The following is a 56345-nucleotide window of genomic DNA, read 5'->3' on the forward strand; positions in this document are numbered from 1 at the left end:
TCGTCGGATTCGCCTTCTCGAACCGGTCGAGCAGGTCGCGCGCGACGTCGCATTCATTGGCGTCGGCGTAGCAGAGATAGCGCAGGTTGACATTCTGCGCCGAGACACCCGACGAGAGCGCCGCGGTGCCGGCCGCGATGCCGAGCGCGATGAGCCGGGCCTTCACAGGCAAAGCAAGCATGGTCTTCTCCTCCCTGGCCCGCCCACCGGGCCCGCTTCTTGGATCGGCGATATCCCGGATCCCCGCAAGAGGCTTCGGTCCACCGTTTCGGACATAGTTTGGCAAACGTTTGCCAACGATGTCAAGTTGAGTGAAGATGGTTGTGGGGGATTGCGCGATCATGGCGTCGCGCCGCATCCTGCCGTATTCCGGGCGGCCAAGGCGAGGCTCCTTTCGATGAAGCAGACGCAGCGCGAGCAGCCGCAGCGCGACAGGGAGAAGCCGGGACCGCGCCGCCCGCGCGTCTCGCTTTCGACGATCGCGCGCGCGGCGGGCGTGTCGATCTCCACCGTCTCGCGCATCGCCAACGGCCAGCTCAACCGCGCCAATCCGCAGACCGTGGCGCGGGTTCAGGCGCTGCTGGAGACGACCGGCTATCGGCCCGACAATATCGGCCGCTCACTCCGCCACGGCCGCAGCCGCATCGTCGCCATGCTGGCCCCGAACCTCACCAACCCGGCGATGGCGGCAATCGCGAGCGCCACCGAGACCGCGCTGCGCGAGGCCGGCTATGTGATGATCCTGTGCGACACGCATGACGAGCCGGCGCTCCAGGACGAATATCTCGCGGCGATGCGTTCGCAATCGGTCGAGGGCTATGTCGTCGTCTCGGGCCTTGCGACGGCGATGCTGGAGGCTTTCGTCGAGGGCGGCGAGCCGGTCGTGTTCGTCGGTCGCAGGCCGGCCCTGCGCGGGCGTCCGGCGCCCTTCGTCGGCATCGACAATCGCGGCGCCGGCGCCATGGCGGCGGATCACCTGCTGGAGCGCGGGCTGCGGCGCTTCGGCTTGATCCATTCCGCGACCAGTTCCTCGGCGATCGAGGAGCGTGTCGCGGGGTTCCGCGCCCGGCTTGCCGAACGCGGCGTGCCGGCTTCGGCGATCGGCACCGGGATGTCGCTCGAGCTCCAGCATCTCTTTGCGGGCTACGCCGCCACCCGGCAGCTCGTCGAGGCCGGGGGCTGGCCGGAGGGGCTGTTCGCGGTCTCGGATCTGATGGCCTACGGCGCCTATCGCCTCGCCCGCGAGGCGGGGATCCATGTCCCGCGCGATTGCGTGATCGTCGGCATCGACGACAACATCCTCAATGCCTGGATCGCGCCCTGGCTGAGTTCGGTCCATGTGCCGTATGAATCCTTCGGCACCGCCATCCTCGCGCAGCTCCGCGCGCGCTGGGAAGGACGGGGCGGGGGGGATGCACTGCTGCCCTACCGCCTCGTCGCGCGCGCGGATGACGCGTGCGAATGACGATGCCGGCTGACTTTGCCTCTGTCTCTGGTAGAGCGCCGGGCCGCCTCCGCGCCCGGCTCCGCCGCCTGCTCGGCGGGATGCCGGCGAGCCGGTTCCTGCTCACCGGCCACCACGCGCTCGACACCGCGGACGGCGTCCTCGCCTGGCGGCTCGACCTGCGCCGCGACGAGGGCACGCCGGTTCGCGGCTTTCTCTGCGCGCCGGCGCGACCGGCCGGGCCATGCCCGGCGCTGCTCTATTGTCATGCTCATGGCAACCGCCACGAGACCGGCGCGGACGAACTCATCGAGGGCCGGCCCGCGCTCGTCGCGCCTTACGGCCCGGCCCTGGCGCGGGACGGGTTCGTCAGCCTGGCGATCGACATGCCCTGTTTCGGCGCGCGGCGCGGGGAGGCGGAGAGCGCGGCGGCGAAACGCCATCTCTGGCACGGCACGACGCTGTTCGGCGAGATGATCGCCGATCTGCGCGGCGCACTGGCGCTCCTTGCGGGGCTGGAGGCGGTCGATCGCCGCCGCCTCGGTGTCCTCGGCCTGTCGATGGGCGCCACCCATGCCTTCTGGCTCGGCGCGCTGGAGCCGCGCCTCCGCGCCATTGCCCAGCTCTGCGTCTTCGCCGATCTCGCGGCGCTGATCGAGGCCGGCGCCCATGATCTCCACGGCCCCTATCTCACCGTGCCGGGGCTGGCCCGCGCGGTCTCGACCGGCGCGATCGCCGGGCTCGCCGCGCCCTGTCCGCAATTCGTCGCGATCGGCGCCGAGGATCCGCTGACACCGCCGGCCGCCTTCGCCCGCGCCCGCGCCGATCTCGAGCGGGCCTATCGCGCGGCCGGCGCCGCGGCGGCGCTCGAATGCCATGTCGCGGCCGAGACGGGGCATCGCGAGACGCCGGCGATGCGCGCGGGCGTCCTCGATTTCCTGCGCCGCCGGCTCGCGCCCGCCCATGCCGGCGGCGTCAATGCGCGGCGCTGAGCGCTGCAAAAGCCCCAACAGATTGTTTTGCGTTGCACAAGATTAAGGCAGAACGCCCGAAGGCGCGGCCGCGGCATGATGCCGGCCCCGATGCGCGGCACATCCGGCCGACGGGAGACTTTCCGCTTGTCCGTTGAGAAACAAGGGTAAAGCAACCTTCCTGCGGCTCTGCCGGTGCTTGGCACGGCTCATGCTGTGCAGAAGGGAGGCACGGAGAGGGCGCAGCGATGCCGCCCTGAACCCGGCCTTTCGCGCTCACGGGCTTTCGGCGGCGGTGTCGGAATCGCGGGGCGCTGGCTTCACGGCGGGCTGCGCCCGCGGACAGGGGAGAACCGATCGATGGCCAGGGTGATCACGCGGGCCCAATCCCTTCCGGCGGCGGCGAGCCGGCGCGACCTGCTGCGCCTCGGCGCGGCGGCGGCGACCCTCGCAGCGGCGCGGGCGCTGCTGCCCGGCGGCGCGCATGCGCAGGGCGCGGGCCCCGAGGTGAAAGGCACCAAGCTCGGCTATATCGCGCTGACCGATGCCGCGCCGCTGATCATCGCCAAGGAGAAGGGCTTCTTCACCAAACACGGCCTGCCGGACATGGACATCGCCAAGCAGGCGAGCTGGGGTGCGACACGCGACAACATGGCGCTCGGCACCAAGGCCAACGGCATCGATGGCGGCCATATCCTGCGGCCGAAGGTGCATCTCTATTCAACCGGCAAGGTGATGCAGAACGGCCAGCCCCTGCCGATGTATACCCTGCTCAACCTCAACGAGGATTGCCAGGGAATCTCGGTTTCCAACGAATACAGGGATCTGCCGGTCGGCACGGATTCCTCGGCGCTCAAGGAGGCCTTCGCCCGGAAGAAGGCCGCCGGCAAGGATGTGAAGGTCGCTATGACCTTCCCCGGCGGCACGCATGACCTTTGGATCCGCTACTGGCTCGCCGCCGGCGGTATCGACCCGGACAAGGATGTCCAGACGATCGTGGTGCCGCCGCCGCAGATGGTGGCGAACATGAAGGTCGGCACCATGGACGCATTCTGCGTCGGCGAGCCGTGGAACGAGCAGCTCGTCAACCAGGGCATCGGCTTCACCGCCGCCACCACCGGCGAGATCTGGTTCCGCCACCCGGAAAAGGTGCTCGGCATGCGCGCCGATTGGGTGGATGCGAACCCGAAAGCCACGCTCGCCATTCTCGCCGCCGTGATGGAGGCGCAGATTTGGTGCGACAGAAGCGAGAACAAGCAGGAAATGGCCGAGATCATCGGCCGCCGGCAATGGTTCAACGTGCCGGTGGCGGATATCATCGGCCGGCTGCGCGGCGACATCAATTACGGCCGCGGCAAGCAGGCGAAGGGCACCAACCTCCAGATGAAGTTCTGGGGCAAGGCGGGCGAGAGCTCCTATCCCTGGAAGAGCCTCGATGCCTGGTTCGTGACCGAGAATATCCGCTGGGGCAAGTTCGAGCCCAATACCGACATCAAGGCGCTTGTCGGCAGGAGCAACCGCGCCGATCTCTGGCTCGAGGCGGCCAGGGGGCTCGGCCTGCAGGATCTCCCCTCCGGCGAGAGCCGCGGCGTCGAGAAATTCTTCGACGGCAAGGTCTTCGATCCCGCCGATCCCGAATCCTACCTGAAATCGCTCGCCGTGAAGCGTCTCTCCTGACGCGCCGGCCCGGACAGACGGAGCATCCCGCATGGCCCAGCCCGCCTTCAAGACCGTTCCACCACCCGCCGGCCCGGCGCCGCGCCCCAGCGGATCCGCCCGCATCCTCCGCCTGCCCGGCCGGGCGCCTGGCGCCCGCCCAACCGGCTGGCGCGCGCGGGCCGGGGCGCTGGCGGCGACGATCCTGCCGCCGCTGGTGGTGATCGCCGCGCTGCTCGTCCTCTGGCAGATCGCCTTCGGCAAGCCGGGCGCCGCGCTGCCGCCGCCGAGCGTGATCTGGAGCGAGGCAAAGGACCTGATCCTTGATCCGTTCTTCGTCAACGGCTCGCAGGATATCGGTCTCGGGCTGCGCGTGCTGACCTCGCTCGAACGCGTGATCTACGGTTTCGGGCTCGCGGCGATCGTCGGCGTCCTGCTCGGGGCGCTTGTCGGGCAATCGGTCTGGGCGACGCGCGGGCTCGATCCGCTGTTCCAGGTGCTGCGCACGGTGCCGCCGCTCGCCTGGCTGCCGATCAGCCTCGCGGCGTTCCGCGACGCCAATCCGAGCGCGATCTTCGTGATCTTCATCACCGCGATCTGGCCGGTGATCATCAACACCGCCGTCGGCATCCGCCAGATCCCGCAGGATTACCGCAACGTCGCCGAGGTCCTGCGGCTCAACACGGTCGAATTCTTCTTCAAGATCATGGTCCCTTCCGCCGCGCCCTACATCTTCACGGGGCTGAGGATCGGGATCGGGCTTTCCTGGCTGGCGATCGTCGCCGCCGAGATGCTGACCGGCGGGGTCGGGATCGGCTTCTTCATCTGGGACGCGTGGAATTCCTCGCGGCTGCCCGACATCATCGTCGCGCTCGTCTATATCGGCCTTGTCGGCTTTGCACTCGACCGTCTCGTCGCGCTGGTCGGCCGGGTCGTGACCCGCGGCGTCTCCGTGACCTGAGGGAGGGATGCATGCCCGGCTACCTGAAGCTCGACCATCTAGCCAAGACCTTCGCCCGCAACGGACAGGCGAGCGAGGTGCTGCGCGACATCAATCTCGTCATCGATCAGGGCGAGTTCGTCTCGATCATCGGCCATTCCGGCTGCGGGAAATCGACGCTGCTCAACATCATCGCCGGCCTGACCCCTGTCACCCTCGGCGCGGTTCTGCTCGAGAACCGCGAGGTCAACGCGCCGGGGCCGGACCGGGCGGTGGTGTTCCAGAACCATTCGTTGCTGCCCTGGCTCACGGTCTACGAGAATGTGAAGCTCGCGGTGGACAAGGTCTTCGCCGGGCGGAAATCCCGCGCCGAGCGCCATGACTGGATCATGGCCAATCTCGATCTTGTTCAGATGGGCCATGCCCGCGACAAGCGCCCCGCCGAGATTTCCGGCGGCATGAAGCAGCGCGTCGGCATCGCGCGGGCGCTGGCCATGGAGCCGAAGATCCTGCTGCTCGACGAGCCCTTCGGCGCGCTCGATGCGCTGACCCGCGCCCATCTGCAGGACAGCGTCATGGATATCCATGCCCGGCTCGGCAACACGATGATCATGATTACCCATGACGTCGACGAGGCTGTGCTGCTCTCCGACCGCATCGTGATGATGACCAACGGCCCCGCCGCGACGATCGGCGAGGTGCTGCCCGTCACGCTGCAACGGCCGCGCCGGCGGCTCGAACTGGTCTCGGATCCGCGCTATGTCGCCGCGCGCGAGACGGTGCTGCGCTTCCTCTACGAGCGCCATCGTTTCGTCGAGGCCGCATGAAGGAGGCACCGATGTCGCCTCTTGGCCCGGCCATCGGCGCCCGCAGGAGCCGGCTGGGGATGGGATCGGATCTTCCCGGTCTCAGGCCGGGTTCCGAATGGCGGGGTGGGGCTTGTCTTCATGCCGGGGATGTCTGACATGGCGGAACCCGCTCCGATCCGCACGACCTGCCCCTATTGCGGTGTCGGCTGCGGCGTGCTCGCGCGGCCCGCGCCCGACGGCACGGTCGAAATCGCCGGCGATCCGGCGCATCCGGCCAATCGCGGCCGGCTGTGCTCGAAAGGCGCCGCGCTCGGCGAGACGCTCGGGCATGACGGCCGGCTCCTCCATCCCGAGATTAGCGGCGCCCGTGCGGATTGGGAGAGCGCGCTCGACCTCGTGGCGCGGCGCTTCTCCGAGACCATCGCCGCCCATGGCCCGGATTCGGTGGCGCTCTACGTCTCGGGCCAGTTCCTGACCGAGGATTACTACGTCGCCAACAAGCTGATGAAGGGGTTCATCGGCTCGGCCAATATCGACAGCAATTCCCGCCTCTGCATGGCTTCCTCCGTGGCGGGGCATCGCCGCGCCTTCGGCACCGATACGGTTCCGGGCAATTACGAGGATATCGAGCAGGCCGATCTTGTCGTGCTCGTCGGCTCCAATCTCGCCTGGTGCCATCCGGTGCTGTTCCAGCGCCTTGCCGCGGCGCGCGCGGCGCGCGGCACGCGCCTCGTCGTGATCGACCCGCGCCGCACCGTGACGGCCGAGGCCGCCGATCTCCATCTCGAGATCGAGCCGGACGGCGATCTGCCGCTCTTCCTCGGGCTCCTCCATCATCTCGACGCCGAAGGCCGCCGCGACCCGGCCTATCTCGCCGCCCATGTCGGCGATCCCGGCCCGGCGCTCGCCGCCGCCGCGTCCTATGACGTTGCCCGCGTGGCGCGGGAAACCGGGCTCGCGCCGGCAGCGGTCGCGGCGTTCTTCCGTCTCTTCGCCGAGACGGAGAGGGTGGTAAGCGTCTATTCGCAGGGCATCAACCAATCGGTCTCGGGGTCGGACAAGGTCAACGCGATCCTCAATTGCCACCTGCTGACCGGGCGGATCGGCCGCCCCGGCATGGGGCCGTTCTCGATCACCGGCCAGCCCAATGCCATGGGCGGGCGTGAGGTGGGCGGGCTCGCCAACATGCTGGCGGCGCATCTGGCGATCGAGGATCCCCGCCATCGTGATCTCGTCCGCCGGTTCTGGGCGGCACCGCGCCTCGCGGAGGCGCCCGGCCTCAAGGCGGTGGACATGTTCCGCGCGGTCCGCGACGGGCGGATCAGGGCGTTGTGGATCATGGCCACCAACCCGGCGGATTCGCTGCCCGATGCCGATGACGTGCAGGAGGCGTTGCGCGACTGCCCCTTCGTCGTGGTCTCCGACGCCATGCGCGAAACCGACACGACCCGCTTCGCGCATGTGCTGCTCCCCTCTGCCGCCTGGGGCGAGAAGGACGGCACCGTCACCAATTCCGAGCGGCGGATCTCGCGCCAGCGCGCTTTCCGTGCGCCGCCCGGCGCGGCGCGGCCGGATTGGTGGCAGCTCACGGCAGTCGCGCGGCGCATGGGATTCGCCGGCTTTGAATACGCCGGGCCGGCCGATATCTTCCGCGAGCACGCGGCCCTGTCCGGGTTCGAGCCGGAGATGCGCCGCGATTTCGACATTTCCGCCCATGCCATGATCGATGCCGAAGCTTATGCGGCACTCGCGCCGTTCCAATGGCCGCTCCGGCCGGGTTCGGCGGCGGGGCAGGCGCGGTTCTTCGCCGAGGGCGGTTTCTTCACCCCCGACGGTCGCGCGCGCATGGTCGCGACGCCGGTTCCGGCGCCGGTGAAGCAGCGCGCGGCGGAATTCCCGCTCTGGCTCAATACCGGCCGCATCCGCGACCAATGGCATACCATGACCCGCACCGGGCAGGTCCCGCGGCTTTCGAGCCATTCCGCCGAACCGTTCTGCGAAATCCATCCGCAGGATGCGGCCGAGGCCGGGATCGCCCCCGCCGGGCTGGTCGAGGTCCGGACGGCGCGGGGATCGGGGTTGTTCCGCGCCCATGTCACCGAACGCCAGCGGCGCGGCGCGATCTTCGTGCCGATGCACTGGACCGACCGTTTCGCAGCGCGCGGGCGGATCAATGCCGCGACCGATCCGGCCGCCGACCCGGTCTCCGGCCAGCCGGGGCTGAAGGCGAGCCCGGCGGCGCTGCGGCCCTTCCGCGCCGCCTGGCACGGCTTCGCGGTCAGCGTCGCCCGACCGCGCCCCGAGGGGCTGGCCTATTGGGCTTTGGCCCATGCCGAGGGCGGATTTCAGCTCGAACTTGCCGGCGCTGCCATGCCGGAGGATTGGCAGAACTTCGCCGCCGGATTATTCCAGACAAGCGAGGATGCGGAATGGGTCGCCTATTACGATGCCGAGGCCGGGCTGACGCGGCTCGCCGCCTTCGCGGGCAGGCGGCTGCTCTGCGCGCTGTTCACGGCGCCGGAACCGCTCTTGATCGCCCGCGGCTTTGTCGCCGGCGCGCTGGGCGGGACGCATGCCGGCATGGCGCGGCTGCGGCTGCTGGCCGGGCAGGGCGGCGCGGAGCGTCCGGATCCCGGCCCGATCCTCTGCGCCTGCTTCGCGGTGGGCGTGAACGAGATTACGGCAGCGATCCGCGCGGGGCGCGCGACGAATGTCGAGGAAGTCGGCGCCCTGCTCAAGGCCGGCACCAATTGCGGCTCCTGCCGCGGCGAGATCCGGAGATTGATCGATGAGCACCCGCTCGAGAAAGCCGTCTGAGGCCGCGCCGACGCGGCTCGGCGCGCTCGCCCGGCTGCCGGTCTTCTTCGACCTTCAGGGCCGGCGCGCGGTGCTGGCCGGCGGCTCGCCCGGCGCGGCCTGGAAGGCGGAACTGCTGGCGGCGGCCGGGGCCGATGTCGCGATCTATGCTCCGGAGCCTTCCGACGAGATGCAGGCGCTGCTGGCGCGCGGCGCGGCGGCTGGGACCCTGGCGCTGCATGCCCGGCCCTGGGCGATCGATGTCTTCGCCGGGGCGGCGATCGCGGTGGGGGATTTCGAGGACGAGGCCGAAGCCAAGGCGTTCCGCTGCGGCGCGCGGGCGGCGGGCGTGCCGGTCAATACGGTGGACAAGCCCGGCACCTGCGATTTCATCTTCGGCTCGGTCGTCAACCGCTCGCCGGTGGTGATCGGCATCTCGACCGACGGCGCGGCGCCGATCCTCGGCCAGGCCGTTCGCCGCAAGATCGAGACGCTGCTGCCCGCGAGCCTCACCGAATGGGCAGGCCTCGCGCGCCGGATCCGCGACGCGGTGCTCGACCGGCTGGCGCCGGGGCCGCAGCGGCGGGCCTTCTGGGAAGCCTTCGCCGACCGCGCCTTCGGCCCTGCGCCGGCAGGTGGGGACGAGGCGGATCTCCGCCGGCTGATCGAGGCGGTGCGGACCGGTCAATCCGCCGCCGGTGGCCGCGTCACGCTGGTCGGTGCCGGGCCGGGCGACCCGGAATTGCTGACCCTGAAGGCCGTGCGCGCCCTGCAATCGGCGGATGTGATCCTGTTCGACGATCTCGTCTCGGACGGGGTGCTCGAACTCGCCCGCCGCGAGGCCAAGCGGATGATGGTCGGCAAGCGCGGCGCGCGGGAAAGCTGCGCGCAGGACGACATCAACGCATTGATGCTGAAGCTCGCCGGGCAGGGCAAGCACGTGGTGCGACTCAAATCCGGCGATCCGATGATCTTCGGCCGGGCCGGCGAGGAGATCGCGGCGCTGGACGCGGCGGGTATTCCGGTTTCGGTCGTGCCGGGCGTCACCTCGGCGCAGGCCATGGCGGCGCGCATCGGCGTCTCGCTCACCCATCGCGAACATGCCCAGGGGCTGACCTTCGTCACCGGCCATTCGCGGGCCGGAACCCTGCCGGAAACGCTCGATTGGGCGCATCTCGCGCGGCCGCACGCCACCACGATCTTCTACATGGGCGCCCGGCGCGCGGCCGAGATCGTCGCGCGGCTCGAGGCCGAGGGCATGGCACCGGAGACGCCGGCCATCGCCATGGCCGGCATCTCGCGCGCCGGTGAGGCGGTCTGGCGCGGCGGGCTACGCGATCTCCCGGCCGGGATCGCCGGCCTGCCGACCGGCGCGCCGGTGCTGATCGGCATCGGCGCGGTCTTCGCGCTCGCGCGGATGGGACGGGACGCGACGCCGGTTCCGGCGCCGCGTGCGGCGTGCTGAACGGGCGTGGGAAATATCCCACACGAAGCGTCGTTGCGTTTGGGGTTGTCGTCCCACGGTTGTCGCGCCTAGCCTTTGCCCGGGCATCGGATGATGCCGCGCGATCGGGGGCCGGAACCATGCGCGTCGAGGCGAGCGAGCAGCGGCGGGAGGAGGGCGCGGCCGACGATTCCGGCGAGGCGCCGGCCCTTCTGGACGCTATCGGCGCCTTCTGCCGGGCGCGCGGCATCGCAGAATCGACCTTCGGCCGGCTCGCAGTCAATGACGGCAAGTTCATCCCCCGCCTGCGCGACGGCGCCCGCATCCGGCCCGAGACGCTGGCGCGCGTTGCTGCCTTCATGGCGCGCCACGGCGCCGCGGCGCCGGCCCATCCGCGGGAATTGCAGCCGCTGCTGCGCTTCGCGCCGCGCCCTGCGCCCGCTGCGGCGCCGGACCCTGCCGAGGCGCGCGACCGGCAGAAGAATTTCCGTTTCTTCGACAATCGCCAGAAATACCTGCTCTTTGTCTCGACCTGCTCCGAGAAGGCGGTGATCGCGCGCCGCGTCGGGCAGGAATTGCAGAATCTGCGGCCCGATCCGCCGGCCCTGCGCGTCTTCGATGCCGGCATGGGCGACGGCACCGTGCTGACGCGTGTGATGCGGCAGATGCATCGCCGCTTCCCCACCACGCCGTTCTATGTCGTGGGCAAGGAGATCAGCCTCGAGGATGTCCGGCTCTCGCTCGACAAGATGGCGGACCGCCTGTTCGAGCATCCCGCGACGGTGCTGGTCGTCACCAATCTCTATTATTCCGAGGCGCCCTGGCTGACCCCGCGCGACCCCGCAATCGCCAACGGGCTGACCTGGAAGGAGGTCCGCCTGACCGGCGCCACCTCCGACGATTTCGCGGTGCAGATCGGCGCCCTCGAACCCTTCCTCTCCGCGCATTGGCAGGCGCGGCATTCGCCGAAGACCGGCAACCCGATCTACGAGCGCCCCACGGTGATGATCCTCTACCGCGACGACATGCGCTTCCTGCTGCATGACGTCATCCCCCGGCAGGGGCGCGCCAATGCCGGCTACGATCTCGTCATCGCCTCGCAGCCCTATCGGCTGCGCGTGACGCCGGATTTCAAGGCCGGAAAGGTGGTGGCGCCGCTGAGCCGCGCGCTGCGGCCGGGCGGGCGGCTGATCGGCATCCATTCCTGCGGCGGCGATCCCGGGCTCGAGATCGTGCGCGGCGTCTGGCCGGGGGAGAATCCCTATCTCCACGGCCGCCGCGAGATCCTCGCCGCCACCCGCCGCGCGCTGGGGCGCGAGGCGCGGCATTTCAGCTTCATCGCCCAATCCGACGCGCGCTCGATCTTCCGCTACGAGATGCACACGCTGCCCTCGGAAGTATCCGGCGCCGGGATCGGTACCTCGACCCTGTTCGCGGCCTGGAACGCGGCGGTCTATGTCAACCAGATCGATGACGAGCGCCTGACCGACGCGCTCGGCGGGCCGGGTTATCTCGCGGCGACGCGCGCGGTGTTGAACCGCTATGGCCGGCTCTGGTTCCAGGACGAATCCTACATCATCGCGCGCCGGCGGGCGTGATCCGGGGAGGGGGGGCATGCTGGGTCAGGTTCTGCCGGTCGATCGTGACGGCCTCGCGCGCGAACCGGTGCCGGAGGCCGTCGAGCGTCAGGCGGCGGGGCTCGCGGCGTCCGGCTCGCTGGAGATCGGCGCGCTGCGGCCCAAGGATGCGCATGCCATCGCCGAGATCCTCCCGAGCGGCACGCCGGTCTTCGTCAACCATCTGCCCCGCCACCCGCTCGCGCAGGCAATTCCCGCGCTGCTGGCTTTGCGCGAGGCGGGGCTCGAACCGGTACCGCATCTCGCGGCGCGGCGGATCGAATCCGCTGCTGAGCTTCGTCACTTCCTCGCCCGCGCCACCGCCGAGGCCGGGGTGCGGCGCGCGCTGGTGATCGGCGGCGATCTCGCCCGGCCGCTCGGCCCCTATGCCGACGGCCGTGCGCTGCTGGCCGAGCCGGCCCTGGCGGCGCACGGGCTGCGTGAGATCGTGCTGCCGAGCTATCCCGAGGGGCATCCGCGCATTCCGCTCGCGACGCTCGAGGCCGATCTCGCCGCCAAGCTCGAAGGCGCGGCGGCACGCGGCTTCGGCACGACGCTGCTGACCCAGTTCTGCTTCCAGCCGGCGCGGATCATCGAGCATGTCGCGCTGCTGCGGCGGCGCTATCCCGAGCTCGGGGTACAGATCGGGCTCGCCGGGCCGAGCAGCCCGGCGGCATTGCTGCGCTTCGCGCGGGCCTGCGGGGTCGGTGCCACCTTGCTGGCACTGAGCCGGGACGGACGCCGCGCCGTCGATCTCGTGACGCATACCGATCCGTCCGAGCAGCTGCTCGCGCTGGCGCGTCATCTCGCGCCGCTGCCGCAGAGCAATGTCGTCGGCATCCATCTGTTTTCGTTCGGTGCGGTCGAGGCCGCTGCCGCCTGGCTCAACGCCGTGATGCGCGGCGGCCGCCACGCTCGGGCCTGAGCCTCAGGAGCTGGCGGCGAGTCGCCGGTCGAGGCGCTCCAGCGCGGCGCGGATCACTCCCTCGGTCAGGAAAGCGGGCCGGAAGGGCAGGGCGCGAATCCCCGCCCGCCGCGCGAGGAACGGAATCGCGCGCTGGTCGAGCGCGGCGTGCAGCGCCTCCTCGATCAGCGGCCAGGCGCGCATGCCGGGGCCGCAGAGCACGATCGTATCCGGCTGGAACAGGCGGATCAGCATGGTCAGGCTCTCGGCCAGCACCCGGCCGGCCTCGGCGAACAGACCGGCCAGCGCCGGATCCCCGGCCGCGGCGCGGGCGACGAGCCGCGTCATCTCCGTCTCGCTCGGCTGGCGCCCCTCCGCGGGCGGTCCGATATCCGAGACCGCCATCGCATCGCGGTAGAGGGCGTAATCGGCAAGAAAGCTCTCGATGCAGCCGCGTGCTCCGCAGCGGCATTGCGGGCCCCGCGCGCTGAACCGGACATGGCCGAACTCGATGCCGCCGCCATGCACCCCGCGCAGCGGCTTGCCGTCGACAAACACCCCGAGGCCGACGCCGTCGCCCAGCATCACGCAGGCCGTTACCCCCTCGCGCAGCGCCGGCTCGCTCTGGGTGATCGCGAAGGCCATGGCGGAGGCGTCGTTGTCGAGATCGACCGGCAGGCCGAGCGCTGCCTCGAGCCCGGCAACCAGCGGCACATGCGTGCAGCGCGTGACCGGGCTCCACACCACCTCGCCCTTGCGCTGGTCGACGAAGCCCTGGAAGGCGACCCCGACGCCGAGGATCGGCATGCCGCTGCCCGCCTCACGGCTGAAGTGGACAACACGGTCGGCGAGGATCGCCACCAGCGCCTCGGCATCGAGCGCCGCGAGCGGCAGCCGCTCGTCGCGCGCCTCGATCGTTTCGCCGGAGAAATCCGCCAGATGCAGGATCAGCCTGTCCAGTCCGACCCAGAGGCCGATGATCGCGCCGCGCGCCGGGTGGAAGCCGAGCCGCTGGCCGGGTCGACCCGGCCCGGCGCTCGCCTCCGGCGGATCGGCGCCGATATCGCACAGCAGCCCCTCGGTGATGAATTGCCCCGTGATCGCCGAGACCGAGGCCGGCGAAAGCCCGGTCAACCGCCCGATCGCCGCCCGGCTCAGCGGGCCGTCGCGCCGGAGCGCTTCCAGGACGCGCTGGCGCGAGAGATCGCGGCGCGAGGCATCTCCGACAAGCAGGGGCGCTATTTCGTTCATAAAATAAAATATTACGGTCGGGAGCAGAGGCGCGCAAGTGCAAAAATTGTCGTTACAGCGCCATAAATTACGTCTTTTGGCCAAAGATCATGGGGTTCACGTCTCATTTTGTTCGATCATCAAATTATTGTTGACAGGTTGCGGCTTTCGCGTTCCCATGACGGAAGGGAGAAAGCGCGGTTGCGCGGAACCGACGACCGGCGGCTCCCCCAAGAATGAAAACCGGGAGGAAGACGATGAAACCTGTCGTTCGCATTGTTGCGGCGATGCTGCTGGCTGGCGCCGCCGGCTCCGCGCTGGCGCAGGCCAAGGGCCCCGTGATCGGGGTCAGCTGGTCGAATTTCCAGGAAGAACGCTGGAAGACCGACGAGGCGGCGATCAAGGCCGCGATCGAGAAGGCCGGCGGCACCTATCTCTCGGCGGATGCGCAATCGAACCCGACAAAGCAGCTTTCGGATGTCGAGAGCCTGATCGCCCGCGGCGCCAAGGCGCTGATCGTGCTGGCGCAGGATGCCTCGGCCATCCGCCCGGCGGTGGACAAGGCGCTCAACGAGGGCATCCCCGTCGTCGGCTATGACCGGCTGATCGAGAATCCCAAGGCCTTCTATCTCACCTTCGACAATGTCGAGGTCGGCCGCATGATGGCGCGCGAGGTGCAGAAGGCGAAGCCGCAGGGCAATTACGTCTTCATCAAGGGTTCCGGCGCTGATCCGAACGCGAATTTCCTGTTTCAGGGCTCGATGGAGGTCCTGAAGCCGGCGATCGATGCCGGGAAGATCAGGAATGTCGGCGAGGCCTTCACCGATGGCTGGCTGCCGGCCAACGCGCAGCGGAACATGGAACAGTTCCTGACGCGCAACAACAACAAGGTCGACGCGGTGGTCGCCGCCAATGACGGCACCGCCGGCGGCGCGATCGCGGCGCTCGCGGCGCAGGGCATGGCCGGGCAGGTCCCGGTTTCGGGCCAGGACGCGGACCGCGCGGCGCTGAACCGCATCGCGCTCGGCACCCAGACGATGACCGTATGGAAGGATGCCCGGACCCTCGGGCGCAGCGCCGCCGAGATCGCCATCCAGCTCGCCGGCGGCAAGAAGCTCGAAGAGGTGCCGGGCGCGGTCAAGTGGAACCAGGGCCCCTCCAAGGCGAACATGACGGCGATCTTCCTCAAGCCCGTCGCGGTGACGCGGGAGAATCTCGGCGTGGTGATCGAAGCCGGCTGGGCGCCGAAGGCGGCGGTGTGCCAGGGCGTTCCCGCCGGCAAGGTCCCCGCCTGCAATTGACGCTCGTCCCCGCGGTTCCGGGCGGCGCCCTCGCGGCGCCGCCCGGAGCGCCCGGCCCCGAATGTCACCCTCAGCCTTCGCGGATGCCGAGCGCCCTGGGGCGCGCCGCCCCGCCATGCCGGTCCCTTGCCATGGATGCCTTTCGCAAGCTTGAAATCGACCCGCGCCTGATCGGCATGATGGCCGCGCTGGTGCTTATCTGGATCGGGTTCCATGTCCTGTCGCAGGGGGCGTTCCTCACGCCGCGCAACCTGTGGAACCTCTCGGTCCAGACCTCGGCGATCGCTGTGATGGCCACCGGCATGGTACTGGTGATCGTGACGCGCAACATCGACCTGTCGATCGGTTCGGTGCTCGGAGTCGTCGGGATGATCGTCGGCGTCGTGCAGGCGCGGCTGCTGCCGGAATTCTGGGGGCTCGAACACCCGCTGACCTGGCCGGCCGCGGTGCTGGTGGCGATCCTCGCCGGCGGCCTGATCGGGCTCCTCCATGGTGCGCTGATCGCCTATCTCGCCATTCCCTCCTTCATCGTCACGCTCGGCGGGCTGCTGGTCTGGCGCGGCGCGGCCTGGTGGGTGACGACGGGGCAGACGGTCGCGCCGATGGACACGCACTTCCGGTCGATCGGCGGCGGCATCGAGGGCGCGGTCGGGGCCGGCCCGAGCTGGCTGATCGCCGGGCTCGCGATCCTCGCCATCGGCGCGATCCTGCTCGTCGAACGGCGACGCAAGCTCGGCTTCGGGTTCAGTGTACGGCCGGTCTGGGCCGAGATGCTGGTTTTCGCGGTTGCTGCCGCGGGGGTGGCCGGCGCGGCCCTCGTCGTCAATGCCTATCCGTTGCCGATGGGCGTGGCGCGCCGACTCGCGGACGCACAAGGCATCCCCTGGCCCGATGGCGGGATCGAGATCCCGCACGGATTCGCGGTTCCGGTGCTGATCGCGGTCGGAATCGGCGCCGCGATGGCCTTCCTCGCCAAGCGCACGCGCTTCGGCCGCTATGTCTTCTCGATCGGCGGCAATCCGGAGGCCGCGCAACTCTCGGGCATCAACACGCGCCGCGTGCTGATGCAGGTCTACGGGCTGATGGGCGCACTGACCGGCATCGCCGCCTGCATCACCACGGCGCGCCTCAACGCCGCGACCAACGCAGCCGGCACGCTCGACGAACTCTACGTGATCGCGGCGGCGGTGATCGGCGGGACGAGCCTGTCCGGCGGGGTCGGCACCATCGTCGGCGCGATGCTCGGCGCGCTTGTGATGCAGAGCCTGCAATCGGGCATGGTGCTGCTCGGCGTCGATACGCCGCTCCAGAACATCGTCGTCGGGATCGTGCTCGTGACGGCCGTCTGGCTCGACACGCTCTACCGGCGCCGCATCCGGTGAGGAGGACGGGATGAGCGAAACCCGGACCATGAGCGAAGCCCCGGCACCGCTGGTCGAGATGCGCGAGATCTCGATCGCCTTCGGCGGCATCAAGGCGGTCGAGGCCGCCTCGGTGGATCTCCATGCCGGCGAAGTTGTTGGCCTGCTCGGCCATAACGGCGCCGGCAAATCGACGCTGATCAAGATCCTGTCCGGCGCCTATCGCGCGGATTCCGGCGAGATCCGCGTCAACGGCGCGCCGGTCTCGATCCAGAGCCCGCGCGACGCCAAGGCGCACGGGATCGAGACGATCTACCAGACCCTCGCACTCGCCGACAATGTCGATGCCGCCGCGAACATCTTCCTCGGCCGCGAGCGGCTGACGCGCTGGGGCACGCTCGACGACGCGGCGATGGAGGCCGAGACGCGCCGGGTGATGGCGCGGCTCAACCCGCATTTCCGTCGTTTCAAGGAGCCGGTCAGCGCGTTGTCCGGCGGGCAGCGGCAATCGGTGGCCATCGCCCGCGCCATCCATTTCAATGCCCGGATCCTGATCATGGACGAGCCCACCGCCGCGCTTGGCCCCGCCGAGACGGCGCAGGTCGGCGCGCTGATCCGGCAATTGAAGGCGGAGGGGATCGGCATCTTCCTGATCAGCCACGATCTCCACGACGTGTTCGATCTCGCCGACCGGATCACGGTGATGAAGAACGGCCGCGTCGTCGGGACGGCGCGGGTCGCCGATGTCACCAAGGATGAGGTGCTGGGCATGATCATCGGCGGAAAATGTCCGGCGGGGGCCGTTCCCGGCCCCGGCGCGAGCCTGTGAGGACGATATGAGACGGTTTCCGGAATTCGAAGGGCGAGCCGTGCTCGTCACCGGCGGTGCATCCGGTATCGGCGAGGCCATCGCGCGGGCCTTCATGCGCGAGGGCGCGCGGGTCGGCATTCTCGATCTCGACGCCGAGGCCGGCCGGCGGCTTGCGGACGAACTCGGCCCCGGCGCGGCCTTCGAACCCGCCGATCTGCGCGATCTCGACGCGCTGCCGGGCGCGATCGCGCGGCTGCGCGCCCGGACCGGTCCGTTCCGGATGCTGATCAACAACGCCGCGCGCGATGATCGCCACGCGATCGACGCCGTCACCCCCGCCTATTGGCGCGAGCGGATGGCGACGAATATCGACCATCAGTTCTTCGCCGCGCAGGCGCTCTGGCGCGAGATGGCCGAGGCGGGCGGCGGCGCCATCGTCTGCATGGGCTCGACGAGCTACATGCAGAGCCAGGACAGTTTCGCCGCCTACAAGACCGCGAAATCGGCGGCGGTGGGGCTGATGCGGGCCCTCGCGCGCGAACTCGGCCCGCACGGCATCCGCGTCAATTGCCTCATTCCCGGCTGGATCATGACCCAGCGTCAGATCGATCTCTGGCTGACGCCGGAGAGCGAGGCCGAACTGATGCGCCAGCAATGCCTCAAGCGTCGTCTCGTACCGGAGGATATCGCCGGGCCGGCGCTGTTCCTCTGCTCCGATCTCGCCGCCGGCATGACCGCGCAGACCATGATCGTGGATGGCGGCTGGGTCTGACCCCGGTCGTCACACGCGTTCGAGGCCGAGCGCGATCCCCTGGCCGACGCCGATGCACATTGTCGCCAGCGCGCGCCGGCCAGCGCGTTTCTTCAGTTCGATCGCCGCGCTCAGCGCCAGCCGCGCGCCGGACATGCCGAGCGGATGACCGAGCGCGATCGCGCCGCCATTCGGGTTCACGTGCTCGGCATCGTCGGGCAGTTTCAGCAGCCGCAGCGTGGCGAGCGCCTGCGCGGCGAAGGCCTCGTTGAGCTCGATCACGTCGAAATCCGCCGGCGTCACGCCGAGGCGCGCGCAGAGCTTCTCGGTCGCCGGAGCCGGCCCGATGCCCATGACGCGCGGCGGCACGCCGGCGGTGGCCATGCCGGTGATCCGTGCCAGCGGCGTGAGGCCGAAGCGCGCCATGCCCGCCTCCGAGGCGATGAGCAGCGCCGCCGCGCCGTCATTGACGCCGGAGGCATTGCCGGCCGTGACCGAGCCGCCGGGACGGAACGGCGCTGGCAGGGCGGCGAGCTTCTCGAGCGTCGTCTCGCGCGGATGCTCGTCCTTCTCGACGAGGACGGGATCGCCCCGGCGCTTCGGCACCGCGACCGGCACGATCTCCTCGCCGAGGCGGCCGCTCTTCTGCGCGGCGGCGGCGCGCATCTGCGAACGCAGCGCGAAGGCATCCTGATCGGCGCGGCTGATCTGATAATCCTCGGCAACATTTTCGGCGGTTTCTGGCATTGAATCAACGCCATATTGCGTTTTCATCAACGGATTTATGAATCGCCAGCCGATCGTGGTATCCTGGATTTCGGCGGTGCGCTGATAGGCCTCCTGCGCCTTGCCCATGACGAGCGGCGCCCGCGTCATGCTCTCGACGCCGCCCGCGATCACCAGATCGGCCTCGCCGGCGCGGATCGCGCGCGCCGCGGTGCCGACCGCGTCGAGCCCCGAGCCGCAGAGGCGGTTGATCGTCGTGCCGGGCACATGCGGCGGCAGCCCCGCCAGCAGGCCCGCCATGCGCGCCACATTGCGGTTGTCCTCGCCGGCCTGGTTCGCGGAACCGAGGATCACCTCGTCGATCGCCGCATCGATCCCCGGCGGCAGCCGGCCGATGAGCGCGCGCAGGACATGGGCGGCGAGATCGTCGGGCCGGATCTCGGCAAGGGCGCCGGCATAGCGGCCGATCGGGCTGCGAAGGCCGGTGACAAGGAAGGCGTCTCTCATGGCTGGCTCATCGGCTCCCGCTGGTTGAGGCTGGCGAAATTGCGGCCCGAGGCGGCGAGTTCCTCGAGCAGCGGCGCGACCTCGAAGCCGCGCCCGTCGCGGCGCGCGTTCTCCCGTGCCGTGGCGAGCACCGCCGCAAGGCCGCGCGAATCCGCCTCGTGCATCGGGCCGCCGCGCCAGGCCGGAAATCCATAGCCGTGAACGAGCACGACGTCGATATCGAGCGGCCGTGCGGCGATGCCCTCGCCGAGGAGCTTCGCGCCCTCGTTGACCATGGCCGCGAGCACCCGCGCCTGGATCGCTTCCGCCGGCAGCGGAACCGGGCGGCGCCCGGTCGAGGCGGCGTGGTCGCGCACCAAAGCCTCGACATCGGGGTCGCGGACCCGCTTGCCCTCGGCATAGCGATACCAGCCGCGCCCGGCCTTCTGCCCGAACCAGCCGCGTTCGCAGAGCCGGTCGACGATCGGCACGTCGCGCTCGGCGGGGTCGCGGGTCGCCGCGTGGCGCTTGCGCCGCACCCAGGCGATGTCGAGCCCGGCGAGATCCTGAACCGCGAACGGCCCCATCGCGAGGCCGAACGCCTCCATCGCCGCGTCGATCTCGGCGGGCATCGCGCCTTCCTCGAGCATGAATTCGCATTCGGCGCGGAAGCGGGCGAGGATGCGGTTGCCGATGAACCCCTCGCAGACCCCGGTCGTCACCGCGATCTTGCCGAGGTCCCGCGCCACGGCGAGCCCGGTGGCGAGCGCATCGGCGCTGACCCGCCGGGTGCGGACGATCTCCATCAGTTTCATGACATGGGCCGGCGAGAAGAAATGCAGCCCCAGGAAGCGTTGCGGCCGCGCGAGCCCGTCCGCCATCGCCTCGATGTCGAGATAGGAGGTGTTGGTGGCCAGGATCGCTTCCGGGCGCAGGATCGATTCAAGCGCGCCGAGCAGTTCCTGCTTCAGCGCCATGTCCTCGAACACGCATTCGATGACGAGATCGCAGGGCGCGAGCCGCGCGAGTTCGGTCGCGAGTGTCAGCCGGGCCCGGCGCTCGGCAAGCCCGGCCGCATCGATGCGCCCGCCCTTCGCCGCACGCTGGAGCAGGCTCTCGATCCGTTCGGCGCCGGCCCGCAGCGCCGCCTCCTCACGCTCGATCACCGTGACGGCGTAGCCGGAATCGAGGAAAGCCATGGCGATCCCGGCCCCCATCGTTCCGGCGCCGACGATGCCGACCGCGCGGACGGGCAGGGCGCGGGCGCCCTCGATGCCGGCCACCCGCCGTACGTCGCGCTCGGCGAAGAACAGGTGTCGGAGCGCCTTCGATTGCTCCGAGGCCGTCAGCTCTAAGAAGGTCTGCCGCTCTATCCGCAGCGCCTGGGCGAACGGCATGCCCGCGGCATGCGCGACGAGGTCGATCGCCTTCAGCGGTGCAATGCGTCCGCGCGCCTGCGCCCGGACCCGCGCGACCATCGCCTCCCACGCCCCGGCATCCGGTGCCGGCGGCGGACGCAGCGACAGCCGCGGCTGAAGCTTGCCGCCGAGGCTCATGGCAAGGGCGATCGCCTCGCCGACAAGGTCATCCCCGGCCACGAGATCACAAAGCCCGATCGCCAGCGCCTCGCGCGCATCGACCATCCGCCCCGTGGCGATGAGATCGAGCGCGGCCGGCAGGCCGACCAGCCGGGGCAGACGCTGCGTGCCGCCGGTGCCCGGCAGCAGGCCGAGCTTCACCTCCGGCAACCCGACGCGCGCGTCGCGCGCCATGATCCGCCGATGCGCGGCGAGCCCGATCTCGCAACCGCCGCCGAGCGCGGTGCCGTGCCAGGCGACCACCACCGGCTTGGCCGATTCTTCGACGCGGTTGATCACATCCGGCAGATGCGGTTCGAGCGGCTTGCGCCCGAATTCGGAAATGTCGCCCCCGGCGACGAAGGTCTTGCCGCGCGCGGCGATGACGATCGCCTCGATCTCCGGATCCGCCTCGGCACGCATCAGCGCGTCCTGCAGCGCGCGGCGGATTGCCTGTGACGTGGCGTTGACGGGCGGGTTGTCGATCTCGAGCAGTGCCACGGGGCCGTGGGTCGTCCGGTGAACCTGTCCCGCCATCCGTCGCCCCGACCCCCACCCGACGCGGCGGCCGCGGATGCCGGCCGCCGAAGAACATCACGCACGCGAGGAAATCACACAAGAACAATGCGCGCCCGGCAAGCCGGCATCCAGACGGCTGGGCCGGGTCTCCGGAGCAACCGAACGGAATTCCAGAACAGCGACAGGCCGACATTTCCCATGCCTAGAATAGTTCGATTCGAGCAATCAGAGATAGTCGCTCACGATGAAATCCGAAGTTATCCAAACGGTATAACTGAATGACAGCATGGCTTTGAATTGATCCCTGTGTTTTCAGCATATCACATTGCCGTCTTGGGTGCGCTGCAATATAGACGGCGTAGAATGTTGCGGTGCAACAAACAAAAGGCTGCCTGCCCCACGGATTAGACCTTGGTAGGGGCAGTGCCGCGCGGATTTACACGGTATTCAGAATTTGGGCGGGTGTTCCTTGCAGGGTATGCCGGTTCTTCGCCCCCGAACTTGATCCGGGGATAACCAAGAGCAAAAGGGAGGTGACGAATGTCGCCAAGCGACGAACAACATTGGGGCCAGACGCGCACCCTCATGTTCATCATGATGGGGCTCTGGGCGTTCTTCAGCTTCTTCATTCACATGTTCGTGACGAGCCTCAACAGCATCGTCATCGCGGGCTTCCCGCTCGGCTTCTACATGGCCGCGCAGGGCTCGCTGATCGCCTTCGTGGTGATGCTGTTCTGGTTCGCCAGGGCGCAGGACAAGATCGATCGCGACCACGGCGTCGCGGAAGACGAATAAGGGGAGGGGCGCATGGCTACGAAAACGTCAGGCGGTGACGACTTCACCTCGAATCTCGGCCGCATCTACGGCATCTATACGGGCGGCTTCGTCGCCTTCGTGCTGTTCATCGCGCTGCTCGAGAAGCTCGGGGTTCCGAACAACATTCTCGGCTACCTGTTCGTGTTCTTCACGATCGCGGTCTACGCCTTCATCGGCATCATCTCGCGCACGATGCAGGTCTCGGAATATTACGTCGCAGGCCGCAAGGTCCCGGCGCTCTACAACGGCATGGCCACGGGCGCGGACTGGATGTCCGGCGCGTCCTTCGTCGGCATGGCGGGCTCGCTCTTCCTGCTCGGCTATGACGGCCTCGCCTTCGTGCTGGGCTGGACGGGCGGCTATGTGCTGGTCGCGGTGCTGGTCGCGCCGTTCCTGCGCAAATTCGGCGCCTACACGGTGCCGGACTTCCTCTCGGCCCGCTATGGCGGCAACCTCGCGCGCTTCATCGGCGTGATCGTGCTGCTCTGCTGCTCTTTCACCTATGTCGTGGCGCAGATCTACGCGACCGGCATCATCGCCTCGCGCTTTCTGGGCATGAGCTTCGAACTTGCGGTGTTCGTCGGTCTCGCCGGCATCCTCGTCTGCTCGATGCTGGGCGGGATGCGCGCCGTCACCTGGACCCAGGTCGCGCAATATATCGTGCTGATCATCGCCTATCTGGTGCCGGTGGTGCTGCTCTCGGCCAAGAAATACGGCCTGCCGATCCCGCAGCTCACCTATGGCCAGGCGCTCCAGGAGATCGCGGCGCTCGAACAGGGCTTCATCAAGAACGGCCTCGCGCCGGCGACGATGAAGCTGCATGCGGCGCCGTTCACCTCCTACACGACGGGCAATTACTTCGCGCTGATCCTCTGCCTCATGGTCGGCACGGCGTCGCTGCCCCACGTGCTGATGCGCTATTTCACCACCCCCTCGGTGCGTGAGGCGCGCGTCTCGGTGGCATGGTCGCTGCTGTTCATCTTCCTGCTCTACTTCACGGCCCCGGCCTATGCCGCGTTCTCCAAGCTCGAGGTCTATTCGACCCTGATCGGCAAGAATATCGGCGATCTCCCGGCCTGGGTTTACAGCTGGGGCAAGATCAACCTCGTGACGATCTGCGGCAAGGCCGCGGCTTCGGCCGATGCCGTCAAGGCGGCCTGCGGCGCGGTCTCCGGCCATGCCGGCATCCTCCGCTGGCAGGATTTCGGCATCAACACTGACGTCGTGGTGCTCTCGACGCCGGAAATCGCGGGGCTGCCTTACGTCATCGCCGGCCTTGTCGCCGCCGGTGGCCTCGCCGCGGCGCTCTCGACCGCCGACGGTCTGCTGCTCGCGATCGCCAACGCGCTCAGCCACGACATCTACTACAAGATGATCGACAGGCACGCGCCGACGGCGCGCCGCCTCATCGTCTCGCGCGTGCTGCTCGTCGTGGTGGCGATCCTCGCGGCCTGGACGGCCTCGACGAAACCGGCGGACATCCTGTCCATGGTGTCCTGGGCCTTCTCCCTGGCGGCGGCGGGGCTGTTCCCGGCGCTCGTGCTGGGCGTCTGGTCCAAGCGCGTCAACGCCACCGGCGCCATTGCCGGCATGATCGCGGGCTTCAGCGTCTGTATCGTGTATCTGGTGGTGACACGTTATTTCCCCGGCTTCGGCGTGAAAACGCTGGGGATGACCTCACTGACCAATGCGGCCGGCGCGCCGCTCATCCCGGACATGGCCAAGGCGCTCGCCGCGCCCGGCGCCATGGATGGCTGGGTGCTCGCCTCGCATCCGCTTGCGTCGAAGGTCGGCTGGATGAACATGAACAACATCTCGTCGGCCATTTTCGGGCTGCCGGTCGGGTTCATCGTCACCTATGTCGTCTCGCTGATGACGCCTGCGCCTTCGGTCGAGATGCAGCGCTTCCTCGACGAGGTGCGCAAGCCGCGCGGCCAGACGCTGATGGAAGAGAAGACCGCCTGAGCGGCCGCTTCCGCGCGATCGGAAAGGGGCGGGCTTCCGCCCCTTTCCTTTTCCCGCCGGGTATTTGCGCCGGGCGGCTTGACCTGCCGGTTCGCGCGTCCTAGGCGCGGAATCCGGACCTCCTTTCCGATGAGAGATGCGATGGGCGACGATCCCGGTTTCCTCACCTTCACGCTGCCGAACTACGTGCTGGCGGCGCTGACCTACACGCTGCTCGGCCGCATCATTCTCTCCTTTTTGTTCGCATCGAACCCCGATGTGGTGATCAACCGTGTCTTCGCGCAGGTGACGGATCCGGTGGTGCGGGTAGTGCGGTTCTTCACGCCGGCGGCGGTTGCGACGCCGCTGGTGCTGGTGCTCGCGATCTTCTGGCTGACGGCCTTGCGCATGGCGCTGTTCCTGCTGACGCGCCTCCTGGGCGTCGGCGCCGAGGCGACGGGCTGAGGAGGCCGGGATGGAACGCGAAACCCTTCTGCGCCGGGACGGATTCCTCGTCGGGATCGCCGGATTCTCGCTGCTCAACGGCATGCATTTCTCGCCCTATTTCGACGCGGCCTATATCCTGCTGCGGCCCTTCACGCCGACGCTGATCGTCTCCTCGCCGATCCTGACCTTCTATTTCACCTCGCTGTTCCTTTCGGTGACCAGCCTGATCATCGCCGGCATTCCCGCCGCCCTGTTCGAGCGCATGACCGGGCGCCGCGAGAGTGATGCGGTCTCGCTCGGCATCTGGCTCGCCGGGGTGCTGCTGCTCGCGCTGCCGGTGCTGCTCGGCCGCGGCTAGCGCCGGAGCCGGCACCGAATGCCGGTTCAAGCCATCGTGATCGCCGCCGCCTGGCTGGGGGCCGGTCGGGGCTTGCGCGGTGGCGGGACGGTTGCAAAAATTCGGATTGAAAGCATTCCGAGGCCATTTCCGGGGTAACCGCATGGATGATCGCATCCGCGCCCATGCCCATGTTTCCGTGATGCGCGGCTGCGGCTTCGGCGTCATCGCGATCATCACCACCATGATCGGCGTGGCGGACCGGCTTGCGCTGTCGCTGAAGGTGGGCGGCATCGGCATGCTGCTGATGACCTTCATCCTGCTGCTGAAGGCGGCGCGGGCGGGGGAGACGCGCTTCCGCTCCACCGAGGTCTGGATCATGCTCGACGAGCACGAACGGCCGCCCGAGGCGCTGGCGCCGGGCCTGATCGCCCGCGCGCGACGCGAGGCGTTTCTCCGCTATGCCTGGTTCTCGGCCATCGCGGCCGGCCTGATGCTGGCCGGCGCGGCGCTGGCAATGCTGCTGTCATAAGTCCCGGGCAGCCCCGTCGGGCGGGGATATCGCACCGGCGGACTTCGCCTCCTCCCCGATCGCGACGACGAGACGGCCGCGCACCCGTCCGGCGAGGATATCCGGCGCGATCGCCGGGAGATCTTCGAGCCGGATCTCTCCGGTCATCGCGTCGAGCCGGTCGGGCGGCAATTCGCGCGCGAGCCGGTTCCAGGCCTCGATCCGCGCCGGATAGGGTTTCATCACGCTGTCGATCCCGAGGAGGTTGACGCCGCGCAGCAGGAACGGGATCACCGAGCCGGGGAAGGCCGCGCCGCCGGCGAGCCCCACCGCCGCCACCGAGGCGTTGTATCGCATCTGCGCCAGCAGCCGCGCCAGCATCGGCCCGCCGACATTGTCGATCGCGCCGGCCCAGGTCTCGCGTTCCAGCGGGCGGGCGGGGGCCTCGGCGAGTTCGGCGCGCGGGATGATCCGGCCGGCACCGAGCCCCTGGAGATAGGCCGCCTGTTCCGGCCTTCCGGTGACCGCGGCGACGCGGTAGCCGCGCGCCGCCAGGAGCGCGGTCGCGACCGAGCCGACGCCGCCGGCGGCGCCGGTGACGAGCACCTCGCCCTGATCCGGCGCGAGCCCATGCGCTTCGAGCGCGATCACCGCCAGCATTGCCGTCAGGCCGGCGGTGCCGATCGCCATGGCCTGCCGCGGCGTCAGCCCCTCGGGCAGGGGCACGAGCCAATCGGCCTTCACCCGCGCCCGACCGGCATAGCCGCCCCACCAGGTCTCGCCGACCCGCCAGCCCGTGAGCACCACCCGGTCGCCGGGCCGGTAGCGCGGGTCGCGCGATTCCGCCACCGTGCCGGCGAAATCCACGCCCGGCACATGCGGATAGCTGCGCACCAGCCCGCCGCCGCCGGTGAGGCACAGCCCGTCCTTGTAGTTGACGGTCGAATATTCGACGCGGACGGTGACGTCCCCCTCGGCGGGCAGCGCGTCATCCGTCAGATTCCGGATCTCCGCCGCCACGCCGCCATCGGCCCGCCGGTCCACGACCAAAGCCTGAAATGCCATCTGCGATGCTCCTCCCCGGCGAGGTTGACTTCGCCTGCGCCGTCGCCGACTTCTCGATGCATCATTCTAGGCGCCGCCGGGGCGTTGACGGAAGTCCCGGCGGCGCGCGATGCGGAACGGGCAGCCATGGCAGAGATCGAGATCGAAACCCGCGGCAGGATCGCGCTCCTGACGCTCAACCGCCCCGGGCGCCGCAACGCTCTCGGCGATGCCGCCATCGCGGCGATCGACCGCTTCTTCGACCGGCCGGACCCGGCGATCCGCGCCGTGGTGCTGCGCGCCGCCGGCGGCCATTTCTGCGCCGGCCTCGACCTGCAGGAGCAATACGAGCGCAATCGCGGGCCGGTGGAATTCATGCGCATGTGCCAGAACTGGCACCGCGCCTTCGACAGGATGCAGTTCGGCGCGATCCCCGTCATCGCGGCGCTGAAGGGTGCGGTGGTTGGCGGGGGCCTCGAGATCGCGGCGGCGACGCATGTTCGGGTCGCCGAACCCTCGACCTTCTTCGCGCTGCCCGAGGGCCAGCGCGGCGTCTTCACCGGCGGCGGCGCGACGGTGCGCGTCGCGCGGATCATCACCGCCGCACGGATGATCGACATGATGATCGCGGCGCGCAGCTACGACGTGAAGCGCGGATTCGATCTCGGCCTCGTGCACGAGATCGTCGGCGAGGGGGAAGCGGAAGCGCGCGCGATCGCCATCGCCGAGGCGGCGGCGGAGCATTACGACGTGACGAATTTCGCGATCCTGACCGGGATCGCGCGCATCAGCGACATGTCGACCACCGACGGGCTGTTCGCCGAATCGCTGCTCGCCGGCATGGTGATGACCAATCCCGACCTGCGCCCGAGCCTCGAGAAATTCTTCGCCGGCAAGGCGCCGCGGCTCGAACCGAAGGCGGAATAGCCGGCCCGGTCAGCGTTCGCGGAAGGCGCGCGCGATCTGGTCGCGCAGCGGCTTCGTGAAATAGGAGAGCACCGTCCGCTCGTCGGTCTTGGCGAAGACCTCGACCGGCATGCCCGGCACCAGCTTGGCGGCATCGAGGCGTGCCAGCTCGGCCTCGGGAAGCGCGATCCGCACGGTGTAGAAGCTCGCGCCGCTGCGCGGATCGACCGTCACGTCGCCGGAGATGCGGTCGACCGCGCCGAAGATCTCGGGCGTGGTGCGCTGGTTGAAGGCGCTGAAGCGCAGGCCGGCGCGCTGCCCGAGATGGACCTGCTCGATCTGCTGCGGCGGCACCCTGGCCTCCACGGCCAGCGTTTCGGTCTGCGGCACGATCAGCATGATCGGCTCGCCGGCATTGATCACGCCGCCGACCGTGTGCACCGCGAGCTGGTGCACCTTGCCGTCCTGCGGCGCGCGGATGTCGATGCGCCGCAGCTGGTCCTCGGCGGCCACCCGGCGCTCGCGCAATTCCCCCATCTTCGCTTCGATCTCGCGCAGGTCGCGCGCGACCTCGCTGCTGAGCTCCTGATCGATCTGGAGGATCTGCAACTCGATCTCGGAGATCCGTCCGCGCGCCTGCGCCGCCGCAGCGATGGATTGCGCCCGCTCGCCCTTGAGGCGCGCCGCCTCGCGTTCGAGCGCCGTCATGCGCGCCAGCGGCACCAGCTTGCGCTCGAACAGGTCGCGGACCCCTTCGAGTTCGCGCGCGATCAGCGCGATCTCGTCCGCCTTGGCCTCCTGGAGCGCGACATGGCCGCGAATTTCGTCCCCGAGCTGGGCGATGCGCTCGGTGAGCTGCGCCTTCTGGCCGGCACGGGCGGCGCGGCGCGAGGCGAACAGCCGCACCTCGCTCGCGAGCGTCGCCGCGACCTCCTCGTCTGTCGCCCGCGCGGCAAGATCGGGCGGGAAGCGGATCGCCTCGCTGCCGTCGCGCTCGGCCTCGAGCCGCGCCCGGCGCGCGGCGAGGTCGTCGGTCATCTTGGCAACGATCGCGGCATTGGCGCGCGCGACGGTATCGTCGAGCCGGACCAGCACGTCGCCGGCCCGGACGAGCGCGCCCTCCGACACGGCGAGATGCGCGACCACCCCGCCATTCGGGTGCTGCACCTTCTTGAGGTTGGAATCGACCACCAATTGCCCCGAGGCGACGACCGCCCCCGCCACATCTGTCGTCGCGGCCCAGCCGCCGAGGCCGAGCGTCAGCGCCAGTGCCAGCGCGGTGCCGGCGATCAGGTTGCGGCGGATCGAGATTCGGTCGGGAGCGGACGCGGCCATGGCTGCCTCAGCCGCCCGCCTGGGGGATGATCTTGAGCGGCGGGGTGGCGGCCCCCTCGCGGCGTTTCGGCTTCAGCACCTCGTCGGTCGGCCCGAAGGCCTGCTGGCTGCCCCGCGCCAGCACCAGCACCTGATCGACCGCGCCCAAAGCCGCCATGCGATGCGCAACCACGATCACGATGCCGCCGCGCGCCCGCACGCCAAGGATCGCCTTCGCAAGCGCCTCGTCGCCCTCCGCGTCGAGATTGGAATTGGGCTCGTCGAGCACCACGAGGAACGGATCCCGGAACAGCGCCCGCGCGAGCGCGATCCGCTGCCGCTGGCCGGCGGAGAGCTGCGCGCCCTGTTCGCCGATCGGGGTGTCATAGCCCTTGGGGAAGGCGACGATCATGTCGTGCACGCCGGCCGCCTTCGCCGCCTCGATCACCGTTTCCGACGGGGCGTCCGGTTCGAACCGCGCGATATTCTCCGCGATCGTGCCGTCGAACAGTTCGACATCCTGCGGCAGGTAGCCGATATGCGGTCCGAGCGTGCCGCGCGGCCATTGCTCGAGCGTCGCGCCGTCGAGCCGCACATGGCCGCGCGCCGCCGGCCAGACCCCGACCAGCGCCCGCGCCAGCGTCGACTTGCCCGACGCGCTCGGACCGATCACGCCGACGGCGCTGCCGGCCTTCACCGTGAACTGGATTCCGGTGAGCGCCGGAACCTGCGCCGATGGCGGAACCACGGTCAGGGCCTCGACGGCGAGCGCGTTGCGCGGCGGCGGCAGCGCGGTCGTCGCGCTCTCGGCCGGCAACGCCTCGAGAAGCCGGGACAGCCGCTGCCAGCTCTGGCGCGCGCCGATGAAGCCGCGCCAGTTCGCGATCGCGAGATCGACCGGCGCGAGCGCGCGGCCGGTGAGGATCGAACTCGCGATGATCAGCCCGGCCGAGGCCTCGCCCTGGATGACCAGATAGGCGCCGACCGCGAGCACCGCCGATTGCAGCATCATCCGCAGCACGCGGCCCAGCGCGCCGAATCCCGATACGACATCCGCCGCGCGGGCCTGGTGGTCGAGATGGCTGTCGGAGGCGGCGATCCAGCGCCGGCGCAGGGCGCCGGTCATCTCCATCGCCACCAGCACCTCCGCGTTGCGCAGCGCCGCCGCGGCAAGCCGGTGACGCCGGCCGGCATCCGCCGCCGCCGCCCGCACCGGTCGCCGCGCGAGGAACTCCGTGCCGAGCGCGAGCGCGGTCAGTACCAGCGCCCCCCCGATCGCCGTGAAGCCGATCAGCGGGTGGAAGGCGTAGCAGATCGCGAGATAGACCGGCAGCCAGGGCAGATCGAAGAACGCCGTCGGGCCTGCGCCGGAGAGGAAGCCCCGGATGGTCTCGATCTCGCGCACCGGCTGCGCCTCGCCGCCGCCGCGCACCCGCAGCGGCAATTCGATCACGAGATCGAATACCCTCGCCGAAAGCGAGCGATCGAGATGGTTGCCGATCCGCGCCAGCAGCCGGCTGCGCACGATGTCAAGCCCGGCCTGGAACAGGAACAGGCTCGCCGCCAGGATGGAGAGCGCGACCAGCGTCGGCATGCTGCGGCTCGGCAGCACGCGGTCATAGACCTCGAGCATGAACAGGGAGCCGGTCAGCATCAGGATGTTGATGAGCCCGCTGAACAGGCCGATCCCCGCCAGCGCCCAGCGGCATTCACCGAGCGCGGCGGCGAGCCCTGCGCCGCGCACGCCGGATCCGGGCGCGGACGCGCCCGTTCCGACCGAAGCGTTTGCCTGGATACTCGACACGGCTGCGTCCTAGCCCGGGATCGATGACATTTGGATTACAGGAGCCGGATGGTCCCCGAAGCTGCGGAGACGCCGCGGAAGCGGCGTCTCCCGGTGTCGCGGAAGGCGGCGTCAGATGAGATACGGGGACGGTGCCCCGAACCCGGCGAGCCCGGCGGCGTCCTCGTCGGTGACGATGAACTGGGTCTCGGAAAGCTCTGCCTTGGTGATGCCGGCGAGGGTGAGCCGCTCGCCGGAGGCCAGGATGAGCTGAAGCCCGAAGCTCTTCGCCACCATGGCGTCGATCACGGCCTGGCCCGAGGCGAAGCCGAAGCCGCGCAGATCGACCTTGTCGCCCGCCTCGAGATCCATGATGGTGTCGGCGCCGAACCCGGCCTCGAAGCGGAACAGGTCGTCGCCGCCCCGGCCATACAGGCGGTCATTGCCCTCGCCGCCATCGATGAGGTCGTTGCCCTCGCCGCCGTTGAGGATGTCGTTGCCCGCTTCGCCGATCAGCGTATCGTTGCCGTCGCGGCCGTGGAGTTCGTCGTTGCCGGCGCCGCCCTGGACATGATCGTCGCCCGCGCCGGCATAGACGCCGTCATCGCCGTCGCTGCCGATGACCACGTCGTTGCCGCGCCCGAGCTTCGCGAACTCGATGCCCGTGAACGTGTCCCGCGCGCCGGCGGCGGTGGTGGCGGTGCCGGCCGCGAAATCGAAGGTGATCGCGTCGGTCTCCCATTGATAATCGAGGATGTCGCGCCCGGCGCCGCCGCGGATCACGTCGTTGCCGACCTTGCCGAGGAACTGGTCGTTGCCCTCGCCGCCATCGGCGATATCGGCGCCGGCGCCGGCCTTGACGATGTCGTTGCCCGCGCCGCCGATCAGCACGTCGTCGCCCGCCCCGCCCTTGACGAGGTCGTTGCCCGCGCCGCCATTGAGCATGTCGTCGCCCGCGCCGCCGTCGAGATCGTCATCGCCGCCCTGGGCGAAGATCGTGTTGTCGCCACCATCGCCGAGGATCGTCTCGTCGGCCTCGGTGCCGATCTGCGCATCGGCGGGAATGATCGCATCGCTGCGCACCGCGAGATTCTCGATGCGCAGATCCTCGCTGGCCGGCGTGTCGGCCTTGCCGAAGGCGGTTTCGGGCGTGCTGTGGAACGCCTGGAGGAAATCCGCAAACGCCTTCTGCTCGCCGAGCGTGTTGGCGGGGATATTGGCGGCGGCGGTGAAGTTCAGTGTCTTGTCAATCGGCGCCGAGAGCGTGCCATCATTCAGAAGATAGCGGAAATTCTCGCCATTCGCCTTGATCGGCCAGCCATCGCCGCCATTGGCGGTGAAGTTCAGCGTGACGACGCTGATCAGCGCCGGCGCGCCCGGAAGCACCACGCCATCCCGCACGAGCGGGATCGCGACATTGCCGAACTCGTCCAGGAGACCCATGCTGACGATGCGCGCATTCTCGGGCTTGGTCGGATCGAAGGAGAAGGCGAGGCCGCCGATCTGCGGGAAGCCGCCGACCGGGGTGCCGTTCGCGCCAGAGGTCGCGAGATTGGCCGCGAAGTTGAAGATGTTGAGCAGGCCCTGCGGCGTGGTGTCGAACACCATCAGGCGGTTGTCGAAGCGCAGCGCGTTCTCGATGTCGAGCTGCGAGACGCCGCCTTCCGGCGGCAGCTTGTCGACGGTGCCGTCGACCGGATCGGGCGCGGAGATCGTGCCGATCTGGGCGCGGATGCCGCCGCCATTCTTGATCGAGACCACGGGGATATCCGTGTCGAGCGCGGTGCGCGCCTTCCAGGCATTGGCATCGGCGGTCAGGTTGCCGAGATTGGTCTCCTGCGCCCGAACCTGGTTGCGCTCGCCCTCGAGGTAGACATTCGAGTAGCCGAAGACATTGCCGTCCTTGACCGCGATGACCTCGCCGACCGCATCGGTGATGCTCGCGACCTGCCCGCCCTTGGTGCCGGCGGCGAAGGCGGTGTCGTCGAGCTGGTCGACGCTGGTGCCCCAGGCGGCGGCGACATTCTCATCGGTCGAGGCATAGGCGCCGTTGACCGCCTGGTTGGCCGTGAGGCTCTCGACCAGGATGTCGCCGTTTTCGTCGAACTCCACCACGAGGCGGCCGAGATAGGTGTATTCATTGTCGGTGTTGACGATCAGCGTCGTCTTGCCGTCGGCGCCGGTGGTCGCGAGCGGGTAGGTGTAGGCGAAATCCGCCGCATGGCCGGGGAATTCCACCGCCACGTCGTCGCTGTCGCCGAAGCGCGTGTTCGAGCCGGCCGAGAGGATGATGTCCACGCCGCGCAGCTTGGAGGCGAGCGCGATCTCGTTGGTGATGACCTGGAGATGCGCCATCAGCACGATCTTGTTCACGCCCTCGGCGATCAGCTCGTCGATGATCGGCTGGAGCTGGGCGGCGAGCAGGTCCATGTTGTCTGCCTCGCCATTGGCGCCGGGGCCGCCGGGGAAGCCGGCGATTTCGGCGCCGCTCGGCGAGGAGATGGTCTCGAGGATCTGGGTGGTCGCCCCGACGATGCCGATCTTCTCCCCGCCCTTGGTGATGACGGTCGCCGGCGCAATCTTGCCCTTCAGCGTCGAGGCCTCGGCGACGTTCGTGGTGGTCGGCGCGGCGTTGAGCGCCGGCTGGACGTTGAAATCAACCGTATCGACATAGATGCCGTTGAGCGCCGAATCGGTCGCGGTCGGGTTGGTATAATAGGGCGAGGAGGGGCCCACCACGAGATTGGCCGAGACCGAGACGAACTGCGCGCCGGTCCAGCCGCTGTTCGGGCTGAGCGAGGAGGCGAGCACGTTCGAGCCGAGATCGAATTCATGGTTGCCGATCGCGGAGGCCTCGACGCCGATCAGGTTGTGGATCGCGATGTCGGCGGCGGCGATCGGGATGGTCCCGGTCATGGTCGAGCCGGTCGCGGCGTTGATCTCGTCACGCACCGCGGTATCGGTGCCGGCCGCGAGGAACGGACCCGGCAGCCAGTTGTCGCCGCCGGCGAGGATCAGCGTATTGGCGTAATCGTCGTCGAACGCATCGACCATCGCCGCAAGGTTCTTCGCGGTATCGAGCGCGAGCAGGCCGGCCTCGCCATCCGCGAAATGCAGGAGCTGGAGCTGGAAGGTGCTGGAAACGGTCACGTTGGTGCCCCCAAGGCTGTCGGATGAAACGGAGAAGGTCTTGCCGGCATAGGAAAGGGCCGGGTCGAGCTGGAGCGTCACCGGGCCGGCCAGCGAACCGCCGGCCAGGGTGAGCAGGTTGCCGGCGCCGAGCGTCGCCGTCGCCGCCGTGCCGATCCCCGCGAGGGTGATGCGGTCATCGGTGCCGAACCCGGTGATCGTGGCCGCGAAGGCGCCGTCCGCCAGCAGCGCGCCGTCGATTGCCAGCGCCTGGGCGCCGTCCTCCAGCACGAGCGTCTCGAAGCCCTCGCTGCCGAGAGTCCATTCACCGCCATGGACGCGGATGGTCTCGATACCGGTGAACTCGTCCAAGAGCCCGGCGCCGGTGCCGAGCAGGTTGGCGGTATCCGCGCCCGCGCCGCCATTGACCATGCCGGAGATGCTCGAACCGGCATGGAGGTTGAAGGTATCGGCCCCGCCGCCGAGATCGACCGAGCCGGCGATCGTGCCGTGATTGACCAGCAGGTCGGCCCGGTTGCCGGCCACCGCGATCGCCTCGCCGTTCCCGCCCTCGATCAGGCCGAAATTGGTGACGGTGATCGCCCCGAACGCCTCGCCGAGATCGCTGTCATCGACGGTGATGGCGCGTTCGGTCGAGCGGATCACGCCGGTCGCGTGGTTGGTGACGCTGCCGCCGCCGATCGCGAGGCCTTCGTTCAGCGCCCCGGTCGCGGTGCCGAGCGCCTCGACGAGGCCCTCATTGTCGAGATCGACGAGCCCGTCGACATCGATGCCGTCGCCGTCGCTGGTGCCGCTCGCGGTGCCGGTGATCGTGCCCTTGTTGACGATCGTGGTGAGCGAATCCGCGGCCGTGTCGAGATTGATGCCCGAGCCGCGCTGGCCGGTGATCGTGGCGCCGGCGCCGAGATTCTGGACAAGGATCGCCTGCCCGCCGGTGATGCCGTGGCGCGCGCCGGTGATCGAGCCGAGATCGAGATTGGTCACCGTGCCGGTGCCGTTATCCTGGAAGTCGATCGCGTCGCTGTTGCTGCCGCCGCTGCCGTTGAGCGCCACGATCACGCCGCTGTTCTCGACCGTCGCGTTGATGCCGGTGCGGATCGCGTCGGCATTCGCCGCCCCGATCACGCCGGAACTCGCATTGACGATGGTGGTCGCGATCGTCGGTGCCGTGAGGCTGTTGAGGTCGATGGCCTGGCCGCTGCGGGTGCCGGAAATGACCCCGCCTGCGTAATCGCCCGAGACGACCGCGCCGGCATTGTCGATGGTGATGCGGCCGTCGGGAATATTGGCGCGGATGCGGATCGCGTCGTCGTTGTTCGAGACGATTTCCGCGCCGGCGAGGTTGGTGATGGTGAGCGTGCTGCCGGCGGGCAGGGGGGTGACGGAATCGATCGCCCGGCTGGCGCCGCTTCCGGCCGCGGCGCGGATGATGCCGCCGTTCTCGATGCTCGAAGTCCCGCCGGTCCACAGGATCGCGGTCGCACTGCCGGTTCCCGTGGCGGTCACGGCGAGCGTGCCGCCGGCCTCGACCACGCCCTGGTCGGTATCATGGAGGATCTGGGTTTCGGTGACCGTCTCGCCGGCCCCGATCCGGAAGGCGCCGAGCTGGATCGCGGCGAGCAGCGGATCGTGGTCGCTGGTCTGGACACCGAAATCGGCATTGACCCGCACCACGTCGAAGGCGCTGCGGCCGGTGAGATTGTTGGTGACGAGGATATGGTCGAGCGTCTGCGAATTGCCCTCGAACACGTAGTCGAACCGCTCGCTCTCCGGCAGCGTCTCGCCGAGATCGGTCAGGATCGCCGTGCCGCCCGGCGTGTAGGTCGCGGTCGCCGCGCCGGGATCGGTGCCCGGGACATCGTAGCCCGAGATCGTGGCCTCGCCCTTGAGCACGCTCATCGGCTGCTCGAAGGGGAATTCGTTGAGATCGCCGGCCACGACGACATTGGCGTCGGGGTCGTTCGCGAGCAGGGCGTCGATGAAGGAATTCACCGCCTGCGCCTGCGCCGCGCGCTGAACCTCGCTGCCATTGGCGGGCGGCTGCGCCGAGCCGAGCAGCGGCTGGCTGCCGCCCTTGGAGCTGAAATGGTTGTTGATGATGGTGACCGTCTCGCCGTTGAAGGTGAAAGTCGCCGCCAGCGGCGGCCGCGACCCGTAGAACGGATGATCCGGGTCGGTCGCCTGGCTCGCATTGCCGGCGAGATCGACGATGCTCTCGCCGTCCGGGCCCACCGTGCGCAGCGAGGCGGGGTCGAAGCTCACCCGGTCCTCGCGATAGAGGAAGGCCGCGCGGATATTGCCGCCGGGTTGGCCGCCATTGGCATTGCCCGCGGCGTTGTTGTTGAGGAACGGGTGGTCGATGAAGGCGTAATGCGCGGGGCTGCCCGAGGCGGCCGCCAGCGCGTTGATCTTGTCGACCAGCGTCTGGAGCGTCACCGAGGCGGAAACGGTGCCGGTGATCTCGGCGCCGTCGCTGTCCTGGATCTCCTGAAGCGCCACGATGTCCGGCGCGTTCAGCGTCGCGAAGATCTGGTTCGCGATCGTGTCGAACTTGCCCGAGCCGAGATCGTCATCGACATTGCTGGCACTGCCGTTCTGCACCAGGCTCTGGGTCTCGATCTTGGGGTCGAGGTTTTCGGCGTTGTAGCTCGCGATCAGCAGCTTGTTCGAGGCACCGTTCAGCGCGCCGGTCTCGCGGACGAGCGGGCTCGGATTGGTCACGGAATAGGGCGTCGTGGCCAGCACCTCGTAATTGCCGAAGGCATAGGCGACCACGCCGGTCACGTCGGAGAGCTGCGCCCCGACATCGACGACCGGCTTGGTGAAGCCCGGCAGCAGGCCGCTATCCGCATCGATCTGGATGCGCTCGGGGTTGAAATCGCCGCCGGCGGTGTCGGTCTTGCCGAAGCTCGGCGCGCCGGGGGTCAGCAGCAGGTTGCCGCGCTCGGTGAGGCCGGTCGCGCCGCCGATGCCATTCGAGGCATCCGCGTCATTGTCGACGACGGTGTAGATTTCGCCGAAATTGTTGGTCGGTCCCACGGCGATCGGCGCCTTGACCGTCACCACCATGCTTTCGAGGCTCTCGAAGAAGGCCGCGCCAGCGGCGAGATCGGCGGTCGGCGGCAGGCGGCCGCCCGGCCCGCCGATCTGCACCGGGGTGATGGCCGAACCGGCGCCGAGATCGGTCCAGCTCGCGGAGGATCCGAACTGCGTGAGCGAGAAGCTGCCCGAAGCCGCGCTGGAGGGCGTGAATTCCGAGATCGTGCCGGTGACCTCGACGAGGCGGCCGACCTGCGGCAGCGCCGCGCCGGAGGAGCGGAAGACGAAGATCGCGTCCGAAGTGGCGTCGTTGCCGTCGCCCGAAACGTCCTGGATGTAGAAACCGCGGCTCGAATCCCCGCCATTGGTATCGACAGCGGTGACCACGCCGCGCGTCGTCACGCTCTGCCCGACAAAGGCGGAGACCGCGCCCGTGCCCTGAATCGTGTAGATATGGGTGTAATCGTCGTTGTCGGTGATCGTCACCGGCACGGAGAAATTCGCGGCGCCGAGCGCGGCCGTGACCTGCGCAGGCGGGTTCGGGCCCATCTCGGTGTTGTCGGCCGCCGTTCCGGTGAAATTCGCCGAACTCTGCCCGGCCGGGATCGTCACGCTGGCCGGGATCGCGATGTCGCCGATCGCCGAGAGCGTCACGACCGTGTCGACCGGCGCCGGCCCGTCGAGCGTTACGGTGAAGGTCAGCGAACCGCCCTCGGCGGTGGAGGCGGAGGAGGCCGAGAGCCCCGTCAGCGCTCCGGTGCCGCCGCCCGTGGCCGAGAACGCGGCCGTGGAGAAGGGGATATCGGGCGCGGTGCCGTTGTTGTGCTGGTCGCCCGAGCCGTCCTCGGTGATCCAGTTCGCGGCCGTGTTGATGAGCGGGGCATAGGCGGCAAGGCTCGTCTCGCCGCTGCGCGGGCCGTTATAGGCCAGGATATCGGCATCCGTGTCGAAGGCCAGGGCGTTGAGGCCGGCGGTCAGGCCGGTATTGGCGATCGTGCCGTCGCCGGAGAACGAGCCGTTGCTGAACGCGGTCAGGAACGCGGTCGGCGCCGCCGGGCTCGCATCGGGGGCGAGGTAGGCGTAGACCGTGTCGCCGCCCGCCGCGAGGCCGCGATTGGCGGAATCGGTGAACGCGACGGCGCCGATATTCGAGGAGACGGTGCCGGTCCCGATATTGTCGATCGTGACGACCGTTCCCGGCGCGATGGCCGTGGTGGCGGTGAAGCGGAACGCGCTTTCGCCGCTGTTGAACGCGCCGCCGGCGCCGATCGCGAGGCCATTCCATTCATTGTCGGAGAAATGGATCGTGGTGCCGGCCGGGATCTCGTCGATCGCCAGAAAGGCGAGGTTGTCATTGCCGTCCGCATTGAACCCGATGAACGCGATAGATCCCGGCCCGAGCGCCATGGCTTCCTCCTGAAACGCAGCATGATGAAGCCTCGCCCCCGACCCGTGCCGGCAGCGCACCTCAATTCGGCGCCAAGAAGAAAGGTTTTGTTAACGACAAGATGACGACCCGGCTCAGCAATCGCGCCGAACCGCTGCGTGCGTGCATCTCGGTTGCGACCAGTGGGGGAATTCGCTGTGCTGATCCTCTCCCGCCGATCCTCTTCGGACGATGTTCGTCCGGGGATCTGTCTCGAACGATGGTTTGAATTCGAGACTGCCCAGGATGGGATCGAGAGAATTTCTGGAGCGGGTGAAGGGAATCGAACCCTCGTATTCAGCTTGGAAGGCTGCTGCTCTACCATTGAGCTACACCCGCGGGTAAGCGAGAGGTAATCCGGCACGGCCCGCGATGCAAGGCCGTCGCCTGATCCGCCCCCGCCGAACCGCCCGGCGACCGCGGCGTCTGCCCTCAGAAAAGCAATGCCGCGATCACCACGTCGCGCCAGCCTGCTTGCTGCCAGCTGGCGGGCCGGCTCTCGGGCTTTGCCGCCGGCTCGGGGCGGACGGGCTCGATCCGCACCGGCGGCGCAAGCCGCGCCAGCATGGCCGGCGCCGCGCGTCCGGCGGGTGCGACAGCCACCCAGCGGCGCGGATCGGCGCCGGCGGTCATCATCTGGAAGCGATAGGGCAGGCTGGTCCAGGCGCGGATCTCGTCGAAGCGGTTGTCGAGCACGAAATCGCCGTGATCGCTGCGGATCACGGCGACGAGATGCATCTCCCCATGCGGCAGCCGCGCCACGGCAAGCGCGATCGCGCCGGCAGGATAGCCGCGCTCGATCAGCGCCTGCCGCTTCTGCACGGCGTAATCGTCGCAATCCCCGGCATCGGTGTCGAGGCGCCAGCGGTCGGGGCCGGTCTCCCGCTCGGGCCGGATCGCCGCGTTCACCGCGCGGTTGACCGCATCGAGTTCGGCCCAGACCTGTTCGGTCAGCGCCACCCGCTCGGCGCCGCCCCGGTTGCCGCAGGCCTGCGGATAGGCATGGCAGAACCCGATCGCGCCGGGCAGGGCGGGCACCGGAATGTCGGCGGGCATCGCGATGCTGTGCGGCAGGGCGGGGCGGGGCGCTTCGCCACGGGCAGCTTCCTCGACCGGAACCGCCCCGGCCGGCTGCGCAACAACCAGAACAATACCGATGCTCGCGGCGAGAAATCGACGCATGAACCCCTCCCCGGACGGGACGGGCGCAACCTAGACTTGGCGGGCTAAGAAACGGGGCCGGGAATAAAGCCAATGCAAAGCAGCGGGTTAAGCCCTTGCTTACCTTGGCGCGGCGCAGCCGGGAGCGGAGGTGAAAACGCAGGAGTTGCGATGCCTGGAGCGTGGACAGCTCCCCGAAACACTGGCGCTGTTAAGCAACAGATCGAAGTGCAACAGAACTGTCATAATAAAAATCGACTTCGCTGGTAAATGAATCTTTAAAATTCTGATTCCGCCTGCTAGGCTCCGGACTCGTCAGGGGGGCGCTTTGAATTACGTTCCGCGTTGGTCGAAGGGGTCGGGTGGCGTGCTCGAAGGAGTGCGCGCGCGCTTGCGCGCCTCCGCCGCGCGGATCGCGCCGTCCATCGCGCCATCACCTGCCGGCTACCGTCTGCGCCTCGATCCGCTGGAGCCGCGGCTGCTGCTGAGCGCCGATCCCGCCGCGCTGGCCTTGCCGGCGCTGCTGCCCCAGCAGCAGGATCATGACGTGCTTGTCCGCCTCGCGCCCGAGGGTGCGTCCGGGCCGGCCGCCGCCCGGCAGATCGAGGTCGTCCAGCGCCAGCGGCCCGAGGAAGTGATCGCCCGCTACGAGATCGGCGCGATTTCCGGGCTCGAGATTTATGGCGGCGCCGGCGCCGACCGCGTGACGATCGATCTCGTTTCCTTCGCGGGGAGCGAGGCGCCGACGATCGCCTTCTTCGGTGCGGGCGGCGACGATTCCGTGACGATCCTCTCCGCCGACACGCTCGACTGGAGGCGGAACGCGGATGGCAGCATCACGATCGACGGGCCTGTCGATGCCCGCTTCCACGATGTCGAGGCGCTGGCCGGCGGCGCGGGGACGGACCGTCTGCATGGCGGCGCCGGCGATACGGGCTGGATCATCGACGGGGCCGGTTCCGGGCGGGTCGGCGATCTGCGTTTCGCCGGTTTCGAGGATCTGATCGGCGCCGCCGGCAGCCATGACATCTTCACCTTCGAGGCCGGCGGCACGCTCGCCGGCGCGGTCGATGGCGGTGCGGGCGGGTTCGACACGCTGGTAATCCGCGGCGGCGCCGTGGCCTCGCTGGTCTCGACCGCGACCGGGCCGGATTCCGGCTCGATCCGCTACGGCAGCCAGACCGTCACCTATCGCGGCCTCGAACCGGTCGAGCTCGACATCGCCGCGACGAGCTATACCTTCAACATCAGCGACCTGACGCCGGGGGACGATTCGCTCCCGACTACCACCGCGAGCATCGTCCGCCTGGTCGATATCGGCACCGCGAATGACGGCTGGATGCTGCTCGACAGCGTCAACGGCACATTCGAGGACCAGAAGTTCCGCATCACCGGCGCGCTCGAGACGCTGACGATCCGGCTCAGCTCCGGGCGCGACGAGATCACGCTGCAATCGCTCGACACGGTCTTCGCCGGCAATCTCACCGTCAACGCGCTCTCCTCGGCCTATGATCCCTTCGCGACCGGCGGCCTCCTGCCGGGCGACAACAACCTGACCAAGAACAGCGTCATCCGCGTCAATGGCGATATCTCGCTGCCGGGGCGAAACCTGACGCTGAATGCCGACACGATCTATGTCGGCACCGTGCTCCGCCACACCGAGACCGCCGGCGATTGGAGCGGCGACAAGAACGCCGTGTTCCGAGATCTCCGCCCCGTCGGCGCCGATACCGGCATGCGCGCCGCGCTCGCGACCGACGGCGATGGCCGCATCGTCGAGGCCTGGGTCACGGTGCTCGGCTCCGGCCCGCGCGTGGTCGGCGACACGATCCGCTTCGCGCATCCGGGCGATTCGACGCGGACCATCACGTTCAAGGTCGAGAACTGGGGCTTCTCGGCGCGGGTCAGCGACCAGAGCGGCGCCATCACGCTGCCGGCAAGCCAGACCTTTCGCGATCTCTCGCCCACCTCGACGAGCGGCGCCGGCGCCGGCATGCGGGTCAGCGTCGAGACCGACGGCGCGGGCGCGCGGACGATCATCGTCAACGATCCGGGCACCGGCTACGCGGCCGGCGATCTGGTCCGGTTCGACATTGCCGGCCAGGTGCTGGTGCTGCGGGTCGAGGCGGTGTCGCAATCGGCGGTCGTCAGCACACAGAAGGCCGGCGGCAATGCCGGCAATATCTGGCTCGGCGGCATCGAGCGCACCAATCCCGCGGATGGCGTCAAGGCTGGCGGCGGGCGCGTCGTCGCGCTCGGCCCCAATGCCGAATTGCGCGCCGAGGCCGACACCGCCGGCAAGAAGGCGGGCAAGATCACGATCGCGGTCTCCGATACCGCCTTCCGCGCCGCGAGCTGGCCCTTCGACTTCACCTCGAAGGACACGCGCATCACCATCCACGGCGCCACCCTGCGCGGCGGCAATGTCGAGCTGCTCGCGACCTCGAGCGATCTCGCGATCGCCAACGATGTCAACAACGTGCCCCCGATGATGAAGGGGCTGACCGCGACCGCGACCAATCTCCTCAGCCAGATCCCCGGCGGATTGATCGGCACCCTGACCGGCATCGATGTCTCGGTGATCATCCGCGAGGCGAACGCGCATGTCTCGCTGGCGGATGCGACGATCGTCAGCACCGCCTCGGTCGATGTCTCGGCCTCGACCAAGGTCAATACCGAGGTCTACGCGCTCGCGATTTCGGGGAGCCCGATCTCGGATGCAACCGGCGTCGAGTTCGCTGCCGGCTACGGCCTCGCCAAGAGCGATGTCTCGGCGCTCGTCGTCGGCACGACCAATATCGAGGCGGATCTCAATGTCCGCATCCGGGCGAGCGGCGAGGCGACGGCGCGCACGGTTGCGCGCGCCTCCGCCAATCTCGTCAGCTTCACCGGCCAGCCGGCCGATCCGAATGCGGTGACGATCGCCATCGCGCTCGCGCATTCGGACCTGACGGCGACGACGCGCGTGATGCGCGAGGCGACGATCTGGGCGAAGAACGGCAATGTCAACGCGGTCGCGGCCGGCGTGACCAAGGCGACGGCGGACGGCTCCACTGTCGGCTTCATCGACGGGCGCGGCGGGCTCGGCGCGGTGCTGGGGCTCGACATCTCCGAGGTCCGCGCCTTCCTCGACGGCACGATCAGCGCCGGTGCCACCGTCTCGGGCTCGGGAACGACGAAGCCGATCGACGATATCGACCGCGATCTCGATCTCGCGAAGGACACGATCCGCATCGCCGATCACGGCTTCCGCAACGGCCAGCTCGTGACCTACACCGCGCAGAACCGCGCCGGCGGCTTCGCGCCCGACCCCGACAAGCCCGCCCAGATCCAGGGCGCGGTGCTGGTGCCGGGCGAGGCGATCGGCGGGCTCGCGGACAAGAAGAGCTATTACGTCATTGTCATCGACAAGGACACGATCCAGCTCGCGGCGGCGCCGCCGCTCGACCTCGATCTGACCGGCGCCAATGCCGGCTCGGACCACAAGATCGAGGTGCCGAAGACGCTGTTCTTCGATCTCGACCCGATCGATGCCGCGAACGACACGGTCCGGCTCGTCGATCACGGTTTCTCCACCGGCGATGTCGTGCGCTTCACCAGCGCCGGGCCGGATTCGATCGGCCTCGTCAGCGGGCAGGATTACACGGTCGAGAAGATCGACGACACGCTGTTCAGGCTCATGAGCGGCGGCGCGGTGGTCCAGCTCGTCGCCCCGCTCAACGGCGGCACCTTCACCTTCACGCGCAATGGCGCCGCGCGGGAAGTGGTGGCGGGGCGCGTCGACGCGGCCGGCGAACGCATCCTGCTGCGCGACCACGGCTTCACCGGCACGACGCGGGTGATCTACGCGCCGGTCTCCGACGATGCCGACAATATCATCGGCGGGCTCGCCAACGAGCGCGAATACCTGCTGGAGGCGATCGACGCCCACAGCTTCCGCCTGCGTGACGCGGTGACCGGCGCGATCATCGACCTTTCGAACCCGGCCGGGCCGGGCGCTCACGCGCTCTCGTTCATCGGCAAGACCTTCGTGTTCAAGCCGACAAGCGCCCATGTCGATGCGGAGCGCGATCTGTTCAAGCTCACGGGGCACGGGCTCGCGGACGGGCAGGCGATCGTCTATTCCGCCGCCGACACCACCGTGACGCGCACGATCGTCCAGCCGCCGCAGCCCGGCGAGACCGTCGGGCGGACGCTCAATGTCTCGATCCAGGACCCCGCGATCACCGGGCTGGAGCATGGCCGCACCTATTGGGTGGTCAAGGTCTCGGACGACACGTTCCGGCTCGTCGACGACCCCGCGCTCGTCAAGGCCGTCAAGGCGATCGACCTTACCGCGAAACCCTCCGGCATTCCGGCCGGCTCGCGCGCCTGGCACACGCTCGGCGACGACACGACCCTGACCGACGGCGTCGGCGTGCAGGCCTCGCTGAAATCCGATGTCCGCGCCGTCGCCAAGCCCGAGGTCGGCGGCAAGTTCAACCCGACGAAATACAAGGATATCCTGAGCCGCGGCGATGTCGCGCTCGCCGCCTTCTGGCAGAACGCCTCCGCCCAGAGCGGCAAGATGCCGAAGGATCAGAACGGCAAGGAACTGCCGATCCAGAACAACAGCTTCTCCGGTGCCGGCGCGGTCGGTGTCACGGTGGGGCTGCATGATGTCCGGGCCGTGATCGGCGACAATGCCACCGCCGCGGACCGGACCTCGATCCGCTCGCAGGGCAATGTCGAGGTCAATGCCTCGATCGAGCAGAAGACCCAGATCATCGCCCAGAGCCAGGTCTCCAAGCCCAAGGGCTCGAACGGTTCCGCGGTCTCGCTCTCGATCGCGGTCGCGGTCTTCGACAACGATGCCAACGCCCTGATCCGGGGCTTCTCGGATGTCGACGCCTACGGCAAGGTGGATCTCGGCGCCAAGACCACCTATCCGTTCCTGATCCCGCCGGTCCAGGTGCTGACCGGCATCCCGCAGGATATCGCCGACCGCGGCATCAGCGCGGTGACGACGCTGCTCGACGGCACGTTCGGGGTGGGCACCAAGCTGCTCAACACCTGGGTGATGTCCTACGGCAAGGCGGCGGAATCGAAGGCCGTCGCGGTCTCGGGCTCGATCGCGGTCAACACCTATCTCAACACGACGAAGGCGATCGTCGAATCCGGCGCCAACATCAACCAGCTTGTCGATGCGGCCTGGTCGCCGGGCGACAAGCAGAGCGTGGCGCTCAAGGCGACGCTCGACATGCAGCTGATCGAGCTGGCCGGCATCGGCAAATGGTCGCTGAGCGAGAGCCCGATCGGCAAGGGCATCTACGAGAACAAGTTCGGCCAGCTCTGGGCCGGCGGCGACGTCATCGACGTTTTCGGCCGGTCGAGCGGCAAGGCGCTCGGCGGCTCGATCCTCGTTTCGATCCACGAGAACGAGACCAAGGCGCGTATCGAGGGCGCGGCGAAAGTCAATACCGGCGCCAAGGGCAAGCTCTCGCTCGATGCGACCGAGAGCATCTTCCGCATCTCGATGGCGCAATCGGGCGGCAAGATCGATGGCGGCAGCTTCGCCTTCGCCGGCAGCGCGCTGGCGACGCGCCAGCGCAGCGATACTCAGGCCGGCATCGTCGCCGATGCCGCGGCCGGCCCCGCGATCGGCGGCGGCGGCGATCTTTCGATCAGCGCCAAATCCGGCGGCTTCCAGCTCGGACTCGCGGGCTCGATCATCGTCGCCAATGTCAGCCCCGGTTCGGGCAGCGCCACCGGCGTCGGTTTCGCCGTGATCGTCAACGATATCGAGCGCGCCACCCACGCCTTCATCGGCGCCGACCCCACCGATCGCGACGGCGTCGACAACGAGGCCGATCTGACCCCGGCGGGGCGGGTCGCGATCTCGGCCGGCTCGATTTCACTGACATCGACGCTCGGCGGCGACCACAAATACAACGACGGCATCGCCGACCGCAGCTACAAGAGCGGCCTCTACAGCTTCGTCGGCGCCGCGACCGTCATCACCTCCGGCCCCACCCCCTCGAAGGACAACCCCGTCCAGGGGCCGAAGCTGCCGAAGCAGTTCGGCGAGGACATCCATATCGACGGCACGAGCGGCATCGGCATCGCCGGCAGCGCGCTGGTCAATGTCGTCCGCGATACGTCGAAGGCCTATATCAACGCCTCGGGCACCATCATCGCCACGCGCGCCAGCGTGCCCTCCGGCGATCCGCGCCCGGTTCTCGGGATCGAGGCGCTCAACGACCAGCTGATCATCGGCGCGGCCGGCGGGGTCTCGATCGCCAAGGCGGGCGGCCAGTCCGGCGCCGGCGGCACGACGATCGGCGGCGCCTTCGTGCTGAACCAGATCAGTTCGACCACCCGCGCGGCGATCGCCAACCGCCTGACGCCGGGCACGGACCCGAACGGGCTCACGATCGTCACCAACGGCGCCGATGACGACCGGCCGCATCCGCAGGGCAAGCCCTATGACAGCGAGGTCCTGCTCTCGGCCGAGCGGACCGGGCTCGTTTTCGCCTTCTCCGCGGCGCTGAGCGCCAATCTCAACACCTCCGGCACCAGCAACGCCGATGCCTTCGCCGGTTCGGTCTCGATCAACCGGCTGGTCGACGATACCCGCGCGGTGATCGACGGCGCCGCCGTCACCACCCACGACGCCACGCTCCGGGCGCGCAACACCGCCGATCTCTACGTGATCGGCGGCGGCGGCGGGGGCACGGCCGGCGCCAAGGGCATCGGCGCCTCGATCGCCTATAACCAGCTCGCGGCGAACACGCTTGCCGGGGTCACAGGCGATGTCCGGCGCGGGGCGCTCACCGCGCGCGACGGCAACGCGATCGCCATCGAGGCCGTCAACGATCAGTCGATCCGCACCTTCGCGGTCTCGGTCGGCGCGAGCACCGGCCAGGGTGGTACCGGTGCGGCCTTCACCATCGCGATCAACATCATCGCCAATGGCGAGGAGGTCTTCGCCCGCGGCAATGCCGGCCGCATCGAGGCGGCGATCCGCAACGCCGATGTGATCGGCGGTGCGATCAGCCTGAAGGCGCAGGACGCTTCCGTCATCACCGCCATCGCCGGCGCGCTGGGCATCGCCACCAACGGCTCGGGCTATGGCGCCGCGCTCGGCTGGAACCAGATCGCGGTCAATGTCCGCACCGCCATCGAGAACGCGACCGTCACCGCCAGCGGGCCGGTGAGCCTGCTCGCGCAATCGACCGAGGGGGATCTCACCGATCTCGGCCGCATCGGCGCGGCGGCGATCGGCGCGGCCGGCGCGGGGGGGCAGGGCAACGCGGTCGGCGCGAGCCTTGCCATCAACGGCACCTACAACACCACCGAGGCGGTGATTTCGGCCGCGACGGTTGTCGCGAACGGCGCCGGCAACGGCATCGCCGTGCGCGCCGAGGACGAGACCACGATCCGCGCGCTCACCGGCGGCGTGGCCATCGCCACCGGCGGCAACGGCGTCGGCGCGGCGCTCGCCGGCAATTACATCGCCAACGAGACCAAGGCGCACATCATCGGCGCGACGGTCAGCGCTGGCGGCGATGTCGATGTCGCGGCGCGCTCGGAGGCGGCGATCGACACGCTGACCCTCGGGCTCGGCGGCGGCAAGGACGTGGCGTTCGGCGGCTCGGTCTCGACCAGCGTCATCACCAACACGACCCGCGCCCAGATCGAGGGCGCGTCGTCGGTGACATCGGGTGACGATCTGCGCGTGCTCGCCACCGCCGACAACCGCTCCGTCACGCTCGCCGGCGGGTTCGCCGGCGGCGGCAAGGCGGCGGTCGGGATCTCGATCACCAATGTGACGATCGTCAATGTCACCGAGGCGATCGTCGACGGCACCGCGACCCTGCGCGCCAACGGCAATGACGGGATCGGCATCACCGACATCACCGGCGCCACGCGCTCGGGCGTCTCGATCGAGGCGCGGTCCGGGCAGGAGGTGGTCATCGTCGGCGTCGGGGGCGCGGTCAGTTCCGGCACCGGCGCCGGGGCGGGGGCGCTGACCGTCACCTATATCGACGACACCGTCCGCGCGCTGATCGGCGATCGCACCATGGCGCCGGCGGCCGGGCAGGGCGTGTTCTCGAACGACGATGTCAACATCGTCGCCATGGGCGATACCGTTCTCGTCGGCGTGGCCGGCGCGCTGGCCGGCGGCAAGGCGGTCGGGGTCGGGATCGGCGCCGATGCCGGCGTGCTCAAGCGGCGGATCGAGGCGGCGATCGGCGCCATGGTGCGCGTCGAGGCCGAGGACGATGTCGTCGTCCAGGCCATCGGCGGGGCCCGGCAGGTCTCGGTCTCGGCCTCGGCCGGTTTCGCGGGCAAGGGCGCCGGGGCCGCGAGCGTCGGCGTCACCTATTTCGACCTGACGACGAAGGCCTGGATCGGCCGCCTCGCCATCGTCGGCTCCGATGGCAATGTGCTCGTCTCGGCCGAGGACCGGACCGATCTCGACCAGATCGCCGGCTCGGTGGCAGGCGCCGGCGCGGGCGCGGTCGGCATCGCGGCCGGGGTCGGCATCCTGACCAAGACCACCGAGGCCTATATCGGCGAGGATGCGAGCGTCACCGGCCTGGCGGCGGCCGGCAAGGCCGGGATCCTCGCCAATACCGGAGGCTTCACGGCGCCGCTCGGCTTCACGGCGCCGGCCACGCCGCCGGCGGGCGGCGACCGTTACATCGATCTCGCGACCGATACGTTCCACATCGCCGATCACGGTCTCGAGGTCGGCGACGAGGTGATCTATTCCTCGCCGAGCCCGCTCGCGGGCCTCCAGGACAAGACGAAATACGTCGTCATCGCCCGCACGAAGGACACGTTCCGGCTCGCCCTCGCGCCCGCGGCGCCCGGCCTGCCGGCCCTACCTCTGGCGATCGGCGCCGGCGCCGACGCCAATGCCCAGCACCTGCTGCGCCGCGTCGACAAGCAGGAGGAGGGCGGCAGCGCCGATTTCGCCACCGCTAATGTCGATTACGCGACCGACACGATCACCGCGCGTGCCCACGGGCTGACCACCGGGCAGGAGATCCTCTACACCGCCGAGAGCACGGCGCTCGGCGGGCTTTCCGGCGGCGGGCGCTATTACGTCATCCGCGACGGCGCCGATACGTTCCGCCTCGCGCAGACGCGCGACCTCGCCTTCGCCGGCACCGCGATCGACCTGACCGAGCGGCGGGATTCCCGCAACGCCGTGGTTGGCACCGCGCTCGACCGGCATGTCGTGCAATCGCTGAACTCGACCGGGGTTCCGGTGATCAGCAACAGCGAACTCGACGATGCCTCGGTCTTCGCCGACGGGCTCGACACGCCGGCCAGGGCCGTGCGCCAGGGCGTGATCGTCGTCGCCGTCAGCATCAACGACCTGACAAGCGCCGGTGTCGGCGTCGCCATCGCCGGCAAGGGCGCCGGTGCGCTCGCCGGCGGCACCATGGTGCACACGATCGATACCCGTGCCTTCATCGATCGCGGCGCGCGGATCAATGCCGACAATACCGGCGCCGGCGCGAACCAGGATGTTATCGTCGCCGCCGGCCGCACCTATGACGGGCTGGCGATCGGCGCCGGGCTCGCGGGCGCCGGCGGGTTCGCGGCGGCGCCGGGCATCGTCGTGCCGGTCGTCAAGGGCGAGACGCGCGCCTTCATCCAGGGCGAGGCCGCCGGCGCCTATGACACGATCGTCAACGCCGCCCGTGATGTCGGGGTCACCGCGCTGGCGACGACGCGGATGGTCGCGGTCGGCGCAGGCATTGCGCTCGCCGGCAAGGTCGGCATCGGCGGCTCGGCGACGGTGTTCATCCTTGATACCGGCACGCTGGCGACCATCGAGGGCCGCGTGCGGGTCACCGTCGGCAACAATGTCCTCGTCGCGGCGAGCGACGACACCATTTCCTACACGGTCACCGGCGCGGTCGGCGTCGGCATCGCGGCCGGCGGCGGCGCGGGCGCGGTCGGCGTGAACAGCCTGACCAAGCGGAGTGTCGCCACGATCGGCGGCGGCGCGATCGTCGATGCCTTCGCCAACGGCGCCACCATCCTGACCGGCATCCCGACCGGGAGCTGGACGGCGAGCGGCTTCGCCACCGCGCCGATCCGCGGCGTCGCGGTGCTCGCGCAATCGAGCGAGTTCCTCTACGCCATCGGCGCCAGCGTCGGCGGCGGCCTCTATGCCGGGATCGCCGGCGCGGTGATGGCGAACATCGTCGATTCCGACACCTTCGCCGCGATCACCGGCGGGGCGGAGGTCAACCGCAACACGGCCGCGGCCTCCGCGGCGCAGAATGTCAGCGTCAGCGCGACCAACCGGCTCGACATCGTGACGATCGCCGGCGCGGTCGGCGTGTCGCTCGGCGCCGGGATCGGCGCCAGCGTCGATGTCGGCATGATCCGCAGCGACACGATCGCGACGATCGGCGGCGCCGGCACCATCGTGCGCGCCAAGGACGATGTCGATGTCAAGGCGCTGTCGATCCGCTTCATCGACAGCGTGACCTTCGCGGCGGCCGGCGGCATCGTCGGGCTCGCCGGCGGCATCGTGGTCTATTCGGTCGGCGGCAATTTCTCCGACAGCTATTCGGCGAGCAACGGCAGCTCCTCGCAGAGCGCCGGCGCCCTCTCGGGGGATGGCTCGACCGTCATCGATTTCATCGAGGAGACGCTCGGCGCGCTCACGGGCGAGCTGAACGCGAGCGATTCCGGGATCCCGGCCTTCAACCCGCAGGCGGCGAATGTCGTCGATCTCGCGGCGAACACCATCGATCTCGGCGCCGATTACGGGCTCTCCACCGGCGATACCCTGCGCTATTCGTCGGGCGGCGGCACGGCGATCGGCGGGCTCGCCGATGGCGGCGTCTATTTCGTGATCGCCGACGCGACAAACCCGAACCGGGTGCGGCTCGCGACGAGCCTCGAGGCGGCGCGCGCCTGGTCGGCGACCAACGACACCGCGATCGACCTCACCGGCACCGGATCCGGCACCGCCCACAGCCTGGTCGGCGCCACCGGGACCGGCGCGGTGCTCGGCAATTCGGCGCGCGCGAGCGCCGGCCAATCCGGCAATTCCGCGACCGGGCGCGTGCAGGCGGCGACGCGGGCGAGCGTGCCGGCGAGTGGCACCACGGCGGGGATCGAGGCCGGCGCCACGATCGAGGCCCGCGATCTCGACGTCATCGCCCGCGCCTTCACCCGCCTCGATGTCCGCGCCGCCTCGGTCGCGATCGGCGGCGGCGCGATCGGCGTCGGCCTCGCGGTGGTGACGCTCGACACCGATGTCCAGGCCTATATCGACCGCGGCACCACGATCACCGGCCTCGCGCCCGCATCCGGCGGGCTGAATATCGTCGCCGATCTCGACAACCGCACGCGGGTGCTGGCGCTGGCCGGCGTCGGCGGGCTCGTCGTGCTCGGCGGTGCCGTCTCCCTGGTCACCGATACCTCCTCCGCCCAGGCGCTGCTCGGCGCCCGGCCGGGCGAGGAGGGCGGCCGGGCGGTGATCGGCGGCTTCGGCACGGTTTCGCTCGATGCGGATGGCGACATCACGCATCAGATCGCCAACGGCGTCGGTGCCTTCGGCGTGGCGGCGCTCGGCGCCGCCGTCACCGCCAGCACCGTCACCTCCGATGTCGTGGCGCGGATCGGCGAGGCGGTCGAGATCGGCGAGGCGGCGGCGCGGGTCGGCGCGGTGACGCTCGACGCCACGCGCAACGTGACGATCGAGCCCTATATCGCCGGCGATCCGATGAGCATCGCGATCTCGGTCGGCGGCCTCGGCGTTGCCGCCGGCGGGCTGGTCCTCGATATCGGCGGCAATGTCGCGGCCCGGATCGGCAAGGACGCGCAGCTCCACGCGAGCGGCCGCATCAGGCTCGGCGCGACCGACACGGTCAAGGCCGAGGCGATCAAGCTCGACGGCGTGGCCGGCGGGCTTGCGGCGATCGGCTTCGTGATCGGCCGCGCGACCATCGCGCCGAATGTCCAGGTCGCGGTGGGGCAGGGCGCGCGGCTGCGCGGCCAGAGCTTCGAGGCGCGCGCCACCGGCACGGTCTCGGCCCGGGTCGAGGTTCTGGCGGCGAGCGGCGGCATTCTTGCCGGCAGCGGCATCGATTCCCGAGTCACCGCCACGCCGACAACCAAGGTCGAGATCGGCAAGGCGGCGGATCTCGTCTTCACCGGCGACATGGTGATCGAGGCGAAGTCGACGACAAGCGCCACCGCCTACGGGCGGCCGGAAAGCTATGGCGGCATCGCGGTGATCGTCGGCGGCGGCGAGGCGACGCTGACCACGCTGACCCGCGTCGATATCGGCGAGGACGCCGTGCTCGATGCCGGCGGCAATCTCGATCTGCTCGCCCAGTCGAGCGATACCGGCCGCGCGGAGGGCAATGGCGGCTCGGGCGCGCTGCTCGTCTCGGTGATGGAGGCAAAAACCCGGCTTGCCGCCACCGGCACGACCGCGGTGGCGATCGGCGACCGGGCGCGGCTTCATGCGCGCGGCGGCGAAGCCGGCCGGCTGACGATCAAGGCGCTGAGCGCGAGCACGATGGATTCGATCGCCAGGGTCGATGGTGGCTCGCTTGGCGTCGGCGGCACCACGGTCGCGGATCTGATCCATTCCGGCGCAACCACGACCGAGATCGGCGCCGGCGCCCGGGTCGAGACGCGGGGCAGGGCCGAGATCGTCGCCGCGGTGACCACGCTCGATCTCGAGACCGATGCCGACACCAAGGTCGCGGGCCTCGCCGGCGGCTCGAACGCGACCGCGACGCTCGCGACCGCCGCCGGCAAGCCGCTTTCCGCGGCGAGCACCCTGCTCAAGGCCGGATCGGTGGTCATCGGCGAGACCCGCGCCGATATCGAGGCCAAGCACGCGCAGATCCGCGTCTTCACCGATGCCGATGCGCGTACCGACGCGCTCGGCGACGCCAATGCCAAGGTCACGACGCCGTTCTCGATCTCGAACCGGGTCGAGACCGAAGGCGCGTCCGGCGCGCTCGCGGCCTCGTCGATCCGCACCAAATCGCTCAATGTCGATGCCTCTGCGCCGCAGACGCCGGACCTGACCAACGATGCCGAGGAATACCCCGTCGGCGTCCGGCGCAACGGCGAGGAGAGCGCGCCGACCGATTACAAGCGCGTCATCGTCTTCAATTCCGATCTGCTGCTGATGGGGCCGACCAACCCTTATCTGGAGATCGACGCGGGCGGCAATGTCGTGCGCCGCGAGGGCATCGCCGCTCCGGTCATCGATCGGGTCGCCAACACGATCACCCTGCCGGATGTCACGAATTCCGCGCTCGGCCTCGGCACGGCGCGGTTCACGATCACGCCCTGGGCGAGCGATCCGAACCCGGCCGGCTATTCCGACCCCGCCGATCCGGCGCTGAAGGCGCCCGGCGCGCTGCCGGGCGAGAATTCCATCGAGGGCAACGCGACGATCCGCTTCCGCACCGCCTTCGACACCGTGACGGTGCTCAACGATTCGACGATGCGCCTCCTCGTCGGCGCGATCGACCCGGTGGCCAGCGCCCCGAATCTCACCGGCAGCATCATCGTCAATGTCACCGATCAGCGCGGCTTCCTGCGCAGCCTGAGCCAGGATCCGAACGACACCGCGATCGAGATCCGCAATCGCGGCGCCGATCCGCGCACCGATATCGTGCTGACCGGCGCGATCCTCAACGCGCGCGGCTTCACCACCCTCGTCACCGCCGCCGGCGATGTGCTCGCAACCGGCACCGAGACGCGGATCGAGAGCCGCACGCTCGAAATCTCGGCGCTCTCCGGATTCGTCGGCACGGCCGCCGATCCCGTCCGCACCACGCTCGCGCCGCTGGCGGGGCGCGTGGGCGACGCCTCCTGGCTGCGTTCGACGACGCGTGACGGCATCCTGCTGCGCAATACCGGCGATCTCGGGATCGACCGCGTGACGGTCACCGGCGCCGGCCAGCGCGCCGATCTGCGGACCACGCTCTCGATCCGCGACGCGCTCGCGGGCGAGGCGGCCAATGTTGCGGCGGATTTCATGACGCTCGAGGCCGGGCTCGGGGCGATCGGCGCGCCGGATGCGGCGCTCAGGATCGATGCCCGCGCCGCGGCCGACGCGCTGGTGGCGTCGAGCGCGACCGGGATCGCGATCGTCGATACCGCCGGGCTGCTCTCGGTGGCCTCCGCCCGCGCGACCGATGCGGGCGATATCGCGCTCGCGACCCTCGATACCGGCCTTTCGGGCGAGGATATCGTCTTCGGCGCCGCGGCGGATGTTCAGGCCTTCGCGGGCAATGTGCTGATCGAGGCAGGCGACGACATCACCCTGCCGTTCGGGGCGACGCTCGCGGCCCGCGCGGCCGGCACGGTGACGCTGCTTGCCGATCTCGCAGGCACCGACCCCGACCCCAATCGCGGCGCGGTGCTCGACCTGCGCGGCCGGATGACCGGCGGCTCGGTGCTGATCCGCACCGGCCGCGACGGCGACCGTGTGGCGCTCCAGCGCACGCTCGCCGCGACGACGATCGAGACCGGCGATGCCACCGACGAAATCCTGATCGGCAGCGCCGCGACCCCGACGACGCCGCTGCCGCCGGCGGGCACGCCAAGCTTCCTGACGACTATCGCGGCCGATCTCACACTGCGCGGCGGTTCGGGAACCGATTTCATCTATCTCGACTCGACCGGCTCGGCGCAGAACCTGAGCGGCACCTTCACCCATGGCGACGTGGCGGGCGCGCCCGGCCTCTCCGAGCTTACGGGCTTCGGCATGGGCGGCGCGCTGCGCTTCGAGAACGACACGACCGGCGCCGATATCGACACGGTGGAGATCGGGCTCGGCGCCGGCGATGATCGCGTCGAGGTCCGCTCGACCGCGGCCAATCTGCGCGCCTCGATGCGGCTCGGCGCCGGCGACGACATTGTGCGCGTCGCCGGCCTCGACGGGACGCTGAACGCAATCCGCGGCCCGGTCTCGATCGATATGGGCGCCGGCACGGATGCGATCGAACTCGATGATTCCGGGGATCCGGAGGCGAATGCCGGCCTTCTCGGCGGCCCGAACGCCAACCGCGTCATCGGTTTCGGCATGGGCTCGGCCAGCCAGACCGTGATCAATCCCGACGGCGGCGTCACCTATTCGAACGCCGAGAGCCTGCGTCTCGCGCTGGGCGCCGGCGCCGACGACGTGCGGGTCGAGGCGACATCGACGCGCACGGTTCTCGATGCCGGCGGCGGTGCGGATACGATCCGGGCCGGCGGCCAGCTCTCGGCTTTCGCCGGGCGGCTGGTGCTGGCGGGCGATGCGGCCGACCGGGTGACGATCCTCTCGGATGCCGTTACCGACGCGCTGCTCGATGCCGCGGGCACGACCGGGTTCTTCGCCGCCACCGGCATGCCGCAGCCGATCGAGTTCAGCGGGCTCTCGGCGCTCGACATCCGGCTGAGCGCCAGCCCGGACCGCATCACCATCCGCGCGACCGCTGTGCCGACGAATATCGATCTCGGCGGCGGCGACGATGTCGCGCTCGTCGACGCGCTCCAGCATGCGAGCCGGATCATCCTTGGCGCCGGCAACGACACCGTGCTGCTGCGCGCCGCCGATGCGCCGCTCGCCGTGGACGGCACCGGCGCCGGCACCGATACCTTCGTCATCGACCGCTCCCTCACCAGTGCCGCGATCGATGGCCGCATCACGGACGGCGCCACGCCCGGCACCGCGACCATCACCGGCATCGTGGCGGGCACGCCGGCGCTCGAAGGCATCGAGGTGCTCGAACTCCGGCTCGGCACCGGCAATGACCGCTTCACCATCGATATTGCCGACGCCCTGCCCGAGAATGGCCGGTTGATCGTCGATGGCGGCGGCGGCGACGACCGCATCATCGCCCGCTCGATCGCCCGCGCCACCGGCGCGCGCACCGAGGCGCGCGGCGGGCTCGGCGAGGACACGCTCGAAATCCCGATCGCCGGGCTTCCGGTCGCGGATTCCTTCACGGCGCTCGACAAGGATGTCGAGATCCTGGTGATCGACAACCGCACGAACACCCTCGGCATCGACTGGACCTTCAACGGCACCATGCTGAGCGCCGCCCGCGGCGGCGTGCCGATCGGCAACATCGTCTCGGCGGATGGCGCGCGCCTGACGCGCGTGCTCGGCGGCTCGAACCCGGCGGATCCGGCCGAGAAGGATTCGCTCACCGTCGTCAGCCCGACCAATGCCGACGTGACGGGGATCATCCGCGGCGAGTTCATCGAGCTGCAATCCGGCCTCGACGTGCTCGCGGGCCGCGATTTCGATACGTTCCGCGATTACGAGACGGTTCTCAGCCTCGACGGGCTGATGGACGGAACAAGCTATATCGAGGACGGGTTCCGCCTCGCCGGCACCATCCGCCGCTCCGATGCGGTCAGCCCGGCGCTTCAGCTTCAGGCCGGGGAGAGCGTGACGCTGGATTCGGTCGCGGTCGCGGGCTTCGATCTCGACGTGATCGAGTTCGCCGCCGTGCCCGGCGCCGGCGGCGGCACGGTCTCGCTCTCCGGCCGCACGCTCAACGGCAGCGTGATCGCGCCCGTGACCTTCGCGATCGACGCCGATTCGGGCTTCCGGCGCGAGATCGCGAAGCTGTTCCCGTTCTTCAATCTGCGCGAGCTGACGATTTCGGTCACCGCGGGGGCGGCGCTCGTCGACAACATCGTCGCGCGGCGCACGGTGATCGGCGGCGGCGCCACCCCGGTCGCCACCGTCAACACCGTGACGATGTCCGGGCGCATCGTCATCGATACCGGCGAGGAGAACGGCCGCGCGCCGTCCATGTCCGGCGCGATCGCGGACGCAGCGGGAATCCTGGTCCTGTCGGTTTCGCAGGGACGCGCGCTGTTCACGGTCAACGGCAATCTCCACATCGCGGCCGGCACCGAATTCGTCGTCACCGGCACGCGGCCGGTCTCATTCGATGTCCGCAATGACGTGACCATGGGCAGCGAGGGCGTCGCGGACAACGATATCCGGCTCAAGCTCACCCCCGGCACCGCCGGCGGCGGCCTTGCGGGCGGCGCGGCTTCGGGCGGCGCCGGCGGGTCCGGCGGCAGCGCGGCGCAGGGCGGCGGCAACGGCGCCAATCCGACCGCCGGCTCG

The 56345-nt window shown here is 69.4% G+C and carries 29 protein-coding genes and 1 tRNA gene (1 of these 30 cut by a window edge); 20 read left to right on the forward strand and 10 right to left on the reverse strand.

All coding sequences use genetic code 11. The features are described 5' to 3' along the window. Positions 1–181, reverse strand: the 5' portion of a protein-coding gene (locus FWJ24_RS06290; RefSeq protein ID WP_150286938.1) for an ABC transporter substrate-binding protein. It extends 1106 nt beyond the left edge of the window; only the first 181 of its 1287 coding nucleotides appear in the window; its start codon is at positions 179–181; its stop codon lies off the left edge, out of view. 216 nt (positions 182–397) lie between these two features. Here FWJ24_RS06290 and FWJ24_RS06295 point away from each other — a divergent pair, with 216 nt between their 5' ends. The 9 genes from FWJ24_RS06295 (at position 398) to FWJ24_RS06335 (ending at position 12601) form a co-directional block, all read left to right on the forward strand. Next, entirely contained in the window at positions 398–1465 is a 1068-nt protein-coding gene (locus tag FWJ24_RS06295) for a LacI family DNA-binding transcriptional regulator (protein ID WP_150286939.1), read from the forward strand. Continuing rightward, complete coding sequence (locus FWJ24_RS06300; protein ID WP_150286940.1) at positions 1462–2436, forward strand: alpha/beta hydrolase family protein; 975 nt, start codon at positions 1462–1464, stop codon at positions 2434–2436. Before FWJ24_RS06295 ends, FWJ24_RS06300 begins: the two co-directional genes overlap by 4 nt. A gap of 339 nt (positions 2437–2775) precedes the next feature. Then, the gene (locus FWJ24_RS06305; protein WP_150286941.1) at positions 2776–4092 is read left to right on the forward strand and encodes a CmpA/NrtA family ABC transporter substrate-binding protein; all 1317 of its coding nucleotides are present in this window, start codon (positions 2776–2778) and stop codon (positions 4090–4092) included. 31 nt (positions 4093–4123) lie between these two features. Further along, positions 4124–5032, forward strand: a complete 909-nt coding sequence (ntrB, locus tag FWJ24_RS06310; RefSeq protein ID WP_150286942.1) for a nitrate ABC transporter permease — start codon at positions 4124–4126, stop codon at positions 5030–5032. 11 nt (positions 5033–5043) lie between these two features. After that, positions 5044–5838, forward strand: a complete 795-nt coding sequence (locus FWJ24_RS06315; protein ID WP_150286943.1) for an ABC transporter ATP-binding protein — start codon at positions 5044–5046, stop codon at positions 5836–5838. Positions 5839–5976: 138 nt separating this feature from the next. After that, a complete protein-coding gene (locus tag FWJ24_RS06320; RefSeq protein ID WP_150286944.1) occupies positions 5977–8637 on the forward strand; it encodes a nitrate reductase in 2661 nt (886 codons plus the stop codon). Further along, positions 8609–10081, forward strand: coding sequence for a siroheme synthase CysG (gene cysG, locus FWJ24_RS06325; protein ID WP_150286945.1), 1473 nt, complete (start codon positions 8609–8611; stop codon positions 10079–10081). Before FWJ24_RS06320 ends, cysG begins: the two co-directional genes overlap by 29 nt. Before the next feature lie 119 nt (positions 10082–10200). Continuing rightward, positions 10201–11658, forward strand: a complete 1458-nt coding sequence (locus FWJ24_RS06330) for a hypothetical protein (protein ID WP_246155568.1) — start codon at positions 10201–10203, stop codon at positions 11656–11658. Between the two features lie 16 nt (positions 11659–11674). Beyond that, entirely contained in the window at positions 11675–12601 is a 927-nt protein-coding gene (locus tag FWJ24_RS06335; protein ID WP_150286946.1) for a methylenetetrahydrofolate reductase, read from the forward strand. 3 nt (positions 12602–12604) lie between these two features. Here FWJ24_RS06335 and FWJ24_RS06340 read toward each other — a convergent pair whose 3' ends face one another. Continuing rightward, positions 12605–13831, reverse strand: coding sequence for an ROK family transcriptional regulator (locus FWJ24_RS06340; RefSeq protein ID WP_150286947.1), 1227 nt, complete (start codon positions 13829–13831; stop codon positions 12605–12607). 236 nt (positions 13832–14067) lie between these two features. Between FWJ24_RS06340 and xylF the strand changes: the two genes are divergently transcribed. The 4 genes from xylF (at position 14068) to FWJ24_RS06360 (ending at position 18055) form a co-directional block, all read left to right on the forward strand. Further along, the gene (xylF, locus tag FWJ24_RS06345; protein ID WP_166443604.1) at positions 14068–15111 is read left to right on the forward strand and encodes a D-xylose ABC transporter substrate-binding protein; all 1044 of its coding nucleotides are present in this window, start codon (positions 14068–14070) and stop codon (positions 15109–15111) included. Between the two features lie 131 nt (positions 15112–15242). Continuing rightward, positions 15243–16493 carry a sugar ABC transporter permease gene (locus FWJ24_RS06350; RefSeq protein WP_246155569.1) on the forward strand — a complete coding sequence of 417 codons (1251 nt, stop codon included), beginning with the start codon at positions 15243–15245 and terminating at the stop codon, positions 16491–16493. A 10-nt stretch (positions 16494–16503) separates the two neighbouring features. Further along, positions 16504–17301 carry an ATP-binding cassette domain-containing protein gene (locus FWJ24_RS06355; protein ID WP_246155570.1) on the forward strand — a complete coding sequence of 266 codons (798 nt, stop codon included), beginning with the start codon at positions 16504–16506 and terminating at the stop codon, positions 17299–17301. A gap of 7 nt (positions 17302–17308) precedes the next feature. Beyond that, positions 17309–18055, forward strand: a complete 747-nt coding sequence (locus FWJ24_RS06360) for an SDR family NAD(P)-dependent oxidoreductase (protein ID WP_150286949.1) — start codon at positions 17309–17311, stop codon at positions 18053–18055. A 9-nt stretch (positions 18056–18064) separates the two neighbouring features. Here the strand turns inward: FWJ24_RS06360 and pcaF are convergent, their stop codons facing one another. Continuing rightward, a complete protein-coding gene (gene pcaF / locus FWJ24_RS06365; protein WP_150286950.1) occupies positions 18065–19267 on the reverse strand; it encodes a 3-oxoadipyl-CoA thiolase in 1203 nt (400 codons plus the stop codon). Next, entirely contained in the window at positions 19264–21360 is a 2097-nt protein-coding gene (locus FWJ24_RS06370; protein WP_150286951.1) for a 3-hydroxyacyl-CoA dehydrogenase NAD-binding domain-containing protein, read from the reverse strand. Before FWJ24_RS06370 ends, pcaF begins: the two co-directional genes overlap by 4 nt. A 522-nt stretch (positions 21361–21882) precedes the next feature. Here FWJ24_RS06370 and FWJ24_RS06375 point away from each other — a divergent pair. From FWJ24_RS06375 to FWJ24_RS06395, 5 genes are all read left to right on the forward strand, one after another. Beyond that, positions 21883–22137, forward strand: coding sequence for a DUF4212 domain-containing protein (locus FWJ24_RS06375; RefSeq protein ID WP_150286952.1), 255 nt, complete (start codon positions 21883–21885; stop codon positions 22135–22137). 12 nt (positions 22138–22149) lie between these two features. Continuing rightward, positions 22150–24123 (forward strand): sodium:solute symporter family protein, encoded by a 1974-nt coding sequence (locus tag FWJ24_RS06380; RefSeq protein ID WP_150286953.1) that lies wholly within the window; start codon positions 22150–22152, stop codon positions 24121–24123. A gap of 141 nt (positions 24124–24264) precedes the next feature. Further along, positions 24265–24567, forward strand: a complete 303-nt coding sequence (locus FWJ24_RS06385; RefSeq protein WP_150286954.1) for a YggT family protein — start codon at positions 24265–24267, stop codon at positions 24565–24567. A 10-nt stretch (positions 24568–24577) separates the two neighbouring features. After that, positions 24578–24907: a hypothetical protein gene (locus FWJ24_RS06390; RefSeq protein WP_150286955.1), complete on the forward strand. Its 330-nt coding sequence runs from the start codon at positions 24578–24580 to the stop codon at positions 24905–24907. Positions 24908–25049: 142 nt separating this feature from the next. Further along, positions 25050–25418 (forward strand): hypothetical protein, encoded by a 369-nt coding sequence (locus FWJ24_RS06395; protein ID WP_150286956.1) that lies wholly within the window; start codon positions 25050–25052, stop codon positions 25416–25418. Here the strand turns inward: FWJ24_RS06395 and acuI are convergent. Next, positions 25413–26462: an acrylyl-CoA reductase (NADPH) gene (gene acuI, locus FWJ24_RS06400; RefSeq protein WP_150286957.1), complete on the reverse strand. Its 1050-nt coding sequence runs from the start codon at positions 26460–26462 to the stop codon at positions 25413–25415. The two genes, FWJ24_RS06395 and acuI, sit on opposite strands and share 6 nt — an antisense overlap. A gap of 126 nt (positions 26463–26588) precedes the next feature. Between acuI and FWJ24_RS06405 the strand changes: the two genes are divergently transcribed. Further along, positions 26589–27368, forward strand: coding sequence for a crotonase/enoyl-CoA hydratase family protein (locus FWJ24_RS06405; protein ID WP_150286958.1), 780 nt, complete (start codon positions 26589–26591; stop codon positions 27366–27368). Positions 27369–27377: 9 nt separating this feature from the next. On the opposite strand, the gene FWJ24_RS06410 is transcribed toward FWJ24_RS06405, so the two are convergent. The 5 genes from FWJ24_RS06410 to FWJ24_RS06430 form a co-directional block, all read right to left on the reverse strand. Beyond that, complete coding sequence (locus tag FWJ24_RS06410; protein ID WP_150286959.1) at positions 27378–28682, reverse strand: HlyD family type I secretion periplasmic adaptor subunit; 1305 nt, start codon at positions 28680–28682, stop codon at positions 27378–27380. 7 nt (positions 28683–28689) lie between these two features. Continuing rightward, positions 28690–30405, reverse strand: a complete 1716-nt coding sequence (locus FWJ24_RS06415) for a type I secretion system permease/ATPase (protein ID WP_246155571.1) — start codon at positions 30403–30405, stop codon at positions 28690–28692. Positions 30406–30576: 171 nt separating this feature from the next. Then, a complete protein-coding gene (locus FWJ24_RS06420) occupies positions 30577–38040 on the reverse strand; it encodes a 5'-nucleotidase C-terminal domain-containing protein (RefSeq protein ID WP_150286960.1) in 7464 nt (2487 codons plus the stop codon). Positions 38041–38324: 284 nt separating this feature from the next. Beyond that, positions 38325–38398 (reverse strand) — tRNA-Gly (locus FWJ24_RS06425). Between the two features lie 93 nt (positions 38399–38491). Further along, positions 38492–39241 (reverse strand): transglutaminase-like cysteine peptidase, encoded by a 750-nt coding sequence (locus FWJ24_RS06430; RefSeq protein WP_150286961.1) that lies wholly within the window; start codon positions 39239–39241, stop codon positions 38492–38494. 370 nt (positions 39242–39611) lie between these two features. On the opposite strand from FWJ24_RS06430, the gene FWJ24_RS06435 reads away from it, so the two are divergent. Continuing rightward, positions 39612–56345: LEPR-XLL domain-containing protein (locus FWJ24_RS06435; RefSeq protein ID WP_166443605.1), on the forward strand; the 16734-nt coding region annotated here is incomplete at its 3' end.

This window comes from Rhabdaerophilum calidifontis (genome assembly GCF_008641065.1).
GTDB classification, from domain to species: Bacteria; Pseudomonadota; Alphaproteobacteria; order Rhizobiales; family Beijerinckiaceae; genus Rhabdaerophilum; species Rhabdaerophilum calidifontis.

Coding starts and splice junctions, on each gene's coding strand:
- FWJ24_RS06295 (WP_150286939.1), top strand. CDS start 398: ATGAAGCAGACGCAGCGCGAGCAGCCGCAGCGCGACAGGGAGAAGCCG.
- FWJ24_RS06300 (WP_150286940.1), top strand. CDS start 1,462: ATGACGATGCCGGCTGACTTTGCCTCTGTCTCTGGTAGAGCGCCGGGC.
- FWJ24_RS06305 (WP_150286941.1), top strand. CDS start 2,776: ATGGCCAGGGTGATCACGCGGGCCCAATCCCTTCCGGCGGCGGCGAGC.
- ntrB (WP_150286942.1), top strand. CDS start 4,124: ATGGCCCAGCCCGCCTTCAAGACCGTTCCACCACCCGCCGGCCCGGCG.
- FWJ24_RS06315 (WP_150286943.1), top strand. CDS start 5,044: ATGCCCGGCTACCTGAAGCTCGACCATCTAGCCAAGACCTTCGCCCGC.
- FWJ24_RS06320 (WP_150286944.1), top strand. CDS start 5,977: ATGGCGGAACCCGCTCCGATCCGCACGACCTGCCCCTATTGCGGTGTC.
- cysG (WP_150286945.1), top strand. CDS start 8,609: ATGAGCACCCGCTCGAGAAAGCCGTCTGAGGCCGCGCCGACGCGGCTC.
- FWJ24_RS06330 (WP_246155568.1), top strand. CDS start 10,201: ATGCGCGTCGAGGCGAGCGAGCAGCGGCGGGAGGAGGGCGCGGCCGAC.
- FWJ24_RS06335 (WP_150286946.1), top strand. CDS start 11,675: ATGCTGGGTCAGGTTCTGCCGGTCGATCGTGACGGCCTCGCGCGCGAA.
- FWJ24_RS06340 (WP_150286947.1), bottom strand. CDS start 13,831: ATGAACGAAATAGCGCCCCTGCTTGTCGGAGATGCCTCGCGCCGCGAT.
- xylF (WP_166443604.1), top strand. CDS start 14,068: ATGAAACCTGTCGTTCGCATTGTTGCGGCGATGCTGCTGGCTGGCGCC.
- FWJ24_RS06350 (WP_246155569.1), top strand. CDS start 15,243: ATGGATGCCTTTCGCAAGCTTGAAATCGACCCGCGCCTGATCGGCATG.
- FWJ24_RS06355 (WP_246155570.1), top strand. CDS start 16,504: ATGAGCGAAACCCGGACCATGAGCGAAGCCCCGGCACCGCTGGTCGAG.
- FWJ24_RS06360 (WP_150286949.1), top strand. CDS start 17,309: ATGAGACGGTTTCCGGAATTCGAAGGGCGAGCCGTGCTCGTCACCGGC.
- pcaF (WP_150286950.1), bottom strand. CDS start 19,267: ATGAGAGACGCCTTCCTTGTCACCGGCCTTCGCAGCCCGATCGGCCGC.
- FWJ24_RS06370 (WP_150286951.1), bottom strand. CDS start 21,360: ATGGCGGGACAGGTTCACCGGACGACCCACGGCCCCGTGGCACTGCTC.
- FWJ24_RS06375 (WP_150286952.1), top strand. CDS start 21,883: ATGTCGCCAAGCGACGAACAACATTGGGGCCAGACGCGCACCCTCATG.
- FWJ24_RS06380 (WP_150286953.1), top strand. CDS start 22,150: ATGGCTACGAAAACGTCAGGCGGTGACGACTTCACCTCGAATCTCGGC.
- FWJ24_RS06385 (WP_150286954.1), top strand. CDS start 24,265: ATGGGCGACGATCCCGGTTTCCTCACCTTCACGCTGCCGAACTACGTG.
- FWJ24_RS06390 (WP_150286955.1), top strand. CDS start 24,578: ATGGAACGCGAAACCCTTCTGCGCCGGGACGGATTCCTCGTCGGGATC.
- FWJ24_RS06395 (WP_150286956.1), top strand. CDS start 25,050: ATGGATGATCGCATCCGCGCCCATGCCCATGTTTCCGTGATGCGCGGC.
- acuI (WP_150286957.1), bottom strand. CDS start 26,462: ATGGCATTTCAGGCTTTGGTCGTGGACCGGCGGGCCGATGGCGGCGTG.
- FWJ24_RS06405 (WP_150286958.1), top strand. CDS start 26,589: ATGGCAGAGATCGAGATCGAAACCCGCGGCAGGATCGCGCTCCTGACG.
- FWJ24_RS06410 (WP_150286959.1), bottom strand. CDS start 28,682: ATGGCCGCGTCCGCTCCCGACCGAATCTCGATCCGCCGCAACCTGATC.
- FWJ24_RS06420 (WP_150286960.1), bottom strand. CDS start 38,040: ATGGCGCTCGGGCCGGGATCTATCGCGTTCATCGGGTTCAATGCGGAC.
- FWJ24_RS06430 (WP_150286961.1), bottom strand. CDS start 39,241: ATGCGTCGATTTCTCGCCGCGAGCATCGGTATTGTTCTGGTTGTTGCG.